General features: G+C 71.8%; 50 protein-coding genes and 3 tRNA genes (1 of these 53 running past the window's edge). 26 read left to right on the top strand and 27 right to left on the bottom strand.

The genetic code is table 11. From position 1 onward, the window contains the following. Together ACZ45T_RS09735 and ACZ45T_RS09730 are read right to left on the bottom strand one after the other, a co-directional pair. Nucleotides 1–68: transfer RNA gene (locus tag ACZ45T_RS09735), tRNA-Arg, on the bottom strand (it extends 5 nt beyond the left edge of the window). A gap of 218 nt (nt 69–286) precedes the next feature. Continuing rightward, nucleotides 287–377 (bottom strand) — tRNA-Ser (locus ACZ45T_RS09730). A 203-nt stretch (nt 378–580) separates the two neighbouring features. Here ACZ45T_RS09730 and ACZ45T_RS09725 point away from each other — a divergent pair. The 3 genes from ACZ45T_RS09725 (at nt 581) to ACZ45T_RS09715 (ending at nt 5140) form a co-directional block, all read left to right on the top strand. Then, nucleotides 581–1006, top strand: coding sequence for an SSI family serine proteinase inhibitor (locus ACZ45T_RS09725; RefSeq protein WP_468439227.1), 426 nt, complete (start codon nt 581–583; stop codon nt 1004–1006). 119 nt (nt 1007–1125) lie between these two features. Further along, nucleotides 1126–4551, top strand: a complete 3426-nt coding sequence (locus ACZ45T_RS09720; RefSeq protein ID WP_468439225.1) for a response regulator — start codon at nt 1126–1128, stop codon at nt 4549–4551. 13 nt (nt 4552–4564) lie between these two features. After that, nucleotides 4565–5140 (top strand): antibiotic biosynthesis monooxygenase, encoded by a 576-nt coding sequence (locus ACZ45T_RS09715; RefSeq protein WP_468439223.1) that lies wholly within the window; start codon nt 4565–4567, stop codon nt 5138–5140. Nucleotides 5141–5146: 6 nt separating this feature from the next. On the opposite strand, the gene ACZ45T_RS09710 is transcribed toward ACZ45T_RS09715, so the two are convergent. The 9 genes from ACZ45T_RS09710 to ACZ45T_RS09670 all read right to left on the bottom strand — a co-directional run bounded on the left by ACZ45T_RS09710 (nt 5147) and on the right by ACZ45T_RS09670 (nt 13823). Then, entirely contained in the window at nt 5147–6796 is a 1650-nt protein-coding gene (locus ACZ45T_RS09710; protein ID WP_468439221.1) for a long-chain fatty acid--CoA ligase, read from the bottom strand. 152 nt (nt 6797–6948) lie between these two features. After that, the gene (locus ACZ45T_RS09705) at nt 6949–7482 is read right to left on the bottom strand and encodes a SigE family RNA polymerase sigma factor (protein ID WP_468439219.1); all 534 of its coding nucleotides are present in this window, start codon (nt 7480–7482) and stop codon (nt 6949–6951) included. Between the two features lie 146 nt (nt 7483–7628). Further along, complete coding sequence (locus ACZ45T_RS09700; RefSeq protein WP_468439217.1) at nt 7629–8795, bottom strand: lipid-transfer protein; 1167 nt, start codon at nt 8793–8795, stop codon at nt 7629–7631. After that, a complete protein-coding gene (locus tag ACZ45T_RS09695) occupies nt 8792–9175 on the bottom strand; it encodes a MaoC family dehydratase (RefSeq protein ID WP_468439215.1) in 384 nt (127 codons plus the stop codon). Before ACZ45T_RS09695 ends, ACZ45T_RS09700 begins: the two co-directional genes overlap by 4 nt. Further along, nucleotides 9172–10215: an acyl-CoA dehydrogenase family protein gene (locus ACZ45T_RS09690; protein WP_468439213.1), complete on the bottom strand. Its 1044-nt coding sequence runs from the start codon at nt 10213–10215 to the stop codon at nt 9172–9174. The genes ACZ45T_RS09695 and ACZ45T_RS09690 overlap by 4 nt, the downstream gene beginning before the upstream one ends. Then, nucleotides 10215–11144: a bifunctional MaoC family dehydratase N-terminal/OB-fold nucleic acid binding domain-containing protein gene (locus ACZ45T_RS09685; protein WP_468439211.1), complete on the bottom strand. Its 930-nt coding sequence runs from the start codon at nt 11142–11144 to the stop codon at nt 10215–10217. Before ACZ45T_RS09685 ends, ACZ45T_RS09690 begins: the two co-directional genes overlap by 1 nt. After that, entirely contained in the window at nt 11141–12349 is a 1209-nt protein-coding gene (locus ACZ45T_RS09680; protein ID WP_468439209.1) for an acyl-CoA dehydrogenase family protein, read from the bottom strand. The genes ACZ45T_RS09685 and ACZ45T_RS09680 overlap by 4 nt, the downstream gene beginning before the upstream one ends. Nucleotides 12350–12543: 194 nt before the next feature. Next, complete coding sequence (locus ACZ45T_RS09675) at nt 12544–12855, bottom strand: hypothetical protein (RefSeq protein WP_468439207.1); 312 nt, start codon at nt 12853–12855, stop codon at nt 12544–12546. Nucleotides 12856–13418: 563 nt separating this feature from the next. Then, nucleotides 13419–13823: a DUF6344 domain-containing protein gene (locus ACZ45T_RS09670; RefSeq protein ID WP_468439205.1), complete on the bottom strand. Its 405-nt coding sequence runs from the start codon at nt 13821–13823 to the stop codon at nt 13419–13421. A gap of 545 nt (nt 13824–14368) precedes the next feature. On the opposite strand from ACZ45T_RS09670, the gene ACZ45T_RS09665 reads away from it, so the two are divergent. Then, nucleotides 14369–14929, top strand: a complete 561-nt coding sequence (locus tag ACZ45T_RS09665) for a hypothetical protein (RefSeq protein WP_468439203.1) — start codon at nt 14369–14371, stop codon at nt 14927–14929. A 71-nt stretch (nt 14930–15000) separates the two neighbouring features. Here the strand turns inward: ACZ45T_RS09665 and ACZ45T_RS09660 are convergent. From ACZ45T_RS09660 to ACZ45T_RS09635, 6 genes are all read right to left on the bottom strand, one after another. Continuing rightward, nucleotides 15001–15088, bottom strand: a tRNA-Ser gene (locus tag ACZ45T_RS09660). Nucleotides 15089–15254: 166 nt separating this feature from the next. Further along, nucleotides 15255–16220, bottom strand: a complete 966-nt coding sequence (locus ACZ45T_RS09655; protein WP_468439201.1) for a trypsin-like serine peptidase — start codon at nt 16218–16220, stop codon at nt 15255–15257. A gap of 198 nt (nt 16221–16418) precedes the next feature. After that, nucleotides 16419–17465 (bottom strand): YeiH family protein, encoded by a 1047-nt coding sequence (locus ACZ45T_RS09650; protein WP_468439199.1) that lies wholly within the window; start codon nt 17463–17465, stop codon nt 16419–16421. Next, nucleotides 17465–18013 carry a cysteine dioxygenase family protein gene (locus tag ACZ45T_RS09645; RefSeq protein WP_468439197.1) on the bottom strand — a complete coding sequence of 183 codons (549 nt, stop codon included), beginning with the start codon at nt 18011–18013 and terminating at the stop codon, nt 17465–17467. Before ACZ45T_RS09645 ends, ACZ45T_RS09650 begins: the two co-directional genes overlap by 1 nt. Nucleotides 18014–18092: 79 nt before the next feature. Next, nucleotides 18093–18998, bottom strand: coding sequence for a LysR family transcriptional regulator (locus tag ACZ45T_RS09640; RefSeq protein WP_468439195.1), 906 nt, complete (start codon nt 18996–18998; stop codon nt 18093–18095). Nucleotides 18999–19086: 88 nt separating this feature from the next. Beyond that, nucleotides 19087–20619 carry a S1C family serine protease gene (locus tag ACZ45T_RS09635; protein WP_468439193.1) on the bottom strand — a complete coding sequence of 511 codons (1533 nt, stop codon included), beginning with the start codon at nt 20617–20619 and terminating at the stop codon, nt 19087–19089. Between the two features lie 248 nt (nt 20620–20867). Here ACZ45T_RS09635 and ACZ45T_RS09630 point away from each other — a divergent pair, with 248 nt between their 5' ends. The 3 genes from ACZ45T_RS09630 (at nt 20868) to ACZ45T_RS09620 (ending at nt 23499) form a co-directional block, all read left to right on the top strand. Next, nucleotides 20868–21656, top strand: coding sequence for a glycerophosphodiester phosphodiesterase (locus tag ACZ45T_RS09630; protein ID WP_468439405.1), 789 nt, complete (start codon nt 20868–20870; stop codon nt 21654–21656). A gap of 171 nt (nt 21657–21827) precedes the next feature. Beyond that, nucleotides 21828–22343: an ATP-binding protein gene (locus ACZ45T_RS09625; RefSeq protein ID WP_468439191.1), complete on the top strand. Its 516-nt coding sequence runs from the start codon at nt 21828–21830 to the stop codon at nt 22341–22343. A gap of 181 nt (nt 22344–22524) precedes the next feature. Continuing rightward, nucleotides 22525–23499 carry a DUF5926 family protein gene (locus ACZ45T_RS09620; RefSeq protein WP_468439189.1) on the top strand — a complete coding sequence of 325 codons (975 nt, stop codon included), beginning with the start codon at nt 22525–22527 and terminating at the stop codon, nt 23497–23499. A 180-nt stretch (nt 23500–23679) separates the two neighbouring features. On the opposite strand, the gene ACZ45T_RS09615 is transcribed toward ACZ45T_RS09620, so the two are convergent. Then, complete coding sequence (locus ACZ45T_RS09615) at nt 23680–24255, bottom strand: hypothetical protein (protein WP_468439187.1); 576 nt, start codon at nt 24253–24255, stop codon at nt 23680–23682. A 109-nt stretch (nt 24256–24364) separates the two neighbouring features. Beyond that, on the bottom strand, nt 24365–25084 hold the full coding sequence (locus tag ACZ45T_RS09610; protein WP_468439185.1) for a bifunctional DNA primase/polymerase: 720 nt from the start codon (nt 25082–25084) through the stop codon (nt 24365–24367). Nucleotides 25085–25481: 397 nt separating this feature from the next. Here ACZ45T_RS09610 and ACZ45T_RS09605 point away from each other — a divergent pair, with 397 nt between their 5' ends. Both ACZ45T_RS09605 and ACZ45T_RS09600 read left to right on the top strand, forming a co-directional pair. Beyond that, nucleotides 25482–27035 (top strand): PP2C family protein-serine/threonine phosphatase, encoded by a 1554-nt coding sequence (locus tag ACZ45T_RS09605; RefSeq protein ID WP_468439183.1) that lies wholly within the window; start codon nt 25482–25484, stop codon nt 27033–27035. A gap of 132 nt (nt 27036–27167) precedes the next feature. Next, a complete protein-coding gene (locus tag ACZ45T_RS09600; RefSeq protein ID WP_468439181.1) occupies nt 27168–28634 on the top strand; it encodes an aminopeptidase P family protein in 1467 nt (488 codons plus the stop codon). Between the two features lie 136 nt (nt 28635–28770). Here the strand turns inward: ACZ45T_RS09600 and ACZ45T_RS09595 are convergent, their stop codons facing one another. Beyond that, nucleotides 28771–29214, bottom strand: a complete 444-nt coding sequence (locus ACZ45T_RS09595; protein ID WP_468439179.1) for an ATP-binding protein — start codon at nt 29212–29214, stop codon at nt 28771–28773. A 212-nt stretch (nt 29215–29426) separates the two neighbouring features. On the opposite strand from ACZ45T_RS09595, the gene ACZ45T_RS09590 reads away from it, so the two are divergent. The 9 genes from ACZ45T_RS09590 to ACZ45T_RS09550 all read left to right on the top strand — a co-directional run bounded on the left by ACZ45T_RS09590 (nt 29427) and on the right by ACZ45T_RS09550 (nt 39221). Next, nucleotides 29427–30272, top strand: coding sequence for a hypothetical protein (locus tag ACZ45T_RS09590; protein ID WP_468439177.1), 846 nt, complete (start codon nt 29427–29429; stop codon nt 30270–30272). Nucleotides 30273–30382: 110 nt separating this feature from the next. Continuing rightward, nucleotides 30383–31084 carry a YcnI family copper-binding membrane protein gene (locus ACZ45T_RS09585; RefSeq protein ID WP_468439175.1) on the top strand — a complete coding sequence of 234 codons (702 nt, stop codon included), beginning with the start codon at nt 30383–30385 and terminating at the stop codon, nt 31082–31084. Nucleotides 31085–31190: 106 nt separating this feature from the next. Continuing rightward, entirely contained in the window at nt 31191–31844 is a 654-nt protein-coding gene (locus tag ACZ45T_RS09580; RefSeq protein WP_468439173.1) for an SCO family protein, read from the top strand. Further along, nucleotides 31841–32320, top strand: coding sequence for a copper chaperone PCu(A)C (locus ACZ45T_RS09575; protein ID WP_468439171.1), 480 nt, complete (start codon nt 31841–31843; stop codon nt 32318–32320). The genes ACZ45T_RS09580 and ACZ45T_RS09575 overlap by 4 nt, the downstream gene beginning before the upstream one ends. A 22-nt stretch (nt 32321–32342) precedes the next feature. After that, on the top strand, nt 32343–34346 hold the full coding sequence (locus ACZ45T_RS09570) for a copper resistance CopC/CopD family protein (RefSeq protein ID WP_468439169.1): 2004 nt from the start codon (nt 32343–32345) through the stop codon (nt 34344–34346). Between the two features lie 5 nt (nt 34347–34351). Next, nucleotides 34352–35629: an iron uptake transporter deferrochelatase/peroxidase subunit gene (gene efeB, locus ACZ45T_RS09565; protein ID WP_468439167.1), complete on the top strand. Its 1278-nt coding sequence runs from the start codon at nt 34352–34354 to the stop codon at nt 35627–35629. A gap of 42 nt (nt 35630–35671) precedes the next feature. Beyond that, nucleotides 35672–36607, top strand: coding sequence for a prephenate dehydratase (gene pheA, locus ACZ45T_RS09560; RefSeq protein ID WP_468439165.1), 936 nt, complete (start codon nt 35672–35674; stop codon nt 36605–36607). A gap of 527 nt (nt 36608–37134) precedes the next feature. Further along, nucleotides 37135–38412, top strand: coding sequence for a serine--tRNA ligase (serS, locus tag ACZ45T_RS09555; RefSeq protein WP_468439163.1), 1278 nt, complete (start codon nt 37135–37137; stop codon nt 38410–38412). Then, nucleotides 38409–39221: an HAD family hydrolase gene (locus ACZ45T_RS09550; RefSeq protein WP_468439161.1), complete on the top strand. Its 813-nt coding sequence runs from the start codon at nt 38409–38411 to the stop codon at nt 39219–39221. The genes serS and ACZ45T_RS09550 overlap by 4 nt, the downstream gene beginning before the upstream one ends. Nucleotides 39222–39358: 137 nt before the next feature. On the opposite strand, the gene ACZ45T_RS09545 is transcribed toward ACZ45T_RS09550, so the two are convergent. After that, nucleotides 39359–39901, bottom strand: coding sequence for a hypothetical protein (locus tag ACZ45T_RS09545; RefSeq protein ID WP_468439159.1), 543 nt, complete (start codon nt 39899–39901; stop codon nt 39359–39361). 162 nt (nt 39902–40063) lie between these two features. Between ACZ45T_RS09545 and ACZ45T_RS09540 the strand changes: the two genes are divergently transcribed. Then, nucleotides 40064–41053: a sensor histidine kinase gene (locus tag ACZ45T_RS09540; RefSeq protein WP_468439157.1), complete on the top strand. Its 990-nt coding sequence runs from the start codon at nt 40064–40066 to the stop codon at nt 41051–41053. Between the two features lie 10 nt (nt 41054–41063). Further along, nucleotides 41064–41714: a response regulator gene (locus ACZ45T_RS09535; protein ID WP_468439155.1), complete on the top strand. Its 651-nt coding sequence runs from the start codon at nt 41064–41066 to the stop codon at nt 41712–41714. A 33-nt stretch (nt 41715–41747) separates the two neighbouring features. Here ACZ45T_RS09535 and ACZ45T_RS09530 read toward each other — a convergent pair whose 3' ends face one another. The 5 genes from ACZ45T_RS09530 to ACZ45T_RS09510 all read right to left on the bottom strand — a co-directional run bounded on the left by ACZ45T_RS09530 (nt 41748) and on the right by ACZ45T_RS09510 (nt 45978). Further along, nucleotides 41748–42383: a rhomboid-like protein gene (locus ACZ45T_RS09530; RefSeq protein ID WP_468439153.1), complete on the bottom strand. Its 636-nt coding sequence runs from the start codon at nt 42381–42383 to the stop codon at nt 41748–41750. A gap of 85 nt (nt 42384–42468) precedes the next feature. Beyond that, nucleotides 42469–43188, bottom strand: coding sequence for an ABC transporter permease subunit (locus ACZ45T_RS09525; RefSeq protein WP_468439151.1), 720 nt, complete (start codon nt 43186–43188; stop codon nt 42469–42471). A gap of 15 nt (nt 43189–43203) precedes the next feature. After that, nucleotides 43204–44115, bottom strand: coding sequence for an ABC transporter ATP-binding protein (locus tag ACZ45T_RS09520; RefSeq protein ID WP_468439149.1), 912 nt, complete (start codon nt 44113–44115; stop codon nt 43204–43206). Further along, nucleotides 44112–44999 carry an ABC transporter permease subunit gene (locus ACZ45T_RS09515; RefSeq protein ID WP_468439147.1) on the bottom strand — a complete coding sequence of 296 codons (888 nt, stop codon included), beginning with the start codon at nt 44997–44999 and terminating at the stop codon, nt 44112–44114. Before ACZ45T_RS09515 ends, ACZ45T_RS09520 begins: the two co-directional genes overlap by 4 nt. Next, nucleotides 44989–45978 carry an ABC transporter ATP-binding protein gene (locus ACZ45T_RS09510; RefSeq protein ID WP_468439145.1) on the bottom strand — a complete coding sequence of 330 codons (990 nt, stop codon included), beginning with the start codon at nt 45976–45978 and terminating at the stop codon, nt 44989–44991. The genes ACZ45T_RS09515 and ACZ45T_RS09510 overlap by 11 nt, the downstream gene beginning before the upstream one ends. A 217-nt stretch (nt 45979–46195) precedes the next feature. Here ACZ45T_RS09510 and ACZ45T_RS09505 point away from each other — a divergent pair, with 217 nt between their 5' ends. From ACZ45T_RS09505 to ACZ45T_RS09495, 3 genes are all read left to right on the top strand, one after another. Beyond that, a complete protein-coding gene (locus tag ACZ45T_RS09505; RefSeq protein WP_468439143.1) occupies nt 46196–47077 on the top strand; it encodes a M24 family metallopeptidase in 882 nt (293 codons plus the stop codon). After that, on the top strand, nt 47074–48882 hold the full coding sequence (locus tag ACZ45T_RS09500; RefSeq protein ID WP_468439142.1) for an SDR family oxidoreductase: 1809 nt from the start codon (nt 47074–47076) through the stop codon (nt 48880–48882). The genes ACZ45T_RS09505 and ACZ45T_RS09500 overlap by 4 nt, the downstream gene beginning before the upstream one ends. A gap of 180 nt (nt 48883–49062) precedes the next feature. Continuing rightward, nucleotides 49063–49977, top strand: coding sequence for a MerR family transcriptional regulator (locus ACZ45T_RS09495; protein ID WP_468439140.1), 915 nt, complete (start codon nt 49063–49065; stop codon nt 49975–49977). Nucleotides 49978–50132: 155 nt separating this feature from the next. Here the strand turns inward: ACZ45T_RS09495 and ACZ45T_RS09490 are convergent, their stop codons facing one another. Continuing rightward, complete coding sequence (locus tag ACZ45T_RS09490; protein ID WP_468439138.1) at nt 50133–50948, bottom strand: aquaporin; 816 nt, start codon at nt 50946–50948, stop codon at nt 50133–50135. 134 nt (nt 50949–51082) lie between these two features. Between ACZ45T_RS09490 and ACZ45T_RS09485 the strand changes: the two genes are divergently transcribed. The 3 genes from ACZ45T_RS09485 (at nt 51083) to ACZ45T_RS09475 (ending at nt 56639) form a co-directional block, all read left to right on the top strand. Next, nucleotides 51083–51622, top strand: a complete 540-nt coding sequence (locus tag ACZ45T_RS09485; RefSeq protein WP_468439136.1) for an RNA 2'-phosphotransferase — start codon at nt 51083–51085, stop codon at nt 51620–51622. A 143-nt stretch (nt 51623–51765) separates the two neighbouring features. Further along, on the top strand, nt 51766–53607 hold the full coding sequence (locus tag ACZ45T_RS09480) for an HSP90 family protein (protein WP_468439134.1): 1842 nt from the start codon (nt 51766–51768) through the stop codon (nt 53605–53607). Beyond that, the gene (locus ACZ45T_RS09475; protein WP_468439132.1) at nt 53604–56639 is read left to right on the top strand and encodes a tetratricopeptide repeat protein; all 3036 of its coding nucleotides are present in this window, start codon (nt 53604–53606) and stop codon (nt 56637–56639) included. Before ACZ45T_RS09480 ends, ACZ45T_RS09475 begins: the two co-directional genes overlap by 4 nt. Nucleotides 56640–56750 lie beyond the last annotated feature (111 nt).

Genomic DNA, 56750 nt, shown 5'->3' with positions numbered 1-56750 from the left:
TCGGCAGGATTCGAACCTGCAACCTTCTGATCCGTAGTCAGATGCTCTATCCGTTAAGCTACGAGTGCTTGGGCTTCTCGGGGTTTTGCGCCCCGTTGGCCTTGCGAGAACAACAATACATGGACCTCGCCGGGACGCGAAATCCATTACCCAAACCACTGCTGACCTGCGGAAACAGGCCGGACGAAGATCGTCCGGATGGGTTCGCACAGAGGTCGGAGCGGGCCGGATTGCCCCGGAACGCACCGAAGCCCCGGTCCGTCAGGACCGGGGCTTCGGTGAGGTGCGGAGGCGGAGGGATTTGAACCCTCGATGGGGTGTAAGCCCCAAACCGCATTAGCAGTGCGGCGCCATAGACCGGACTAGGCGACGCCTCCAGCACACCCCCACGTACGAGGGTGCGTGCAGATGATGACACAGGCGCAGGGCCCCTCACCAATCCGCTCCCACGGTACTAGGAGGGGAGGCCCGAGGGCAAAGCCTTAATGCCCCGCCCCCCGCGAAAGCCCCCGCGCGCGCAACGTCGACGCATCCCCGTCGTTGGTCAGGCGTACGACGTACGGACGACCTGGAGTGCCCCATGCTGCGTCTCGCCGCCTTCGCCGTCACCTCCGCCCTGGCCGCCGCGGCCGCCGGGCCACTGCCCCCGCTGCCGCTGGGACGGCTGCTGTCGGCCCCCGACCGCCTCACCATCGAAATGGCGGACACCGGCAACCGCCGGCTGGACCGGGAGTTCCTCATCGAATGCGACCCCGTCGGCGGCGACCACCCCTGGCGGGAGCAGGCCTGCGCCAAGCTGGACAAGCTCGCCGGCGAGGGCAAGGACCCCTTCGCCCCCGTCTCCAAGCGGCAGATCTGCTCCCTGCAATACGGGGGCCCGGCCACCGCCCGGATCAGGGGGACCTGGCACGGGCACAAAGTGGACGCCACGTTCCGCCGGACGGACGGATGCGAAATCGCCCGCTGGAACGAGTTGGAACCTCTGCTTCCGACTGGGCGTTCCTGACCTGGGAGGATGTGCGGGATGGGCGGTATCCACCGGACATCGGCCACCCCGCCGCGGGCCTGTGGCCTTAGACTCCTCCCGTGACTTGCCGGTAGTTGTGGTCAGGGAGGAAGCTCGTCGTGAGCAGCAGGCCATCCCGAGGCGCTGCTCGCCTCGCAGCAATACTCGACGCTCTTCCGGACGCGCTGTTGCTCGTCAACGCCAACGGCACGGTCGTCAACGCCAATTCGATCGCCCTCGAGGTCATGGAGAGCCCCGGCACCGGGCTCGTCGGCCGCGGCGTGCTCGACCTCCTGCCCGAGTTCGACTCCAAGCTGATCCCCGGCTCCATGCGCCGGCCCGGCGAGGACGAGGGCGGCCGCGCCAAGCCCCGGCGGATGATCGCGCGCCGCACCGACGGCTCCGAGTTCCCCGTCGAGGTCACCAGCGCCCATCTCGACGGACGCGACGCCTACCGCGAGCCGCAACCCTCGTACACCGGTGACGAGCTGCTGATGCTCGTCGTCCGCGATCTCTCTCAGACGGTGGACACCGAGGCCGAGCTGGCCCGCTCCCAGCGGCAGACCGAGATGATCCTGCGCGCCGCGGCCGAGGGCGTCGTCGGCACCGACACCGACGGACGGGTGGTCCTGGTCAATCCGGCCGCCGCCCAGATCCTCGGCTACCGCGCCACCGACCTCGGCAACCGCGAACTGCACGGCCTGGTCCAGCACTCCCGCGCCGACGGCTCGCCGTTCCCCTTCGAGGAGTCCCCGCTCGCCGACACCCTGCGCAGCGGGCGCAAGCACCGCGTCCGCGGGCAGGTGCTGTGGAACAAGGCCGGACAGCCGGTCGCCGTCGACCTGACCACCTCGCCCGTACGGGACGGGGAGCAGCTCGTCGGCGCCGTCATGACCTTCACCGACCGGCGGCCCTACGACGCCCTCGCCGCGCGCCACGCGCAGCTGCTCGCCGTCCTCGGCGAATCGCTGCGCGGGCCGCTGGACGAGCTGCGCGGGGAGCTGGCGACGCTGGCCGCCGACGACGCAGGACAGCTGTGGCCCGAGGCCAACCAGTTGCTGCACCACCTGGCCGCCGGGTACTCGCGGATGACCACGCTGGTGGACAACGTGCTCGGCTTCCAGCGGCTGGACTCCGGCAGCGACCGGCTCACGAAGAAGAAGGTGCTGATCAACACCGTCGTCACGGCGGGTGTGGACGGCGCCGTCGAGCTGATCGGTCCGGGCCGGGCGCAATTCGCGGTCCACGCGCCGACCATCGAGGCCGAGGTGGACGCGGACCGCATCGCGACCGCGCTGGCGCACCTGGTCGCGGACGTCGCCGGAGTGGACGCCACGGGCAAGACCCCCCAGGGCAACGGCTACAGCGACTCGACGATCGTGGTGGCCGCCGCGCAGCGCGGCGATGTCGTACGGATCGAGGTGCGCGGGCCCTACGAGGGCGGGAACCCCGTCCACGAGCCGATCGTGCGAGGGATCGTGGCCGCGCACGGGGGCGTGCTGCAGACGGTCGAGGTTCCGGGCGCGCCCGGCGGGGCGTACGTACTGGAGCTGCCGCTGGGCAGCGGCGCCGGGACGGTGACGCTGCCCGAGCCGGCGGAGGAGCCCCCGGCCGGTCCGGCCGCGGACCCCGCCGGGACGGGCGGGGGAGCCGCCCCCGGCAAGGTCTCCGGCGGCCGGCGTGCCCGGCGCGGAGTGGATGCCTTCCTCGACGACGAGGCCGCGAGCCCCGGTGCCGCGCAGGGCGGCCAAGGCGGTCAGGGTGGTCAGGGCGGCGGCGCGCTGGCGCTGCCTTCCGGGCGGCGGCGGGCGGGCGAGGCCGGCGTTCCCGACGCGGGCCCCGAGCTCGCGCAGTCCCCGGTGAACCCGGCGGGACTCGGTACCGGACGCAGGCGCGGCCGGGCTGGCGACGGCAGCGGCGAGGCCGAAGGCACCGTTGGTCCCGACGGCCAGGGTGGTCACGGAGGCCAGGTTGGTCACGGAGGCCAGGGAGGCCCCGGGCGGCCCGTGCCCCCGCAGGGCACCGCCATGCCCGCCATGCCCGCCCTCCCGCCCGTGCCCGCGGTGCCCCCGGTTCCGCTGACCGAGCACCCCGCCGGTCGGCGCCGGGCACTGGGTACGGCCGGTCCGGCGCAGCCCGGCGGCCCCGTCCCGGCGACCGGGCTCGGACCGGCCCCCGCGCCCGCCCAGGCGCCCGTGCGGCCCATCGCCCCCGAGGGCGGCTTCGCACTGCCCGCCGGCCCGACCCCGGCCCCGGCTCCGTCCGGTCCGCAGACCCCCGCGATGGCCGGATCGGCCTCCGCTCCCGCCGACACCGACGGCGACGCCCCGGCCGGACGGCGCGGGCGCCGCGTGCTGGGCGCCCCCGCGGCCGAGCCCGAAGCCCCCGACGCACAGCCCGTCGAGCCCGCCGAGAACCCGACCGGGCGGCGGCGCGCGCTGCCCGGCGCTCCGGCGGCGTGGCCGGTTCCGGCAGCACGGACCGCTGCCGAGGACGACGAGGCCTCCGGCCAGGCAGCCGTCCCCGCGGCGCGCCGGCCGCAGGACACCCCGGCGGAGGGCCAGGCCGCGCAGCCCATCAGCGTGCGCGCCCTCGGCACCCTCGGCCAGGGCATCTCCGTGGACCCCACCGGCTCGGGCGCAGGATCCGGCTCGGGCTCCGGCCGTCGTCGCCGGCTCGCCGAGCCCGCGCCGCAGGGCCGGGCCTTCGCCATAGGAGCCCCCGAGGCGGGCGCCGACGAGGGCCCCGAGCCGCTGGACGGCCCGGGTGGCGCCGTCGAGGTGGTCAACCGGCCCGTACCGCGGCCCGTGGACGACGAACTTCCGCCGGAGCCCCTGGACAACCCGCGGCGGCTGCTGGTGTGGCCCGCGCCCGATGTGCAGACGCAGCAGGCGCTCAGCGACCGCGGCTACCGCCCGGTGATCGTGCACTCCCGCGAGGAGGTGGACGCACAGATCGCCGCGTTCCCCGCCGCGCTGTTCGTCGACCCGCTGACCGGGCCGATCACCCGGACCGCCCTGCAGTCCCTGCGCCAGGCCGCGGCGGCCGCCGAGGTGCCCGTACTGGTCACGGCCGGGCTGGGACACGCCACGCGCGAGGCGGCGTACGGCGCCGATCCGGCCGTCCTGCTCAAGGCGCTGGCGCCGCGCGACAGCGAGCAACACCCCTCCCGGGTGCTGCTGATCGAGGAGCACGACGAGATCGCGACCGCGCTGAGCGCCGCCCTGGAGCGGCGCGGCCTCCAGGTCGCACGCGCGGGCGCCGACACCGACGCCGTGGAACTGGCGACGCGGATGCGGCCCAACCTGGTGGTCATGGACCTGATGCAGGTACGCCGCCGCCGGGCCGGGATCGTGGACTGGCTGCGCGCCAACGGGCAGCTGAACCGCACCCCGCTGGTCGTCTACACGACGGCCGGCATCGACCCGTCCGAACTGCCGCGGCTGGCCTCCGGCGAGAGCGTGCTCTTCCTCGCCGAGCGGGCCACCACGGCGGACGTCCAGGGCCGCATCGTGGACCTGCTGGCCAAGATCGGCACCAACTAGTAATCCTGGCGCGATGGCCATCATCAACACGACCGAGCACACCGTCCCCGCCGACAACGGGGAGGTGAACCTGCTCATCGCACGGCAGGTGGAACCGGGGCACGAGGAGAACTTCGAGGCCTGGGCCCACGGGATCCTGGAGACGGCCGCGAGCTTCCCGGACCACCTCGGGTACGGGCTCTTCCGCCCGGCGGCGGAGGGCGGGCCGTGGTTCCTGGTCCACCGCTTCCGCAACCAGGCGGCGTTCCAGCGCTGGCAGGACTCCCCGGAGCGGGCGCAGTGGTTCTCGAACTGCCTCGGCCACCACCACACGGAGATAGCCCGCCGGGAACTGCACGGCATGGAGACCTGGTTCGCCAAGCCGGGTACGACCCGGCCCGCGCCGCCGCGGTGGAAGATGGCGATCAGCTCGGGGCTGGCGATCTTCCCGATCTCGCTGATCGGCAACGCGGTGCTCGGGCCGTACCTGGTGGACCTGCACTTCGTGGTGCGGACGGCCGCCTTCGCCGTCGTCTTCAGCACCCTGATGACCTACGTGGCCATGCCCGCGGTCAGCAAGCTGCTGCGGCCATGGCTCACCAAGGGCTGACGGCGCTCAGTCCAGCTTCGTGACGTCCAGCGCGCCGTCCGCGTACTGCTTGCGGATCACCTTCTTGTCGAACTTGCCGACACTCGTCTTCGGTACGGCCTCGATCACCGCCCAGCGCTCCGGCAGCTGCCACTTGGCGATGGACAGGGCGAGGAACTCGCGCAGCCCCGTGTAGTTCACGGTCGCGCCCTCCTTGAGGACGACGGTGGCCAGCGGGCGCTCGCCCCACTTGTCGTCGGGGACGGCGACGACGGCGGCCTCGGCGACCTCGGGGTGCCCCATGAGCGCGTTCTCCAGCTCCACGCTGGAGATCCACTCGCCGCCGGACTTGATGACGTCCTTGGCGCGGTCGGTGAGGGTGAGGTAGCCGTCGGCGCTGATGACGCCGACGTCCCCGGTCTTGAGCCAGCCGTCGGCGCTGAACTTGTCCTCGGGCGTGAAGGGTTCGCCGGACACACCGCCGTAGTAGGAGCTCGCGATCCAGTTGCCGCGCACCTCCAGCTCGCCCGCCGACTCCCCGTCCCAGGGCAGGAGGTCGCCGCCGGGGCCGACCAGACGGGCCTCGACACCCGCCGGGAAACGGCCCTGGGTGATCCGGTAGGGCCACTCCTCCTCGGCGCTCAGACCGGCCGGCGGGTGCGCCATCGTGCCCAGCGGGGAGGTCTCGGTCATGCCCCAGGCGTGGCAGACCCGGACGCCGAGCTTGTCGTAGGCCTCCATCAGGGAGGGCGGACAGGCCGCGCCGCCGATGGTGACCTGCTTCATCGAGGTCAGGTCGCGCGGGTTGGCGGTGACCTCGGCCAGCAGCCCCTGCCAGATGGTGGGGACGGCCGCGGCGTGCGTGGGCTTCTCCCGCTCGATCATCTCGGCGAGCGGAGCGGGCTGCAGGAAGCGGTCCGGCATCAGCATGTTGATGCCGGTCATGAAGGTGGCGTGCGGCAGCCCCCAGGCGTTCACGTGGAACTGCGGGACGACGACGAGGGTGGTGTCCTTGTCCGTCAGCCCCATCGACTCCGCCATGTTGACCTGCATGGAGTGCAGGTAGACGGAACGGTGGGAGTAGACAACGCCCTTGGGGTCCCCGGTGGTGCCGGAGGTGTAGCACATCGCGGCCGCCTGGCGCTCGTCCAGCTCGGGCCAGTCGTAGCTGTCGGGGCGGCCCGCGAGGAGCTCCTCGTACTCGTGGACGCGCACGTCCAGGCCCTCCAGCACGGACCGGTCGCCGATGCCCGAGACCACGACGTGCTCGATGGTCGGCAGGTGCGGCAGCAGCGGCGCGAGCAGCGGCAGCAGGGTCCCGTTGACCAGCACCACCCGGTCGGCGGCGTGGTTGACGATGAAGACCAGCTGCTCAGGGGGCAGCCGCAGGTTCAGCGTGTGCAGCACCGCACCCATCGAGGGGATCGCGAAGTACGCCTCGACGTGCTCGGCGTTGTTCCACATGAGGGTGGCGACCCGTTCGTCCTGCTGCACTCCCAGCTCGTCGCGCAGGGCGTTGGCGAGGCGGGTGGCGCGGACACCGATCTCGGCGAAGCTCCGGCGCTGCGGCTCGGCCTCCCCGGTCCAGGTCGTGACCTGGGACTTCCCGTGGATCGTCATCCCGTGTCGGAGTATGCGGGTGACGAGGAGTGGTACGTCCTGCATGGTGCTGAGCAAAGCGTCCTCCCGGTGAGCGCTGCGGCGCTGCGGCGGCTACGGATGCTGCCGATTCTGCGCACGTACCGGTCGGCATGTCACTACCCGAGGGTAGAAACCAGTCCGTGTTTCACGTGAAACATCCTCCGGTTTCACGTGAAACATCCTCCGCCTCACCGGACCGGAGTCAGCTCCGGGTCCTCGCGGAGCTTGCCCAGCGCACGGGACACGGCGCTCTTGACCGTACCGACCGAGACGCCGAGCAGCTCCGCGGTCTGCACCTCGCTCAGGTCCTCGTAGTAGCGCAGGACGACCATGGCCCGCTGCCGGTCGGGCAGCCGGGTCACCGCGCGCCACATCGCGTCGCGCAGCGCCTGCGCCTCGGCGGGATCGGAGGCCGCCACCTCCTCGGTCTCCGGCAGCTCGTCGCAGGCGAACTCGTCGACCTTGCGCTTGCGCCATTGGGAGGTGCGGGTGTTGACCAGGGTCCGCCGGACGTAGCCGTCCAGCGCCCGGTGGTCCTCGATGCGGTCCCAGGCCACGTACGTCTTGGTGAGGGCCGTCTGGAGCAGGTCCTCCGCATCGCACGGGTTGGCGGTGAGGGAGCGCGCGGTGCGCATCAGGACCGTGCCGCGGGTCCGGACGTACGCCGAGAACGACGGGTACGGCGTCGAGGTCGAGGCGAGCGTGCACACAGGCGGGGTCATGTCTCCACGCTAGGAGCGCCCGTCCGCCCTGGGATCGGCCGTAGGTGCCGATGGGGGATCCGTCTCAGGTTGTAGGTGTAGGGCTAACCCCACCCCCTGAAGGTGGAGGGGGCGGGGTCCGCAGCAGGACTTGTGGCCGGGGGACCTCAGCCGTCGGCGCCGAGGATCAGCCCGGAGGTCGGTACCCCGGTGCCGGCCGTGACGAGTGCGTACTGCGCCCCCGCGACCTGGTTCACGGAGGTGCCGCGCAGCTGGCGGACGGCCTCGGCGATGCCGTTCATCCCGTGCAGGTACGCCTCCCCGAGCTGGCCGCCGTGGGTGTTGAGCGGCAGCGCGTCCGCGGCGACGAAATCGGCGGCCTCGCCGGGCGCGCAGAAGCCGAACTCCTCCAGCTGCATCAGCACGAAGGGGGTGAAGTGGTCGTAGAGGATGCCGACGTCGATGTCGCAGGGCCGCAGCCCGCTGGTACGCCACAGCTGGCGCGCGACCACGTCCATCTCCGCAAGCCCGGTGAGGTCGTCGCGGTAGAAGGAGGTCATGCCCTCCTGGCGGCGTCCGGCGCCCTGCGCGGCTGCGGTGATCACTGCGGGCGCGCGGCGCAGGTCCCGGGCCCGCTCGGTCGTGGTGACGACGACGGCCTGGCCGCCGTCGGTCTCCTGGCAGCAGTCCAGCAGCCGCAGCGGCTCCACGATCCAGCGCGAGGCGGCGTGGTCGGCGAGGGTGATCGGCTTGCCGTGGAAGTAGGCGGCGGGGTTGTTCGCGGCGTGCCGGCGGTCGGTGACCGCGACGTGCCCGAAGGCCTCGGGGGTGAGGTTGTAGGTGTGCAGGTAGCGCTGGGCGGTCATGGCCACCCAGGAGGCGGGGGTCAGCAGTCCCCAGGGCAGTGACCAGCCGAGCGCCGCCCCCTCCGCCGAGGGCTCGCGCTGCTGGACGCCGGACCCGAAGCGGCGCCCGGAGCGCTCGTTGAACGCGCGGTAGCAGACCACGACCTCCGCGACCCCGGTGGCGACGGCGAGGGCGGCCTGCTGGACGGTGGCGCAGGCCGCGCCGCCGCCGTAGTGGATGCGGGAGAAGAAGGAGAGGTCCCTGATGCCGGCCGCCTGGGCGACGGTGATCTCGGGGCTGGTGTCCATCGTGAAGGTGACCATGCCGTCGACGTCCGCGGGGGTGAGCCCGGCGTCGTCGAGCGCGGCGTGCACGGCCTCCACGGCGAGCTTGAGCTCGCTGCGGCCGGAGTCCTTGGAGAACTCGGTCGCGCCGATGCCGACGATGGCGGCCCGGCCGCCGAGCTCGTCGCGGGTGCGGACGCTCATGCCGCCACCTCCGCGACGACCGTCCCCGACACGTGGTGGCCGATGCCGTTGGCACCGACGACCCGGACCTCGACGGTGGTCCCGGACACGGCGGTGACGGTGCCGGTGAGGGTCATGGTGTCGCCCGGGTAGTTGGGGGCGCCGAGGCGGATAGCCACCTTGCGCAGGACGGCGCGCGGCCCGAGGTGATCGGTGATGTAGCGGCCGACCAGGCCGTTCGTGGTCAGGATGTTCATGAAGATGTCCGGGGAGCCCTTCTCCCGGGCGAGCGCCGCGTCGTGGTGCACGTCCTGGTAGTCGCGGGAGGCGATCGCGCCCGCCACGATCAGCGTGCGGGTGACCGCGATCTCCAGCGGTGGCAGCGTGTCGCCGACCTTCATGCCTGCTCTCCCTCGGCTGTCGAAGCGATCGAAGCTCCCAGTTCGGCCAGCAGCTCGCTGCCGCATCCCAGGTACGCGTCCAGCTGGCGCCCCCACAGGAAGTGCCGGTGGACGGGGTGGTCCAGGTCGGCGCCCATGCCGCCGTGCAGGTGCTGGCCCGCGTGCACGACCCGCTTTCCCGCCTCCGAGGCCCACCAGGCCGCCGTCAGCGCGTGCTCGCGGGCCGCGAGCCCCTGGTCGATGCGCCAGGCCGCCTCGTACGCGGTGACCCGGATCGCCTCGGTGTCCATGTACGCGTCGGCCGCGCGCAGCATGACCCCCTGGTTGGTGGAGAGCGGCCGGCCGAACTGCTCGCGGGTGGAGGTGTACTCCACGGCCCGGGCGAGCGATCCCGCGCAGACGCCCGCCTGGAGTCCGGCGAAGGCGGTACGGGCGGCGGCGAGCGTGGCCTCGTAGGCCCCCTCGGCCCCGATCGGTTCGCCCTCGGCCCGGGTCAGGGTCAGCCTGCCCGCCGACCAGGGGGCGGTGGTCTCCACCGCTGCCGTCTCCACTCCCGGCGCGTCCGTCCGCACGAGCCACAGCGCCCGGTCCACGTCCGGGACCAGTACGTGCGTGGCGTCGCGCAGCCAGGGCACGGCGGGGGCGGTGCCGGTGAGCCGGCCCGTGGACGTGGCGCTGATCCGGCCGCGCGCCGGGAAGGCGCCGGTGGCCACCGCCTCGCCCGTGCCGAGGGCGGGCAGCAGGCGGGCGCGCTGCTCGGGGCTGCCGTGCGCGGCCACGGGGAGGATCCCGTAAGCGCAGGTGGCGGCGTACGGGACCTGCGCGGTGGCGCGGCCCTGTTCCTCCAGCAGCAGCACCAGTCCGAGCAGGCCGATCTCCTCGACGGCGGCGGTCAGTCCGGCCGCGGTGAGGGCCTTCCACAGTTCGGCGTCGCTGCCGGTGCCGGCGGCGGCGAGGCGTTCGTGGGTGGCGAGGTCGCCGAAGATGCGGGCCGCGAGGCCGGCGGCGGCGCTCTGCTCCTCGGTGGGGTGGAAGTCCATCAGCCTTCACTCCCGCGGAAGACGGGGAGTTCGAGCTCGTCGTCGACGCGCAGGAACTCCAACTGGACGGGCAGGCCGATGCGCACCTTGTCGTACGGGACGCCGGTGATGTTGCTGATCATCCGAACTCCCTCGGCAAGCTCGACGAGCGCGACCGCGTAGGGAGGGGAGAAGGCGGGGAAGGCCGGGTGGTGCATGACCACGTACGAGAACACCGTTCCGGCGCCGGACGCCTCGACGGTGTCCCAGTCGGGCGAGGCGCAGGCGTTGCAGCCGGGGAGCCACGGGAAGCGGAGGGTGGCGCATGAGGTGCAGCGCTGGATCAGCAGCTTGTGGTCCCGGACCCCGTCCCAGAAGCCCTGGTTGTCGCGGTTGATCACCGGGCGGGGGCGCTGCGCCGCGGGCTTCCTCTCCGGCCGGGCGGCGGGCGCGTACTTGAGGATCCGGAAGCGGTGGGTACCGGCGAGCTCCCCGTCCGCCTGGACGTCCATGCGGGTCGTCACGAAGTGGCCGGTGCCCAGCTTGGTCGTCTTGCGGGGCGACACGGACTCGATGACGGCGTCGAAGGTGATCGTGTCGCCGGGACGCAGCGGGCGGAGGTACTCCTGCTCGCAGTCGGTGGCGACCACGGAGGTGAAGCCGGCGCCGTCGAGGAGCGCGAAGAGCTCGTCGACGGAGGAGGAGCGGTCCGCGTGGCCGGAGAGACCGCCCATCGTCCAGGCCTGGAGCATGGTGGGCGGAGCGATGGCGTCAGGCCCGGTGTAGGCGGGGTCGGCATCGCCCATCGCCTCGCACCAGTGGCGGATCATCGGCTCGTTGACCGGATCCTTGGCGCGGCCCGCGGTGGCGGCTGGCCGGCCCTCGAAGGCCGCCAGCAGCGCGTGGAACCGGGCTGCTTCCTCGGCCGTGCCGGTTGCGTCCGCCGTCATCGCTTCCTCCCCTTCATGCCGAGCCGCATCATGGCGACGAGCTCCCGCTGGACCTCGCTGACCCCGCCGCCGAAGGTGTTGATCTGCGCGGCCCGGTTCATCCGCTCCAGCTCGCCGCCCGCGAAGGCCGCGGGCCCCCGTACGAGCGCCTCCTCGCCCACCACCTCCTGGCACATCCGGTACACCTCGACGGTGGACTCGGTGCCGAGGAACTTCACGCCGCTGGCGTCGCCGGGAGCCAGGGTGCCGCCGCCCACGTCCTGGACGAGGCGCCAGTTGAGCAGGCGTACGGCGGCCAGGCGCGCGTGCGCCTCGGCGAGCCGGGACTGCACCCAGGGGAGGTCGGCGGGCCGGTCACCGGTGACCGGGTCGGGGGTGCGGGCGTGGTCGAGCGCGCGCTCGTAGAAGTCCTCGGCCTGCATGCCGATGGCGGCGAGCGCAACGCGTTCGTGGTTGAGCTGGTTGGTGATCAGGCCCCAGCCGCCGTGTACGGGGCCGACGAGGTTGCCGACGGGCACGCGGACGGCGTCGTAGTACGTCGCGGTGGTCGTGAGGCCGCCGACGGTGTCGATCGGGGTCCAGGCGAAGCCGGGGGCGTCGGTGGGCACCAGGATGATCGAGATGCCCTTGTGCTTGGGGGCCTCGGGGTCGGTGCGGCAGGCGAGCCAGATCCAGTCCGCGTTCTGGGCGTTGGAGGTGAAGATCTTCTGCCCGTCGATCAGCCAGCTCGCGCTGTCACCGCTGTCACTGGTGTCGCTGGTGTCGCTGGTGTCACCGCTGCCTTCACCGCCTTCGCGAACGGCGCGGGTGCGCAGCGAGGCGAGGTCGGTGCCTGCCTCGGGCTCCGAGTAGCCGATGGCGAAGACGATCTCGCCCTTGAGGATCCGGGGGAGGAAGTAGTCCTTCTGCGCCTGGGTCCCGTACTTCATCAGGGTCGGGCCGACGGTGTTGAGCGTGACCATGGAGACGGGGGCGCCGGCCCGGTAGGCCTCGTCGAAGAAGACGAACTGCTCGTCGGGGCCGCGGCCTTGGCCGCCGTACTCGACGGGCCAGCCGAGGCCCAGCAGTCCGTCGGCGCCGATGCGGCGCAGCAGCTCGCGCTGGCGGGCCGGGTCCTCGGGGACTCCGTCCGGCAGCAGATCCTGGAAGTACTCCCGCAGTTCGGCGCGGAGCCGCAACTGGCCTTCGGTCGGGGCGAGGTGCACGGCGCTGGCCTCCCGGCATCACACATCATCGAGTGGACCTGACTGTCCGTCAGATTCACCCGTGGTGTCAAGGTCGGGAGGGCGGCGAGGAAGCCGGAAAGGCCGGCGGGCATGCGCGAGGGCGCCCGCGCCACCGGACCCCAGCCGGTCCGGTCGCACAGACGCCCTCAACAGTCGGAGCGGCTCAGGCCGCGCTACCACCAGGGGTGGAAGTTGAGCTCCACGTTCGAGTTGGACTGGTCGAGCGCGGTGAAGGCCGACCCGTTGACCTGGGCGGTGTTGTTCTGGTTGGACGCACCGGAGCCGGTGGCCACCTGCTGCGAGGTGGAGGAGTTGCCGTGGTTGTCGCCGCCCACGCCGCTGCCGATGATGCTGGCGACGCTCGCATTCGATCCGTCGTTCGCGAAGGCGCCGTTGTCGGCCGAGGCCACCCCGCCGAAGAGCGCGACAGCGAGGGGGAGAGCGGCGACGGCGGCGATGACGCGGGCGGTACGGATGCTTGCCATGTCTTTATCCTCCAGAAAACCGAAGTGGGACTTGCTCCAAGGCAGTTGGCCGACCGCCCCGGTCGTTCCGTGTGGTGACGACGTCGCGAGACCAGAGTTGCCCACCGAATCCCCGGCGAACCACCCCGGAGTCACCGATTCCCCCGCAAGTATGACCAACATCGGATAAACCTCATTCGCGCCCCCGAAGCCCCAGGCCAGCACACTGGACCCTGTTGAAACCCCTGTCACACAAGGGCTGAAGCGTTCCGCCAGACCGCCTCGCCCCGGACATGCCGAAAAGGGCCGCGCCGTCCGGGAACCCCACCGTCTCCCGGGCCTGCGGCCCTGCAATGCCAAGCTTCACGCCCCTGCACGCTCACGGCGTGCGCCGGGGCAGTCCATCCGTGCCCCGCTCCGGGGGCACCACGCGGCGCGATCCACGGTCACGACGGACCGGGCTCCAGCGCCTGCTTCTGCTCCTGCTGCTGCTACTTCTGCCCGGCGGCGGCGCGTACGCCTGCGAACCGGACCCTACGACTACGCCTGCGTCTACGGGACTACGGGACTACGGGACTACGGGACTACGCGGCGAGCGCCAGCGCTTCCCGGGCGGGTGCGGCAGCGTATGCGGCAGCAGGTACGTCGGCGGCGGCTCCGAGCGAGGTCAGCGCCAGGGCAGCGGTTCCCTGAGCGGCGCCCATGGCCGCGGCGGTGGTCGAGCGCCGGACGGACGGCGTCTTGCCGTGGGCCTCGGCCCGGATCCGCTGCTTGATGGTCGGCGGGAGCGAACCACCCCGCATCATCGCCCGCCAGGTCCGTCGTGCCGCGACGGCCGGCCGGCGCTGGGCGGTGGCCGGAGCGGCGGGAGCCGAGACGGAGGCGGCGACCGGGGCCGCCTTCCGGGCGAGACCGAGGGAGCCGAGCAGAGCGACGAGGGCGGCGAGGACGGAGGTCCAGATCGACGTGAGGGTGCTGCGGTGAGCCATGGCGGGGTGCCTCATTTCGCGATGTTCCGACGGGCGGATCTGCATACATTCGTCATGATGTGGTCGCAACCCGAGACACCCCACCACCCGCGCCGATCTTCCGACAAACACCACCCGTAAGGCCCAAGAGGAAGGACGTGGCGGCAGACTGGGGCCACGGGAGGCAGAGACGGACATGCCGGTGGTGGCAAGCACAGGCGTGGCCGGTCGGGGAGTCGAGATGACCCGGGTGGGCCCTCGGTGGCGGGTGACCCGCCCGTGGCCTCCCCGGTTGCGCCCGTTCGTGCACAGCTAGCCGGTTATTGGGAGGAGGCGGCCTCTCCGTATCGGGTGCGGCTGGTCCCCACGGAGACCTCCTGCGCATCCTGGTGTCCGGCGCGCTCACAGGCGGCCTGATCGCTCTGGCGGGAACCCTCGGCCGCCGCAACCGCAGGCGCCGCGAGGGCGGCGACACGAACGGACGCTGACGGACACGGCACCTTCCCCCGGGGCTCTCGGGCACGGCATGGTGCTGTCGACTGTCTGTGCTCGCAGAGGGGGGATCGATGGCGTTATGGGATCACTTTCCGGCGCTGATCGGCGTTGTCGTCGGAGCGGTTGGCTCGTATGCGGTGGCCAGCCTCACGGAGCGGAGCCGCTGGCGACGGGCGAGAGCCGAACGCTGGGATGAGAAGAGGTTCCACTCCTACGCGAGCTATGCGGCCACCCTGAAAGATCAGATACGCATCGCGCAGCGCATCGGGGCCGCCAGAGGCTTCGCGAACGTGGCGGATCCCCTGGATCCCGACGAAGGCCTGGCACAGCTCGCCGAGGCCGAGTCACGGCGCGCAGCCGAGTGGGAATCCGTGCTGCTCGTGGGGGACGCCGAAGCGATCGGAGCAGCTCGCACATGGCATGAAGCCGTATGGAACGTCGAGTTGTACGCGCGGGGACTGAAGGACGACCCTGCCGGGTGGGCAAGCGCGGAGAAGAAGGTGAGCCAGGCGCGTGACGCGTTCTACGCGTGCGCACGACGCGACCTCGGGATCGCGGGACCGCCCCCACCGTCCGGCAACTGGCCGCGGTCCTGGCAACAGCCGGAGCTCGGCCAAGGCGACCGAGCCTGAGGCGGTTCGCATACGGAAGGGGTGCCACCGATCCGGTGACACCCCTTCTGAGCTGGGCCTTGGCCCGGCTGTGGCGGTGGGTGTGGGATTTGAACCCACGGTGACTCGCGCCACGACGGTTTTCAAGACCGTTCCCTTAGGCCGCTCGGGCAACCCACCCTTGCCCCTGCCGACCAGCGGCGGAGCGGGTCCAGAGTACCGGCTGGCGCCGCTGCTCGGGGCGCTGTTGATCCACCGTTGCCATTTCCGCCGGCGCCTGCGCGTGCTGCCCACCGGCCGCGGGCGATGGCGGGGAGCCCTGCTCGCCGGGCTCCCCGCCATCCGGTCAGGACGCCTGGGCCTTGTCGTAGGCCGCCTTCGCCTCATTGCCGAAGTACGGGCCGTACATCCGGTTCGGCAGGAAGGTGTAGCCGAAGCTGTTCACCGAGACCTGGGTGCCCAGGCCCGTGGCCTCGTTGAAGTCCTGGAACCAGGGGCCGCCGCTGGAGCCGCCGGTCATGTTGCAGGCCAGGCCGTGGTCCTTGGTCAGCAGGAAGTCCTTGCCGCTGTTGCCGCTGCAGTAGACCAGTTTCGTACCGTCGTACGGGGCTGCCGCGGGGAAGCCGAAGGAGTACATCTTCTTGTTGTAGCCACCGTTGAAGAGGATCCCCTGGGCGCCGACGGCCTGGCTGAGGGTCTGGCCGTTCAGCGGGGCGACGACGGCGAGGCCGACGTCCATGTTCATGTCCTCGCTCGCGGCCCACTGGTCGGTGGCGAAGGTCTTGGTGGCCGACCACTGGCCGTAGGGTGCGGACCCGTTGTTGTAGGCGGGGACGAACACCCAGTTGGTGTGCCAGGCTCCCTGGTACTTCACGCAGTGGCCGGCCGTGATGACCGTACTGCCGTTGGCGCTGGTGACCGAGTCGCCGGAGCAGGATGCCGTCCGGTCGCCCATGGTGAAGAAGACCCGGCCCGAGGTCCTCACGACCGCGCCGCCGCCCGTCCAGGCACCGCCCGCCTGCGGGAACGCGGTGGGGGACGCCGCAGCGGTGAAGGACGCGGCAGGGGTCGGGGCGATGCTGGTGGGCGCCGCCGAGGCGGCGACCGGGGTGCGGGCCGCACCCGGGACCGCCGTCACGTCGAGCGGGGTGGCTCCCCGCATCCGCTCAGCGGTCCAGAAGCCCTGGGTGTGCTGCTGCCGGAACGACGCGGGGGTCTCCGCCGCGGTCGAGGGGGTGGCCGCCGTCAGGGCGCCCGCAACGAGGGCACCTGCCGAGAGGAGGACGGACAAGGCCGTGCGATGACGATTCACGCATGACTCCTTCTGCCGTGCCCGGTCCGGTCCTGTCGGTCGGACCAGGGCAGGGTGGGGGTGAAGAACGGTCGGTGCGGATCGGCTGTGCGTTGCTTGCCGGGGCAGAGTGGCACGGCTGTGCGTCAATGTCAGCGGGCAGTCAGAACGTTCGGTCGGTTCCGGCCAGGAAATGGCCAACTCCCCGCCGTTGCGCCGTCATACGGTGAGCACCACGCCCGCGTACGAGGCCCCCGCCACCACCACCCACGCCCCCAGACCCAGCGCCGCCGCCCGCCCGCCGGTCCGGGCCAGCGTCGGCAGGTGCACCGCGCTCCCCAGGCCGAACAGGGCCGCCGCCAGCAGGGCCTCCTGCGCGGTGTGCGCCCACTCCAGCGCCACGTCGGGCAGCGCCCCCGTGGCGCGCAGTGCGGCCGCGGCCAGGAACCCGGCCACGAACAGCGGTACCGGAGCCGGCCGGCGCCCCGAGGCCGTGCGCACCCCGCGCCGCCGGGCCCGTACGGAGAAGGCCACGGCCGCCACCAGCGGGGCGAGCAGCGCCACCCGCATCAGCTTGACCAGCACCGCCTCACCCAGTGCGCCCGGGCCCGCGGTCTGCGCGGTGGCCACCACCTGGCCGACGTCGTGGACGCTGGCACCGACCCACCGCCCGAAGGCCGGGTCGGAGAGGCCCAGCGGCCCCTGGAGGAGGGGCAGGACCGCGATGGCGAGCGTGCCGCAGAGGGTGACCAGGGCCACCGAGGCGGCCACGTCCTCCTCGTCGCTGCCCGACACCTCGCTCACCGCGCCGATCGCCGAGGCCCCGCAGATCGAGTACCCCGTGGCGATCAACAGCGGCTGATCCCCTGGGAGTCCCAGCCGACGGCCCAGCCAGACGGTGCCGAAGAAGGTGGCCGCGACCACGCCGGCGACCATGGCCACCGTGGCCCAGCCGAGCCTGAGCACCTGGTCCAGGCCCAGCCCCAGGCCCAGCAGCACGATGCCGATCCGCATCAGCCGGCGACCCGCCAGGGACAGGCCCGGGCGCGCGGTTCCCCGTACGAAGGTCCGTACGCCCGGCAGGTGCGCCACCGCGATGCCCAGCACCACCGACGCGGTCAGCATCGGCACGGCGGGCACGAGGCGGTGGATGCACCATGCCGCGAGCGCTCCGCCCGCGGCCATCGCCAACCCGGGCCAGGGGGTGGATGTTTCACGTGAAACATGGCGGACCGCCGCGCCCTGCGGGCGGTGGAGGAGTGCCATCAGTCGACGGGGAGCGTGTAGACGCGACGGATGCTGGTGCCCAGGCGGGACACGTCGGCGCCGTACACGTGCACGGATATCGCCTTGGTGTCACAGGAGTTGCGCACCTTGTGGATGTCACCGGGCGGGGCGAACCCGCAGACCTCGCCCTGCGCGTTGACCACGTCCTCGGTGGCGACCAGCCGGGCGGGGCCCGCGCCGGGGGCGAGCCGGAAGCGGCGTTCGCTCTCCTCGCCCTGGTGCACCCCGGCCACGCACCACGACACGTGGTCGTGGATGCAGGTCTCCTGCCCGGGCAGCCACACCAGCGCCACCACCGAGAAGCTGCCGTCGGACTCGGCGTGCAGGATGTGCTGCCGGTACCGCTCCGGGTCGCCCTCCCGCTGCGCGGGCGTCAGGAGGTCGGGCGCCCCCAGATGCGGGGCGAGCCGTTCACCCACCAGGTACGCGGTGAGATCGGGAGCCAGTCCCCGCTCCACGACCGTGCGGATCTCGTTGACGAGGGCGGCCATCCTCGTGGTGGTGCGGGCCGGAATGGTGGTCGTCATGTTCGCAGCGTGCTGCCGTCGTTCCATCACGTCTAACGACAGTTATGACCTGAAATCCCAAGCACCGCTTATGGATTGGTCAGCAGCCGACCCGGTTCGCCGCCGCCTGCTTCAGGGCGTTGAGCACCACGCCGGTCGCCGGGACCCGCAGATGGTCGCGGTAGACGTAGGCGGCGATGTGCCGGCGGGCGGCGGGCTGGAGCGCCCGGCCGCAGACCTTGCTCAGCGAGAGGGAGGGGAGCACCAGCGCGGGCATCATCGCCACGCCCAGCCCCTGCGCGACCAGGCTCTGCACCACCAGGTTGTCGTCGGTGGCGAAGCGGATGTCGGGGACGAAGCCCAGCTCCGCGCACTCGTGCAGCAGGTTCGCCCGGCAGCGCGGGCAGCCAGCGATCCACTGCTCCTCGGCGAGGTCGGCCAGGTGGACGGCGCGGCGCCGGGCCAGTGGATGCCCGGTCGGCAGCAGCACCGTCAGCTGGTCTTCCAGCAGCCTGACCTCGGCGACTTCCTCCGGGATCTCCTCGTGGAGCCCGGGATAGGTGAAGGCCAGCGTGATGTCGCACTCCCCGCGCTCCAGCCGGCGCAGCGAATCGGGGGGCTCCCCCTCCAGCAGCTCCACCTGTACGCCCGGATGGTCCTTGGCCAGGCAGCTCAGGGCTTCCGGTACGAGGGTGACGTTGGCACTGGGGAAGCCGCACAGCCGGACCCGCCCGGTGCGCAGGCGCGCGTAGGCCTTCAGCTGGGCCTCGGCGGCGGAGAGGCTGCCGAGGATGGCCTCGGCGTGCCGGGAGAGGGACTCCCCGGCCTCGGTGAGCTGCATCTTGCGGCCCACTCGGGTGAACAGCGGGGTCCCGACGGCGCGTTCGAGCGCCTTCATCTGCTGGGTGATGGCGGGCTGGGTGTACCCCAGCATGCGGGCGGCCGCCGAGTACGACCCGGAGGCGACCACCTCGTGGAACGTCCGTATGTGCCGGGAGTCGAACACCAATGAAGCATAAGCGGACATTGGGAGGGGCCGTAGGCGGAATCCCGCCTACGGCCCCTGTCCATCAGGCCACCGCTCTACCGCGGTCCTACTTGTCGCCGACCCGCGAGCCGAGCGTGATGTCGACGGTGGTCGGCTTCCCGCCCCGCAGGTAGGTCAGCTTCACGGTGTCGCCGGGCTTGTGCGTCCAGATCAGGCTGATCAGGGTCGGGCCGCTGTCGACCGGCTTGCCGCCGAACTCGGTGATGACGTCGCCGGGCTTGAGGCCCGCCTTGCCGGCCGGACCGTTGGGGTCGACCAGCTCGTTGGCGGCCGCGCCCTGCTCGGAGATCTTGGCGCCCTCGGTCTTGGCCTGGAGGTCCACGGAGACCGAGATCACCGGGTAGACCGGCTTGCCCGTCTTGATCAGCGACTCGGCCACGTTCTTGGCCTGGTTGATCGGGATGGCGAAGCCGAGGCCGATGGAACCGGCCTGGCCGCCGCCGAAGCCGCCGTTGCCGGCCGACTGGATCGCGGAGTTGATGCCGATGACCGCGCCGCGTCCGTCGAGCAGCGGACCACCGGAGTTGCCCGGGTTGATCGAGGCGTCCGTCTGGAGCGCGCTCATGTACGAGTTCTTGCTGCCCGAGCCGTCGCCGGAGGCGACCGGGCGGTTCTTGGCGCTGACGATGCCGGTCGTGACCGTGTTCGACAGGCCGAAGGGGGCGCCGATGGCGATGGTCGGGTCGCCGACCGCGACCTTGTCGGAGTCGCCCAGCGGCAGCGGCTTGAGGCCGGCGGGCGGGTTCTTCAGCTTGAGGACCGCGACGTCGTAGCCCTGGGCGCGGCCCACTACCTCGGCGTCGTACTTCTTGCCGTCGGAGAAGGTCGCGAAGAGCTTGCCGCCGTTCGCGGCGGAGGCCACCACGTGGTTGTTGGTGAGGATGTGGCCCTGCTGGTCGTAGACGAACCCGGTGCCGGTGCCGCCCTCGCCGTCACCGGCCGAGGCCTCGATGGTGACCACGCTGGGCAGCGCGCCCGCGGCCAGGCCCGCGATGGAGCCGGCCTCGCGCTTGAGGTCCTTGGGGGTGTTGCCGGCGCTGATCGTGGTCGAGCCGGTGCCGTTGTCGCTGCGCTCGGCGGCCCAGTAGCCCACGCCGCCGCCGATGCCGCCCGCGATGAGGGCCGCCACGAGCACGCCCGCGATCAGGCCGCCCTTGCCCTTCGGCTTGGGCGCCGGGGAGCCGTCTGCGGTCAGGGGAACGCCCCAGGCGCCGCCACCGTGGCCGCCGCCCGCACCGTACGCCGGCACTGCGGGCGGCGGGGGCGGCCAGCCCTCGGCTCCGTGTGCGGCCTGGGCGGGGGCCGGGGCGTGACCGTAGGCCGGCGCCGGCGCCGGGGCCGCCGGGGTGGGAGGAGTGGGCGGGATCTGCTGCGTCGGCTCGGTACCGGGCGCGGGCGTCGGCGGAAGCTGCTGGGTCACGGGCTCGGCGGCGGGTGCCGCGGCCGGTGCCTGCGGTGCCACGTCCTTCGGTGCATCGGCCTGCGGTCCACCGGCCTGCGTCTCGGGGGCCGGAGCAGGGGGTACGGACGGGGCCGCGGGGGGTGTCGGGGCCGCGGTGCCCTCGTTCTCGGTGCTCACAGCGCTCTCTCCTCGTCACACACGGCTTCAGAAATCTCTGTCACATCGCTGGCAATCGGTCCGAGTGAACGTTCGACGTGCCGCACAAGTTCCTGGGCAAAGCCTTTCCCATGACCCGTCAGAGCACTGTAAGCCGGACCTGTGCATCTCCTCCCATTCTTTATATCCGGCATTTAGGACGCACCTGCAGCACTCGCCCTCGACGCCCGGGGCCCTCTCGGTGGCACCATGACCCGGTGACCCACGCAATGCCGCGCACCATCCAGGTCGTCGCCCACCGCGGCGCCTCGGAGGATGCCCCCGAGCACACCCTGGCCGCCTACCGCAAGGCCATCGAGGACGGCGCCGACGCCCTCGAATGCGATGTCCGGCTCACCGCCGACGGCCATCTGGTCCTGGTCCACGACCGCCGGGTGAACCGCACGTCCAACGGCCGCGGCGCCGTCTCCGCCCTGGAGCTGGCCGATCTCGCCGCCCTGGACTTCGGCTCCTGGAAGGACCGCGAGGAGTCCCCCGACTGGGACGCGGACCCCGAGCGCACGTCCGTCCTCACCCTGGAGCGGCTCCTGGAGCTGATCTCCGACGCCGGCCGTCCGGTGCAGCTCGCGATCGAGACGAAGCATCCGACCCGCTGGGCCGGACAGGTGGAAGAGCGCCTCCTCTTCCTGCTCAAGCGCTTCGGGCTGGACGCCCCGCCCACCGAGGGTCCGCACCCGGTCCGGGTCATGAGCTTCTCGGCGCGCTCCCTGCACCGGGTGCGGGCGGCGGCCCCGACGATCCCCACCGTGTACCTGATGCAGTTCATCTCGCCCCGGATGCGGGACGGGCGCCTGCCGGCCGGCGTGACGATCGCCGGTCCCGGGATGCGGATCGTGCGCAACCACCCCGGCTTCATCCGCAAGCTCCAGGGCGCGGGGCACTCCGTACACGTATGGACAGTGAACGAGCCGGAAGACGTTCAGCTCTGCGCTGATCTGGGTGTGGAAGCGATCATCACGAACAGACCGCGTCAAGTTCTGTCCCAACTGGGGCGCTGACGTCCCCTTTTGCGCACCCGCCACTCCCAACTCGCCTGTAACAGGGTGTGCACCGGCGCATCCGCTCCGCATTCGTTCGGCATGAATGCGTCAGAGGGGTCCGCTACGGCGGTTTCCGGTCCAGGCCATTGGGGCATCCAGACCATGCGTGGGGCTAAGGAGGTTCCGGGGGTGGCGTTGGTGGTGGCACAGGAAGTGCCCACGTCGTCGTGCATGGACGTACGCCATGGTCCTGCGGGCGTGGGTGAGGCGCGACACCGGATGCGCGAACAATTGCGTATCAGCGGGGTGCCCGAATCGGTCGTGGACGATGCCGTACTGATCCTTTCCGAACTGCTCAGCAACGCCTGCCGACACGGCAGGCCCTTGGGCGCGCGGGAAGTCGGGGACGGGGAGATACGCGCCGCATGGCGCGTCGACAGAGCGGGACGGCTGACGGTCGAGGTCACGGACGGGGGCGGTCCCACCCGCCCGGTTCCTGCCACGCCTTCGGTCACCGCACGCGGCGGCCGGGGGCTGAACATCATCAGCGCCCTTGCCCAGGACTGGGGTGTCCGGGACGGAGCGGCGGGTGAGGTCACGGTGTGGGTGATCGTTGCCTGTGGGCCCCGGCACGAGGATTTCGCTACGCGCGTTGCGCCCCCGGCGATCGACTTCAGCACGGCCTTCGACGACCTGGATCCCTGAAGGATCCCGATCCCTGCAGGACGACACAACAGCACAGCAGTTCCGGTCATCCGTACAAGCGGCCGTCCGGGAGCGCACGCCGACCGTGCTCCCGGCCGCACCCCACCGGTTCCGGCGGTACGAACGGCTAGGCTCGCGCCCAGACACGACGCCGTACCGCCGCAACCGGGAGACACCCACGATGGCCAAGAAGCGCCCCGTAGCCAAGACCGCAAAGCCGCAGCTCAACAACGGTGAGATCCCCGTCGTGGGTGCCCGCGAGCCCTGCCCCTGCGGATCCGGGCGCCGCTACAAGGCCTGCCACGGCGCAGCCGCCGCGCACGCCGTCACCGAGCACGTCCAGCGCCCCTTCGAGGGCCTGCCGGGCGAGTGCGACTGGGTCGCGCTGCGCGAGCTGGTGCCCGCGGCCACCGTCCCGCTGTCCCTCAAGGGCGGTCTGCCCGAGGGCGTCCCCTCGGTCACGCTGGTGACCGTACTTCCCATGGCCTGGCCGGCGCTGCGCCGCGAGGACGGGTCCGTCCTGCTCGGCCTGCAGAACGACTCGTCCACCGGGGACCTCGGCCGCGACATGGCCGACACCCTGGAGCGTGCGCTCGCGGCCGAACCGGGCACCCCGATCCCCGCGCGACGGGTTCCCGCCGAGGGTCCGCGCCTTCAGGATCTCCTGGACGCCGACGGCGGTTTCGAGCCTGTTGTGCACAGCGGCTTCGAATTCTGGATTCCGGAATCCGAGGGCGAGCAGAACGCCTCCCCGGAGATCGCCGCCTCGCTGGAGCGCGCCAACGCGGCCGCCATTCCCACCGTCAAGCTGACCGGCGTGGACGCCGCCTACTGGTGCGAGACCCCGGAGAAGAACCACCTGCGCTGGGTCATGCCGCACCCCGAGGAGAAGCTGCTCGACGCCCTCGCCCGGCTGCACGCGGCCGGTACGTCCTCGCTCGGAGAGGGCACGAAGCTCGTCGGTTCCTTCCGCGCCCACGGCCTGATGGTCCCGGTCTGGGACCTGCCCACCGGGGTCACGGCCGACGACGTGGAGAAGCCCGCGGCACAGTTCGCGGAGCGCCTCGCCGGGGCCCTGGCCACGGACGCCCCGCTGACCACGGAGGAGCGCCGGGCGCGCGGCGGACTCACCAACCGCCAGGTGACCCTCAGCTGACCGCGCGCACGCGCGGAGCCGGTGACCGGAGTCACAACTCCCGCTAATCGTCTGCAAATCGGTGTCTGAATATCAGAGATCGAATTTGCGTACAGGCGATCTCTTGTTACCGTTCTTGTAGCCCGGTCGCTGGTGCATCCCCCGTCGCCAGCGACCGGGCCCTTCCATTTCCGGCGGTACTCAACCGTCACCCGGTGCCGGAGAGTTGCTCCCGGACCGCAACAGCAACTCGCCTTCATCATCCGGAACTGCAAATTCCGCAACGGCCGAGTAACTGTCCGGATCCCCTGCCGAGGTCTCCTTCGGCGTCTCGCACAGGCCCGGCTCGTCACCCGCACCGACCGCGCACCGGATCTGCACCGTGCGCCCGGCCGGCCCCATCATCGTCAGCACCGCATCCAGGGCGTGACCACTGGTGTTGCGGTAGTAACTCCGGCCCCACGTCCGGCCTTCGGCCACCAGCACGCAGGTTTGCGCCTCCACGCCGTGCGGCGAGGACAGTTCGGGTCCGCAGCGGGAATCCGTACGGGGCTGCTCGGCCTGGCCGGGCCGCTCGGGCCCGGATGTCGCCTCCGCCGAGCGCGGAGGCGACGTAGGAGAGGGACGAGAAGAGTCCGAAAGCCCGAGCGTCGAGAACAGGCCGCCGCCCTTTCCGTCATCCTGACCGGCAAAATCCGGCCCGGCGATCGCTCCGGTGAGCGGGAGCGACAAGATGATCAGCACACCGGCGCCGATACCGATCAGGCGGAGATTCATTCGCCGAAGATAGCGATGCGGGAATGGGGCGCGGAGATCCCCGCGCCCAATTCCCTTGGAAACTCGTCCCGCTGGCACCCGTACGAGTGATCCGCCGGCGCCCGTCAGGTCAGTACGCGAGCCTGCTGCCGCCACCGGGCGCGCCGCTGCTCGCCTCGACCAGCGCGTCCACGACCGCCTCGACCTCGGGCAGCCAGAGCGTGCCGGCACCCTGCGGCAGCGACTTCGCCCGCGGCTCCCGTTCCCAGCGCACCTGGCCCCCGCTGGACGCGGCGGAGGGCGGCAGCAACAAGTAACCACCCTCGCCGTGGAAGCGCAGCGAGGAGGGCACGTGGTCCTTCGCGTACAGGAGTTCGCCGAGCCGCTCCAGCGAGTACGGCGCCACCAGCAGCGACCAGCGGGTCGGCGTGGCCACGATCGGCCCGAGCCGCATGCCTTGCGCGTCCAGTCGTAGGAGGGCCCGCGCGGCCGCGGCGGCCGGCAGGCTCACCGCGCACGGGGCGGCCCCGCCGGTCGCCATCAGAACGGGGGCGGTGGGCCGGTTGGTCCACCACCAGGCCACCATCCGGGGGTCGGTGGTGGCGGCGAGCAGACCCGGGTCGAAGGGGTGCGCGCCGGGAACGACGCAGTCGGGGTCGGGGCAGGCGCATCGCGAGGCGTCCGTGGCGGACCGGCCGACGCCGGGCAGGACGGGCCACTGCCAGGTGGTGGCGCAGGTGAGCGCCGCTTCGAGGAGAGCGGCCGAGCCGCCGCCCTGTCGCGGGGCGGGGCGCAGGGATTGAAAGCGATCGCGGAGCCGCTGGAGACGCCTTCCGAGGATCTCGCGCATGAGCGCTCGTTCCTTTCCGTTGAACGTCGAGGGCCACATCACACCATGTAACCGGTGTCTCACCACACGTACAGGTTTCGCGTCACTGTCCGCCAGAAGCAGGTTCACACGGTTCGTGCAGTTTTCTTACGGGTCCGTCAAACGTCCGGCGGGGGTGCAGCGCGACCCGCTCCGACGGCCGAGACCGGCTGCCGGCGCTAAGGACGACGGCCCGTGTCGGGTGGTTCCCGGCGGCGCCAACTGACCCCCGGCACCACCGAATACGTACCCGACCCCCCTGCGGCACCCGCCCAGTCGACCTTAAAAACCGACTGCTTCCAGCTTTTTCCGGCCAAGTTCTAGCCTTGGCTCGACAGTGAGTTGCCGTCCCACGGACACCAGGATTCCCACCTGGGCAATGCTGGACATGCATCCACGTGTGCGTGTAGATGTGGATTCCTTGATGGCGGCGCAGCACGATCTGGGGGTTTGCGATGCTATTTGGCGAATCGCACCAGGTGGAAAGGCGGACGCCATGAGCGCCCCGCATCTGCCGAAAGTGGCTGGAATCGATCCAGCAGTCACGGTGTCGCCGCACACTGCGGCGCCCACGCCCGCCCGGACCACCCCCGCACCGGCCCCTCCACCCGGCCCGGGCAGCCTCATCCAGGACCGGCTGGCGGGCATGGTCTCGGACCTCACCACCCTCCACGAGCTCACCGAGCGCCTCGCCCGCACCAGTGACCTCGACAGCTCCCTCCACGAGTTCCTGCGCGCCGGAGCCGCACTCGTCGGCGCCCGCCGCGGCCTGATCGTCCTGGAGCCCTCCGACGGGCTCGGCCCCACCTGCACGATCGGCCTCGGCCTGGGCCACGCCGAACTCGGCCACATCGAGACCGTGCCGCGCAGCGCGACCTCCTACGGACGCATCCTCGACGGGCTCCCCGACGCCGAAGGCGGCTCCGAGGTCCTCCCCGAGCCGGACGCACCCCCCGGCACCGGGGGTTTCGCCGCCCCCGTCGACCCCCGCCACCGCGAGGTTGCCGCCCGCCTCGGCTACGCCGCCAGCTACGCGCTCCCGCTGACCGCCGAAGCCACCGGCCGGCTCGGCGCGGCCGTCTGGCTCTACGACGAGCAGGCCGAGCCGAGCGACCGCCAGCGCGACCTCGCCGGGCTGTACGTGCGGCACGCCGCCGAGCACCTGGCCCGGATGCTGGAGGTGGAGCGCTCCCGCACGCGCCTGGCCACCGTCGCCGAGGAACTGCTGCCCAGCCGGCTCCCCCGGATCCCCGGAGTCCAGCTCGCGGCCCGCCACCACACGGGGCCGCGCGGCGGCGGCGACTGGTACGACGCCCTGCCGCTGCCCGAGGGCGCCCTGGGGCTGGCCGTCGGCTCCGTCACCGGATCGGGGCCGAGCGCCGTCGCCGCGATGGGGCGGCTGCGCGCATCGCTGCGCGCCTACGCCGTCATGGAGGGCGAGGACCCCGTAGCGGTCCTGTCCGACCTGGAACTGCTGCTGCGCCTGACCGAGCCGGCGCGCTCGGCCACCGCCCTCTTCGCCTACTGCGAACCCGCGGGGGGCCCGCACGCCGAGGGCCAGGGAGCCAAGATCATCCTCGCGGGCGCCGGGCACACCCCGCCGCTCCTCATCGGCGAGCGCCGCACCGAGTACGTGGAGACCTCCCTCTCCGCCCCGCTCGGCATGCTGTCCTGCTGGGAGGCGCCGAGCGTGGAGATCGAACCCGCGCCCGGAGAAACGGTGCTGCTGTACACCGACGGGCTGCTGCACCACACCGGCGACCCGATGGACCGGGCCTACGCCCGGCTGCACGCGGCGGCCGCGGGGGTGCCCCGTAGCGTCCGCGACGACCCGGCCGCCCTCTGCGACCACATCCTGCGGACCGTGCTGCCCGACGGGGAGCCGACCGACGCCCCCGAGGACATCGTGCTGCTCGCCGCCCGGTTCGAGTGAGCCCGGGCACGTGCGTCGATCGCACCGGGGCGATCGTGACAAAACGCACGATACGAAACACGCACATCCGCACACGCCTACGATGGATGCGGTCCACACCCAGGTCCGTACGGTCGTAGCTGAGGAGAAGACGTGGCTGACGAGCTCACCCCGGAGACCCCGGAAGAAGAGCAGCCCAAGAAGACGCACAAGCAGCGCAAGAACGGTCTGTACCCGGGCGTCAGCGACGAGCTCGCCGAGAACATGCGCACCGGCTGGGCCGACACCGAGCTGCACGGGCTGGAGCCCATCGCGCAGGCCGCGCACACCGCCGCCCGCCGCGCCGCGCTGTCCGCGCGCTTCCCCGGCGAGCGCCTCGTCGTCCCCGCGGGCCGTCTGAAGACCCGCTCGAACGACACCGAGTACCCCTTCCGCGCCTCGACCGAGTACGCGTACCTCACCGGCGACCAGACCGAGAACGGCGTCCTGGTCCTGGAGCCCACCGGGCCGACCGGCCACAAGGCCACCGTCTACCTGCTGCCGCGCTCCGACCGGGAGAACGGCGAGTTCTGGCTGTCCGGCCAGGGCGAGCTGTGGGTCGGCCGCCGCCACTCCCTCACCGAGGCCGAGCAGCTCCTGGGCATCCCCGCCCAGGACGTCCGCGAGCTCGCCGCGGCCCTCACCGAGGCCGAGGGCCCGGTCCGGGCCGTCCGCGGCCACGACTCCCTCATCGAGTCCGCCCTCACCGACAAGGTGACCAAGGAGCGCGACGAGGAGCTGCGCGTCTACCTCTCCGAGGCCCGCGCCGTGAAGGACGCCTTCGAGATCGGCGAGCTGCAGAAGGCCGTCGACTCCACCGTCCGCGGCTTCGAGGACGTCGTGAAGGTCCTCGACAAGGCCGAGGCCACCTCCGAGCGCTACATCGAGGGCACCTTCTTCCTGCGCGCCCGCGTCGAGGGCAACGACGTCGGCTACGGCTCCATCTGCGCCGCCGGCCCGCACGCCTGCACCCTGCACTGGGTCCGCAACGACGGCGACGTCCGCTCCGGCGACCTGCTGCTGCTCGACGCCGGCGTGGAGACCCACACCCTCTACACCGCCGACGTCACGCGCACGCTGCCGATCAACGGCACGTACACCGACATCCAGCGCAAGATCTACGACGCGGTCTACGAGTCCCAGGAAGCCGGCATCGCCGCCGTCAAGCCGGGCGCGAAGTTCCGCGACTTCCACGACGCCTCGCAGCACGTGCTGGCCGAGAAGCTCGTCGAGTGGGGCCTGCTGGAAGGCCCCGTCGAGCGCGTCCTGGAGCTCGGCCTGCAGCGCCGCTGGACCCTCCACGGCACCGGCCACATGCTCGGCATGGACGTCCACGACTGCGCCGCCGCGCGCACCGAGGCGTACGTCGACGGCACGCTGGAGCCGGGCATGTGCCTCACCGTCGAGCCGGGTCTGTACTTCCAGGCCGACGACCTGACCGTGCCCGAGGAGTACCGGGGCATCGGCGTCCGGATCGAGGACGACATCCTGGTCACCGAGGACGGCAACCGGAACATGTCGGCCGGGCTGCCCCGCACCTCGGACGAGGTCGAGGCCTGGATGGCGCGCCTCAAGGGCTGACGCCTCGGCCTGTACCTCTGGCTCGTACGTTCGGGTGGGCGGGATCCTTCACGGGTCCCGCCCATCGGCGTAGCCACGGCCGTTTGCACGGCCGCTGGCCACGGCGCTCGCCAACGCACTTTGATGCGTCGCCTCGCTACGACACCTTCAGGAGCGCGTCCTCGCGCCACTTCAGCATCTTGTCGAAGCTCACCACCGCGCCGCGCCCCGGCCGGTTGCGAAAACGGACGTGGTCGGCGAGCTCCGCGATCAGGTCCAGGCCCCGGCCGTGTTCGGCCAGGGAGGGTCTACGGCGGGCCACCGTCGAGGGCGGGAATCCCGGCCCGGAATCGGTCACCTCGATGCGGCAGCAGTCCCCGTCCAGATAGGCCGTGACGTGGTACGCCTCGGTCTCGTCCGGGATCTCGCCGCCGCCACCGTGCTCCACGGCGTTCGCGCACGCCTCGCTCAGCGCCACCGAGAGATCGAAGGAGATGTCCGGGTCCACCCCCACGGTCTCCATCGTCCCCAGCAGCAGTCGCCTGGCGAGCGGCACGCTCGCGGCGTCGCGCCTCAAGTGGAGAGACCACCAGATGCTCATACGGTTACGTATTGCCGCCCGCGACCGGCCGTAAGCGCCGTGCGGCCGTCCGGGAACCGATTGCCCTCGTTCGGCCGATGCGGCTCTCCCGGAGGGCGGTGTACGCGGCGCGTCCCGGCCCCGATGCGGACCGTCTTCGCAGAGGGGACTCAAGTGGACCTTTAGGACCTGCCGTATGAAGGGCCTAAGCGCAGTGCGATGATGACCCGGCCATGTCTGACCCCCACGCGACGCACGCCGGAGCCGGCCTCCGGCTGATCCGGGCCGCGGTGTTCACCGCGGTCTGTGTCGTGCTGTCCGCGGCCGGGCACGCGCTGGCGTCCTGCGCCACCGTGCCCTGGTGGTCACTCTGCATCGGCTTCCTCGCCGTCTTCGCCGTCGCGGCCCCGCTCGCGGGACGCCGTCGCACGCTGCCCGGCATCGCCGCCGGGCTCACCGCCGGACAACTCGCCCTGCACGCGCTGTTCGGACTCGGCCAGCACGGCGCCGCGGCCGCGCAGGCACCGGCAGGAGCCACCGACAGCTCGCTCGCGGCGCTCGCCGCCCAACTGGTGTGCGGGGGCAACTCCGTACCGCTCAGCCCGGCCGACGCCCGGCGGATCCTGGAGGCCGCCGGCCTGGACCCGGCCGCCCTGGCCCAGCAGGCCGCACAGGCCGGTGAGGCCGGGCAGCTCGCCGCGCAGGGCCACGGCGTGCACGCCCACCTGGCCCAGACCGCCACCGCGGCACCCGCGACCGGCCTGTTCAGCCCGGCCATGCTGCTCGGCCACCTGCTGGCCGCGCTCGCCGCCGGCTGGCTGCTGGGCCGCGGGGACGCCGCGCTCTTCCGGCTCGTCGAACTCTCCCGGCTCTCCGCCGCCGAAGCCGCCCCGATCCGCCCGCTGCGCGCCGCACTGGCCTTCGTACGCGTCCTCGGCGCCGGGCTCCCCGGCACGCCCACCCGGACCTCGCGGGCCCTGCGGACCGGCTGCGAGCCCGCGGCCCGCACCGGCCGGGACGCACTCCAGCACACGGTGATCAGGCGCGGGCCGCCCACGGCCCTCGCCCTCGCAGCCTGACGCGGCACCCTCCTCCCCGGGACACACAGCGGGAGCGCCGGTGCCGCGAACTCCGCGCGCGCCCGTGCGCGGAGCCACCGCCGTCACTGCTTCCGTGGAGTGTTTCTGCCATGAAGACCTCTCGCGTCTCCTTCGCCGCCGCCCTCGCCGCCGGCACCGTCCTCGTCCTCTCCGGCACCGCGTTCGCCCACGTCGGCGTCCAGCCCGGCGAGGCCACCAAGGGCGGCTACACGACGATCAACTTCAAGGTCCCGAACGAGCGCGACAACGCGTCGACCACCCAGCTGGAGGTCAACTTCCCGATCGACCAGCCGCTCTCGTCCGTCATGCCGCAGGACATTCCCGGCTGGACCGTGACGGTCGAGAAGAGCAAGCTCGACAAGCCGCTCACGGTGCACGGCAGGCAGGTCACCGAGGCCGTCACCAAGGTCACGTGGACCGGCGGAAAGATCGAGCCCGGCAAGTTCCAGCAGTTCCCGCTCTCCGTGGGCAAGCTGCCCGAGAACGTCGACCAGATGGTCTTCAAGTCGATCCAGACCTACGACAACGGCGAGGTCGTCCGGTGGATCGAGGAGACCAAGGAAGGCGCCGCGGAACCGCAGAACCCGGCGCCCGTCCTGAAGCTGACCGCCGCGAAGGGCGAGGACCAGCACGGCGCCGGCGCCAAGGGCGACGAGGCGAAGAACGCCGACAAGGACGCCGCGTCCGAGCACGGCTCCGACACCACGGCGCGCGCCCTCGGCATCGCCGGCATCGTCATCGGACTCGGCGGGGTCGCCTTCGGCTTCGCCTCGCGTCGCCGTTCCGCCTGACCTGCCTGACCTGCCTGACCTGCCTCGCGCGCGCCTGCCCTGTGGGCGCCGTCGCTTCGCACATCCGGTACATCCAGTAACTCCCCGATCCCAGGGACATCTCTCCATGCGCACCACACGTGTGACGGTCGCCGCCCTTCTCGCGGCGGCCGCACTCACCCTCACCGCCTGCGGTGGTGAACCCGTCAAGACCGGCTCGGTCACCCAGATCTCCGGCGGCCACGACAACGCCAAGGCCGCGACCGTGCTGGACCGCCCCTTCAACAAGCCGGAGCTCGTCCTCACGGACACCACCGGCAAGCCGTGGAACCTGCGCGAGCAGACCAAGGGCAAGCCGACGCTCATCTACTTCGGCTACACCAACTGCCCCGACGTGTGCCCTCTGACGATGAGCAACATCGCCGTCGCCAAGAAGTCGCTCCCCAAGGCCGACCAGGACAACCTCCGGGTCGTCTTCGTCACCACCGACCCCGAACGGGACACTCCCGAGTCCCTCGGCGCGTGGCTCAAGTCCCAGGACCCGTCCTTCATCGGACTCACCGGGGACTTCGCCACCATCCAGGCCGCCGCACGCACGCTCGGCATCGGCATCGAGGCCGCCAAGAAGGAGGCCGACGGCGGCGTCGTCTCCATGCACGGCGCCCAGGTCATCGCGTTCTCGCCCACGACCGACGAGGGCTACGTCCTCTACGGCGAGGGCACCACCGTCGACGACTACACCAAGGACCTGCCGAAGCTCATCAAGGGAGAGAACCCGTGAACGCCCGCACCACCCGCACCCTCGCCGCCGCCCTCTCCCTGACGGCAGCGCTCGCCATATCCGGCTGCTCGGGCGACAGCAAGCCGAAGATGACCGTCAGCGGCGCCTTCATGCCCCAGCCCGTGAACGACAAGATGGCCGGCGGCTTCATGGTCATCAAGAACGACTCGGCGACCGCCGACAAGCTCACCGGCGCCACCTCCTCGCTCTCCGACGATCTCCAGATCCACGAGACCAAGGACCAGAAGATGCAGCAGGTCCAGTCGATGGACGTGCCCGCGAACGGCGAACTCAAGCTGGAGCGCGGCGGCAACCACATCATGTTCATGGGCCTCAAGAGCACGCCGCAGGTCGGCGACAAGATCACTGTGGAGCTCCGCTTCGAGAAGGCCGGCCCCGTCAAGGTCGAGCTGGACGTGAAGGAACGGACGTACAACGCGCAGGCTCCGACATCCACGGCTGGCAACGGCCACTGACGGACCGAGGAACTGACACGCCATGACGGCCACCGCCCCCGCCCCTTCCACGGCCCGCGTCCGTGCCACGGCAGTCCTGCCACGGCTCGCGCTGGTCCTCGCAGCCCTGCTGGCAACCCTGTTCACCGCGGCCGCACCGGCCACGGCGCACGCCGCCCTCACCGCGAGCGACCCCAAGGACGGGGCGGTGGTCGCCACGGCGCCCGCCCAGGTCACGCTCTCCTTCTCGGAGCAGGTCGCCCTGGGCGACGACTCCATCCGCGTCCTCGACCCCCGGGGCAAACGCGTGGACACCGGCGAGCTGCGCGACATGTGCAGCGGGAACACCATCCGCTACGGCACCGCCCTGCACACCGGCCTGCCCAACGGCACCTACACCGTCGCCTGGCAGGCGGTCTCGGCCGACAGCCACCCGATCTCCGGCGCCTTCACCTTCTCCATCGGCGAGCCCTCGGCCACCGAGGTCACCCTCCCCACCGCGCAGGCGGGCGGCGGACCCGTCGGCATCGCGTACGGGATCGCCCGCTACGCCGCCTACGCCGGCTTCACCGTCCTCGTGGGCGGCTCCGCCTTCATCCTGCTGTGCTGGCGCCGGGGCGCCGCCGAACGGCCGCTGCAGAAGCTCGTCGTGCGCGCCTGGGTCACCCTGACCGCCGCCACGCTCGCGATGCTCGTGCTCCGTACCCCCTACACGGGGTCCGGGAAGTTCGCCGACGCGTTCGACCTCGACGGCCTCAGGGCCGTCCTGGAGACCAAGACCGGCGCCTCACTGATCTCGCGGCTGCTCCTGCTGGGCGCCGCCGCCCTCTTCATCGCGGTCCTCTTCGGCGTGTACGCGCGCCGCCTGCACGACGCCGAGGCCTCCGGACCCGAAAGCGCCGAGGAGGCCAAGGACACCAACGACCTGACCTTCGGCCTGGCCATCGGGGGCGCCGTGGTGTCCGGCGGCATCGCCGCCACCTGGGCCCTCTCCGAGCACGCGTCCACCGGCATCCAGCCCGGCCTCGCCATGCCCGCCGACATCCTGCACCTGCTGGCCGTCGCCACCTGGCTCGGCGGTCTCGCCGCCCTGCTCGTCGCCCTCCACAAGGTGCCCGGGATCGAGCGCGCGGCCGTCCGGCGCTTCTCCAAGGTCGCCTTCGGCAGCGTCCTGGTGCTCGCCGTCACCGGCGTCTACCAGTCCTGGCGCCAGGTGGGCAGCTGGTCCGCCCTCACCGGCACCGACTACGGGCGGCTGCTGCTCGTGAAGGTCGCCCTGGTCGCCGTCCTCATCGGCCTCGGCTACCTGTCCCGGAAGTGGACCGCACGGCTGGCCGATGCCCCTGCGGGCTCGGCCGGGACCGGCGGGCCGGACGCGAAGTCGGGCGCGAAGTCGGGCGCGTCGGAGGATGTTTCACGTGAAACGGGCTCCGATGTTTCACGTGAAACAGAGCCCGTCACCGTGCCGGCGGACCCCGAGCGCGCCGCCCAGCTCGCCCGGCAGCGTGCCGCCCGCGAGAGCGCCCGCGAGAAGCAGGTCCGCGACGCCGACCCGGACCGCGCCGGACTGCGCCGCTCCGTCCTCGCGGAGGCCGGGATCGCGGTGGTCCTGCTCGCCGTCGCCACGGTCCTCACCAGCACCGAGCCCGGGCGCACCGTGGAGCAGGAGGCGGGCCGCGGTTCCGCCGCCACCGCCGTCCCCGACCGCGCCGTCAAGATCACCCTGCCGTTCGACACCGGCGGCCAGAACGGCAAGGGCTCCATCCGGCTCGAACTCGACCCGGGCCGGGTCGGCGCCAACACCCTGCACCTCTGGGCCGACTCCGGCGACGGCAAGCCCTTCGACCTTCCCGAGGTCAAGGTCGCCTTCACCCTCCCCGCCAAGGACGTCGGCCCCCTGCCGGTCGTCCCCGACCTGGCCGCCCCCGGGCACTGGACCGCGTCCGGCGTCCAGTTGCCGCTCGCGGGCGAATGGCGCATCGACGTGACCGTCCGCACCTCCGACATCGACCAGACCACCGTCCAAAAGACCGTGAAGATCGGCTGAACAGCGTGACCGAGAGCAACCCCGACATCGAGATCTCCCGGCGACGGCTGCTGGGCACCGTCGGCGCCGCAGGCGCCGCCGGGCTCGCGCTCGGCGCCGCAGGCGGCGCCCTCGCGCACTCCGCGTTCACCGACTCCGGGAGCGGCTCCACAGCAGGCGCCGCCGGAAGCCTGTCCACCCTCGGCGCCACCCAGGTGGCCTTCCACGGGGACCACCAGGCGGGCATCACCACGCCCCTGCAGGCCAAAGGCCACCTCGTCGCCTTCGATCTCGCCGCCGGGGCGGGCCGTACGGAGGCCGCCGCGCTGCTGCGACGCTGGTCCGACACCGCCCGCCGGCTCATGGCGGGCGAGCCCGCCGCGGCCGCCGACAGCGGGATCGCCCTCGACGCCGGGCCGTCCTCCCTCACCGTGACCTTCGGCTTCGGCCACTCCTTCTTCGAGCGCACCGGCCTCACCGCCCGCCGCCCCGCGGCCCTCGACCCGCTGCCGGACTTCTCCTCCGACCGGCTCGACGCCCAGCGCAGCAACGGCGACCTGTGGGTCCAGATCGGCGCGAACGACGGCCTCGTCGCCTTCCACGCCCTGCGTGCCCTGCAGAAGGACGCGGGGGACGCCGCCCGCGTCCGCTGGCAGATGAACGGCTTCAACCGGTCCCCCGGAGCCACCGGCACCCCGATGACCGCCCGCAACCTCTTCGGCCAGGTCGACGGCACCGGCAACCCGAAGCCCTCGGAGCCCGACTTCGACAAGCGGATCTTCGTCCCCGGCGCCGGGCCGGGGCCCGCCGAGCACGCCTGGATGGCGGGGGGCTCGTACGCCGTCGTCCGGCGCATCCGCATGCTCCTCGACGACTGGGACAAGCAGTCCCTCGCGCAGCAGGAGCAGGTCATCGGCCGGACCAAGGCCACCGGCGCCCCGCTGACCGGAGGCGGCGAGACCACCGAGTTGGCGCTCGACAAGATCGGCGCCGACGGCAAGCCCGTCATCCCGTCCAACGCCCACGCCCGGATCTCCGCCCCCGAGCAGAACGGCGGGGCCGCCATGCTGCGGCGCCCCTTCTCCTTCCACGACGGGATCGGCCCCGACGGCGCTCCCGACGCCGGCCTCCTCTTCGTCTGCTGGCAGGCCGATCCGCTGCGCGGGTTCGTCCCCGTACAGCGCAAGCTCGACCGCGGCGACGCGCTGTCGGAGTTCATCCGGCACGAGTCCAGCGGCCTGTACGCGGTTCCGCCCGGCCCGCGCAGCGGGGAGTACGTGGGACAGCGGCTGCTCGAAGGGTGAACGGCTCCCCGGGGGCGGGCACCCCGGCATTAGGCTGACCGCATGTCGGCCACCCGCTTCACGTATCTCGGTCCCGAGGGCACCTTCACCGAAGCCGCCCTGCGTACGCTCCCGGAAGCCGCCACCCGGGAGCTCGTCCCGATGGTGTCCGTTCCGGCGGCCCTGGACGCCGTGCGCAACGGCGAGGCCGCTGCCGCCCTCGTCCCGATCGAGAACTCGGTGGAGGGCGGGGTCACCGCCACCCTCGACGAGCTGGCCTCGGGCGAGCCGCTGATGATCTACCGCGAGGTGCTGCTGCCCATCGCGTTCGCGCTGCTCGTGCGGCCCGGTACCGCCCTGTCGGACGTCAAGACGGTCACCGGGCACCCGGTCGCCCAGCCGCAGGTGCGCAACTGGCTGCGCGCGAACCTGCCCGACGCGGTGTGGGAGTCGGCCGCCTCGAACGCCGACGGCGCCCGGCTGGTCCAGGAGGGCCGCTTCGACGCCGCCTTCGCGGGCGAGTTCGCCGCCGCCACCTACGGGCTGGTCCCGCTGGTGACCGAGATCCACGACGCGGAGAACGCCGAGACCCGGTTCGTACTGGTGGGACGCCCGGCCCGGCCTGCCGCGCCGACCGGCGCCGACAAGACCTCCGTGGTGCTGTGGCTCGGCGACGACCACCCCGGTGCGCTGCTGGAGCTCCTCCAGGAGTTCGCGGTCCGCGGGGTCAACCTGATGCTCATCCAGTCCCGTCCGACCGGACAGGGCATCGGGAACTACTGCTTCGCCGTCGACGCCGAGGGCCACATCTCCGACCGGCGGGTCAGCGAGGCGCTCATGGGCCTCAAGCGGACCTGCCCGCAGGTCCGCTTCCTCGGCTCCTACCCGCGGGCGGGTGTCGCTCAGAGTGATGTCCGGGCGCCTCGGGCGGGAACCGCCGACGGCGACTTCACGGCCGCCTCCGACTGGCTGGCTCGCTGCCTCGACGGCCGGGCGTAGGGCCTCGTCCACTGTCCACAGAGTTATCCACAGGGCGAGATGCAGACCTGGGGACAAGTCGACAGAGCGGCCTGACAAGGTCGACAAATCGGTCTGAGGGCCCAGGTTTCGCGCTGGGGAGCGGAAGGTGAACGGCGTCACCCCCGTATCGCGGATCAACTCTTTGGGGCGAGTCATTCCCACCCGAATGAGTGTGTGAGGGTGGTTTGAGCCCTGATTCATCTCGACCACCCACCGGTCAGGAATGATCTATTCCTGTGTCCACAGATGCGGCGCACAGCCTGTGGATAAGATGCGGTCCACAGGAATTCCTGTGGACAAGGAACAGCCTCCGGCCCTGCTCAGGGCCTCCCCGCGCGTCGGCATTATGCCCCTTTCCGGGGAATGCGACCGCTTTTATTGACGGCCCGAGAAGGGTCACTTCCGGTCGACCGCCAAGATTTATCCATTCGCCGCAATTGGGACATAGCGACACGCAGCGTGATATCGGTGTGATCCCAGGAACCCCAGCCCGGTAGCCTGGAGGGGTGATTGACCTCCGGCTGCTCCGTGAAGACCCTGACCGTGTCCGCGCCTCGCAGCGCGCTCGTGGAGAGGACGTCGAACTCGTCGACGCACTGCTCTCCGCCGACGAGCGCCGCAGGTCCTCAGGCATGCGCTTCGACGAACTGCGCAATGAGCAGAAGTCTCTCGGCAAGCTCATCCCGAAGGCCTCCCCCGAGGAGCGGGCCGAGCTGCTGAAGAAGGCCGAGCAGCTCAAGCAGGACGTCAAGGCCGCCGAGGCCGAGCAGAACGAGGCCGACGAGGCCGCCAAGCGGCTTCTCCTCCAGCTCGGCAACATCGTCCACGAGGACGTCCCGGTCGGCGGCGAAGAGGACTTCACCGTCCTGGAGACGCACGGCACCATCCGCGACTTCGCCGCCGAGGGCTTCGAGCCCAAGGACCACCTGGAGCTCGGCGAATCGCTGGGCGCCATCGACGTCGAGCGCGGCGCCAAGGTCTCGGGCTCGCGCTTCTACTACCTCACCGGTGTGGGCGCCCTGCTGGAGCTGGCACTGGTCAACGCGGCCATCGCGCAGGCCACCGAGGCCGGCTTCATCCCGATGCTGACCCCGGCGCTGGTCCGCCCGCGTGCCATGGAGGGCACCGGCTTCCTCGGCCAGGCCGCGGAGAATGTCTACCACCTGGAGAAGGACGACTACTACCTGGTCGGCACCTCCGAGGTCCCGCTCGCCGCGTACCACATGGACGAGATCATCGACGCCGAGAAGCTGCCGCTGCGGTACGCCGGCTTCTCCCCGTGCTTCCGCCGGGAGGCCGGTACGTACGGCAAGGACACCCGCGGCATCTTCCGCGTCCACCAGTTCGACAAGGTCGAGATGTTCTCGTACGTCGCACCGGAGGAGGCCGAGGCCGAGCACCAGCGGCTCCTGGAATGGGAGAAGCAGTGGCTGACCAGCCTGGAGCTGCCGTTCCAGGTGATCGACGTCGCCACCGGTGACCTGGGCGCCTCCGCCTCGCGCAAGTTCGACTGCGAGGCGTGGATCCCGACCCAGGGCAAGTACCGCGAGCTGACCTCCGCCTCGAACTGCAACAGCTTCCAGGCCCGCCGCCTGTCGATCCGCTACCGCGACGGCAAGAAGACCCAGCCGCTGTCCACGCTGAACGGCACGCTGTGCGCCGTGCCGCGCACGATCGTCGCGATCCTTGAGAACCACCAGCAGGCCGACGGTTCGGTACGGGTGCCCCAGGCGCTCCGTCCGTACCTCGGCGGCCGCGAGGTCCTGGAGCCGATCAACAAGTGAGCCCGGTCCCGTTCCCGTACAAGCTCGTCGCGACCGATCTCGACGGCACGCTGCTGCGTGGTGACGACACCGTCTCGGAACGCACCCGTGAAGCGCTCGTCGCGGCCACCGCGGCGGGCGCGGCGCACATCGTCGTCACCGGCCGAGCCGTGCCCTGGACCCGGCACGTCCTGGACGATCTCGGCTACAAGGGGATCGCCGTCTGCGGGCAGGGCGCGCAGGTCTACGACGCGGGTGCGCACCGGCTGCTGACCTCGGTGACGCTGGACCGGCAGCTGGCCGGTCTGGCGCTGTCGAAGCTGGAGGCCGAGGTCGGGCCGCTGGCCCTGGCGGCCAGCCGGGACGGGGTGGACGGCGAGGTCCTGTTCGGGCCCGGGTACCAGGTGCAGGAGGGCCTGCCGGCCATATACCTGGACGACACCGCCGCGGTGTGGACGGCTCCGCTGAACAAGCTCTACATCCAGCACCCGGAGCTGGACGAGGACGCGCTCGTCAAGGTCGCCCGGGACACCGTGGGCAGCCTGGTCGACGTCGTCATGGCGGGTCCCGGCATAGTGGAGATCCTGCCGCTGGGCCTGACCAAGGCCACCGGCCTCTCGCTGGCCGCGCGCCGGCTGGGCGTGAAGGCGGCGGACACGATCGCCTTCGGCGACATGCCCAACGACATCCCGATGTTCGGCTGGGCCGCGCACGGGGTGGCGATGGCCAACGCCCACGCGGAGCTCAAGGCCGTGGCCGACGAGGTGACGGCCTCCAACGAGGAGGACGGCATCGCGGTGGTGCTGGAGCGCCTGCTGGGCGCCGCGTAGCGCTTACGACGTACGAGAGGTCCGGGGCAGCCCGCGCCAGATGGCGCGCTCGAAGTGGCTGCCCCGGACCTTTTGTTGCTCCCCGCAGAACTCACTCTGCCCCCGCGGCAATCCCCGTACCAGCGAATTTTCGCGCGTCAGCCGTGGATCCGGCGCCGGCGCCAGTAGGCGACGGTGAGGATGCCCAGAAGCGGACCCCAGAGCAGCAGGGGCACGTAGGACAGGTTGAAGATCCACAGGGCGGGCCCGGTGGGCGCGTCGGGATTCGCGGCGTTGACCTCGTTCCAGGTCCAGGCTCCGAGGACCGTGATGCCGGTGAGTGCGATCGCGCCCAGCGCCGCGGGAACCACCGCCACCAGGGGGTGGAACCGGCGTCCGCCCAGCCCGGGGATCCAGCGGGGCAGCTCCTCGCCCCAAAGCTGGACCAGCCCGAGGCTCAACAGGCCGAGGCACTCCTGCAGGACGCTGACGAAGATCAGGACCAGGGATTCCCGGCCCGGGTAGTACGAGTGGTGCAGATCGCTGCCCGGGCCCCAGCCCATGGGAACGCCCGCCGCGACCACGAGCCGCCACACGCAGCTGGGGAGCACCGTCAGCGAGGCGAGTTTGGCGATCCGACGAAGCCGGGGGGAGACACCGGGCACGGTGTCCGAAGCATGTACGACGGCGTTGGCAGTCATTGTCCAAGTCCTGTCCGGGAGCGACTGGTTGATGGCTCAACCCTGGCCCGGCGGGTCCGCCGAAACCATCCGCCGATCAGCAGGCCTGTGGTGGCGCCGAGTCGGCCGGCTCTGCCGAATGGCAGATGGTCCGACCCGGCGTGCGCTCGTAGGGTCGGCCCCATGACCGTGAACCCCCGTGCCGTGTACGCCCCGTTGCTGGCTTCGGCTGCCGTCGCCGGCACCGCCGCGTCGTTCCTGAACGCGCCCGCGTCATGGGTGCTGCTCTGGGCCTGTCTCCTGCTGCCGCTGATCGGTCTGGTGGCCCGCTGGTCTCCCGCGCGTTCGGGGACCGTCGCGGGCGCCCTGGGCGTGGCGGCCGTCGCACTGTGGCCCGTCCCGCTGGTGTGGGAGACGGGATCGTGGCTGGAGGCCTGCGGGGCGGCGGCGTTCTGGGCGCTGCCCGCCCTCGGGGCCGCGCTGGCCGGCGGTTACCTGCGCCGCCAGGCCGGGCGGGTAGGGCAAGCCGTACGGGATGCGCGGCGCGACCAGCAGTTGGAGTTGGCCCGGGATCTGCACGACTTCGTGGCGCACGACGTGAGCGCCATCGTGGTGCAGGCGCAGGCGGCCCGGTTCGTGGCCCAGCAGGACCCGGAGCAGGCGGTCCGCGCACTGGAGCGGATCGAGGCGGCGGGGCTGAGCGCGCTGGCTTCGATGGACCGGACGGTGCACGCGCTGCAGGAGGCGGCGGGCGGACCGACGACCCCGGTGCCGGGCCTGGCGCAACTGCCGGAGCTGGTGGAGCGGTTCGAGGGCGGGACGCTGGATGCCGACGCGGGGGCGGTACGGGAGCTGTCGCGCGAGGCGGACACCACGGCGTACCGGGTTGCAGTGGAGGCGCTGACGAACGTACGGCGGCACGCGCCGGGGGCGGCCGTGGTCCAGGTCGCCGTACGCCGGGTGGGAGCGGGCACGGAGATCAGCGTGGCCAACTCCGCGCCCGCCCGGGGTGCGAGCGGCCTGCTGGGGCGGATGCGGCGGGGCGGGACGGGGCTGGCGGGTCTGCGCGGACGGGTGGAGGCGGCGGGCGGCACCTTGCGGGCCGGGGCGAGCGGGGACGGCGGCTGGCTGGTTTCCGCGGTGTTCCCCCCGGCGGCCGGCCCACAGGGGTGATCATGGGAGCGTGACCACACGCATCCTGATAGCCGACGACCAAGAGGACATCCGCAGCGGCTTCCGGTTGATCCTCGATTCGCAGCCGGACATGACCGTGGTGGGTGAGGCGGCGGACGGGGAGAGCGCGGTGGCGCTGGCCCGTGAGCTGCGGCCGGACGTGGTGCTGGCGGACATCCGGATGCCGCGGCTGGACGGGCTGGAGGTGACCCGGCTGCTGGCGCCGCAGACCCGGGTGGTGGTCGTGACCACCTTCGACCTGGACGAGTACGTGCACACCGCGCTGCGCAACGGGGCCTGCGGTTTTCTGCTGAAGCGGTCGGGGCCGACGCTGCTGATCGAGGGCGTGCGGGCGGCGATGGCCGGGGACACCCTGATCAGTCCTCAGATCACGGTGCGGCTGCTGAGCCGGCTGACGCAGGCGGGTCCGGTCGCCCGGCCCGCGGCGCATCCGCTGACGGGTCGGGAGCTGGAGATCGTGCGGCTGGTGGCGCGGGGGCTCACCAATGCCGAGATCGGCGCGGAGCTGTTCATCAGCGCCGGGACGGCGAAGACCCACATCGCGAACGTCCAGGCCAAGCTCGGGGCACGCAACCGGGTGGGGATCGCCGCGTGGGCGTGGGAGCACGGTGTGGCACATCCGGAAACGGAAGCCGACTAGTCACGTTTCACGTGAAACACGGATCCCCGGGGGTCATGTTTTCCGTGAAACAACGTGGCGCGTGAGCGGCCAGGCGAGCAGGCCGACGGAGAGCGCGATGGCATGGCCGAGGTCGGTGAAGGTGCCGCCGGTGACGAGGGGGAGTCCGAAGAAGGCGACCGCTCCGGCCAGGTAGAACCATTTCCAGGGGCCGGGGAGCCGGTAGGTGAGGACGCCGACGGCGGCGGCGAGCCCGTAGCTGACTCCGATGTCGACGACGTGGGTCATGCTGCGCGGGGCCCGGTGGTCCTGGATGGCCATCAGCAGGACCTTCTGGCTGACCAGAGTGGCGACGATGTGGGCGGTCGCCACGATCGCGAGCCAGCGCAGGGTGCCGAGCCAGCGTTCGACGGTGGCGTGGAACAGCTCGAACAGCACGGCGTATTGGGCGAGCGAGGCCGGGTTCTCGATCCAGAAGGCGCTGCTGAAGAGTGCCCGGACGGGGTGCTTGACGAGCTGATGGATGTTGCTGCTGTTGCGGTGGAGCAGGACGTGCTCGACCCGGTCGGGCGCGATGACGACGACGATGCTGGTGACGGCGATGATCAGGAGCCAGATGTGCGTTCCGGGCGAGGAGCGTATCCAGGACCGCAGCGGCCTGGCCGGCTCGGGCTCGGTGTGCTCGATCATGCACCGATGATGACCCGCGAAGCTGTGCCCCGCCCGGCCGGTGGGCCGGGCGGGGCACAGCTTCTGAGGTGGTGCGGCCCTGGGCCTACTCCTCGCCCGCCAGGGTGAGGCGGCGCAGCTTCTGGCCCGCGTAGACGGTGGCGCCGATGGTGACCGTGGTGAGCAGGATCGCGGCCGTCGGCAGGGCGACGCTGGCGTCGACGTAGCCGGGTCCGGCGACCCTCTCGGCGAGGGACAGGGCCCACTGCTGGACGCTGAGGGTCTTGGCGCCGGAGACCAGGCTGCCGAACAGCGATTCCCAGATCAGGGCGTAGACCAGACCGAAGACGACCGCGTGCCGGCTGACGGTGCCCAGCAGCAGGAAGAGCGCGCTGTAGGCGATCGAGGCGACGAGCGCCGCGACCGTGTAGGCGACGGCGATCTGCTGGCCGTTGCCGTTGAGGATGAACCCGGCGATCAGGGTGGGGATCGCGGAGAAGGCCATGGTGACGGCGATCGCCACGATCAGCTTGGTCATGATGATCGTCGGGCGCTTCACCGGCTTGGCGAGCAGGTAGACGATGGAGCCGTCGTCGATCTCGGGGCCGATGGCGCCGGTGCCGGCGATGACACCGATCAGCGGAACCATGGTGGCGAGGGCGAACCCTCCGAGAAGGTCCGCGGCGACCTTGTCGTCCACGCCGGCGAAGCCGCGGACGGCGAGGGCGATGAGGATCAGCAGGGCGGGCAGCGCGAAGAGGATCAGCGCGCGGCGCCGGCCGAGCAGGGCCCGGTAGGTGAGCCGGGCAACGGTGGGGTCATACATGGGTGCCAGCTCCTTTCAGGCCGCGACGAGGTAGGAGAAGACCGACTCGAGGGACTCGTCGGAAGGCGAGACCGTCAGCAGCCGGATGCCGTGCGCACGGGCCACACGGGGAAGCAGCTCGGTGAACCGGCCGAAGTCGACGGCCTGGATGCGCAGCGCGCCCTCCTTCAGGTCGACCTCGATGCCGGCGGTGGAGGGGTCGGCGATGAGGGCCGCGGCGAGGGCCCTGTCGTCGGAGGAGCGGATCAGATAGCGGTGCGGGCGGTCCGTCATCAGGCGGCGGATCTTGCGGAAGTCGCCGGAGGCGGCGTGCCGGCCGGCGACGACCACCTCGATGTGCGAGGCGAGCTGTTCGACCTCCTCCAGGATGTGGGAGGAGAACAGGACGGTGCGTCCTTCGTCGCCCATCCGCCGCAGCAGTTCCATCAGCTGCATGCGCTGGCGCGGGTCCATGCCGTTGAAGGGCTCGTCCAGGAGCAGCACGGACGGGTCGTGGACCAGGGCGGACGCCATCTTCACGCGCTGGCGCATGCCCTTGGAGTAGGTGGAGATCTTGCGGTCCTGGGCGTACTCCATCTCGACGGTGGCGAGCGCCCTCTGGGCGGCCGCGTCGTCGAGGCCGTGCAGCTCGGCGTTGGCGACGACGAACTCCCGGCCGGTCAGGAAGTCGTACATGGCCTCGCGCTCGGGCACGACACCGATCTGCTTGTAGACCTGCTCGTTGCCCCAGATCGCGGTGCCGTCGAGGGTGACGGTGCCCGTGGAGGGGGCGAGGAAGCCGCCCATCATGTTGATGAGCGTGGACTTGCCCGCGCCGTTGGGGCCCAGCAGTCCGGTGACGCCGGGGCCGATGCGCATGGTCACGTCGTTGACGGCGACGACGTTCCCGAACCAGCGGGAGGTGTGGTCGATGTCGATGGTGGTCACAGCCCGGCCTTCCGGTAGCGGGCCATCAGGGCGGCGTAGGAGCCGACGATGAGGCCGAGGATGACGAGCAGGTAGGCGACACCGACGCCGGCCGAGGGGCCCTCGCCGCCGGGGAAGGCGGAGTCGGCGCCGAGGAAGGCGGTCTGCAGGCCGTCGATGAGCGTGATCGGGGAGAACAGGCCCATCCACTCGATGGCCCCGGTGTTCCCGGTGGAGTAGGCGACGCCCTGCACCGCGGTGACCGCGCCGTAGGGGATGATCAGCAGGGCGATGACGGCGGCGACGCCGAACCCGCGGCGCGGGGTGAGCGCGGCCATGACGAGGCCGAGGCCGGCGAAGAGCAGCGACAGCAGCAGAACCGACACCAGTCCCTGCCCGAATCCCTTGGTCTGGTCGGCGAAGTCGAACTTCGCCAGGAGCGCGCCGATCCACATGATCAGCAGCGGGATGGCGGTGAGGATGAACAGGGCCGAGGCCATGGCCGCGTACTTGGCCACCACGTAGTCGACGCGTTCGATGGGCCGCGAGAAGTAGAGCGGCACCGTCTTGAAGCGCAGGTCCCGCGAGACGGACTGCGGGGCCTGGGAGGCCAGGTAGAGGTAGATGACCACCTGGGTGGTCACGGCGTACGTCGTGTACTTGATCGGCAGGTCGGTGGAGCCGGGCAGGTTGATGGCGACCGCGACGAGGATCAGCGCGGGGACGCACATCACCGCGAAGAGGATCATCGGCAGGATCTTGGACTTGGCGGAGCGGCCGAGTCCGTAGGCGCCGCGCAGGGACTGCGAGAACAGCGACCGGCGGGCGTAGGCGCGGCCGAGCCGGGGGCCGTCGTAGGACCGGTAGCCGATGTTGTGGATCTGGGTCGAGGTGTCAGGCGCCATCGGAACCGGCTCCCTTCTGCTGGACGAGGTGCGAGGACTGGTCGTTGTCGCGGAAGACCTCCGCGATGTGGTGGCGGCGCTGTTCCATGCGGACCAGGCCGAGACCGAGATCGGCGACGGTGTCGCGGACGGTGTCGTACGTTTCCTCGCCGGTGGCCTCGACGAGCAGGATGTGGCCGGCGCCGGGCAGGCCCTGCTCCGTGCCCACGTGCAGGGTGACGCCCGCCGCGGTGAGCGCCCCCCGCAGGGCGGCGGTGCCGTCCGGGTGGGTGTCGGAGTCGGTGACCTCGACCGCGAGGGTCGTGGTGGTCTGGGTGAAGTCGCTGGTGGAGCTGGAGCGCAGCAGCTTGCCGCCGTCGACCACCACCACGTGGTCGCAGGTCCGCTCCAGCTCACCCAGGAGGTGGGAGGTGACCAGGACGGAGATGCCGAAGTCCGTGTAGACGCGGCGGATCAGGCCGAGCATCTCGTCGCGGCCCACCGGGTCCAGGCCGTTGGTCGGCTCGTCGAGGAGGACCAGCTGCGGGTCATGGACCAGCGCCTGGGCGAGTTTGACGCGCTGCTTCATTCCGGTGGAGTAGCCGCCGATGGGGCGGTAGCGCTCCTCGTACAGCCCGACGTGGCGCAGGGTGTCGGCGGTGCGCTCGCGGGCCGCGGTCGGCGGCAGCCCGGACATGCGCGCCATGTGGACGACGAACTCGGTGGCCGAGACGTCGGGTGGCAGGCAGTCGTGCTCGGGCATGTAGCCGACGCGTTCACGGATGGCGCTGCCATGCGTGGTGACGTCGAGGCCGAGCACGGCGGCGCTGCCCTCGGTGGCGGGGGACAGTCCCAGCAGAATTTTGATCAGCGTGGACTTGCCGGCTCCGTTGGCACCCACGAGGCCGGTCACACCGGGCCCGATGTCCAAGGAGAGCCGGTCGAGGGCGGTCACTCGGGGGTACCGCTTGCTCAGGCTTTCAGTCGCGATGACAGTCACGGGTTCGACGTTAGTGGCGGAGCCGTCGTGAAACGTCAGACCTGGAGCTGGATCCCGTCTCAGCCTTACGGCGTACATACCCGTACTGGAGGCTGATGCCGCCCGGACAACTTTATCCACAGGTCTGTGCACGGCCCTTGACGTGATCTCCGGTCATTGTCACATTCATCAGTGTCAAGTTACGGGCGCGTACGGCTGCATGGATGGGCGGGCTGACATGGCTGGGGACACCGAGCAACGCACCACGCGACTCTCCGGACGGCTCTCCGGGAAACCCGCCGGCGACCTGAGCGGGTTCAGAGAGGTGCAGCGCCTCGCGTACGAGTGCGCCGAGGTGGTCGCGGCCCAGCTGCGGCCGGGCGTGACCGAGCGCGAGGCCGCGCGGATGCAGCGCGAGTGGCTGCGCGAGCGCGGGGTGCGGGACTGGCTCCACCTGCCCTTCGCCTGGTTCGGGGACCGCACCGCCTTCGCGAACTTCAGGATCCCGCTGCAGTTCTTCCCGACCAACCGGAAGCTGGAGCCGGGGATGCCCTTCATCCTCGACATGGCACCGGTCTTCAAGGGCTACTCGGCCGACATCGGCTATTCGGGCAGCCTCGGGCTGAATCCGGTGCAGGACCGGCTCATGTCCGACCTTCAGGCCCACCGCGTCCTGATCCTGGAGCAGGTGCGGGAGCGCCGCTCGCTGCGCGAGATCTACGAGAACGTCGAGCAGCTCATGAACCGGCAGGGGTACGCCAACCGGCACCGCGCCTATCCCTTCGGCGTGATCGCCCACAAGATCGACCGGGTCAAGGAGCGGCGCTGGTCGCCGACCGTCTTCGGCTTCGGCACCCAGTCCCTCAAGGGGCTGGCCGGCGACGTCCTGCACGGGCACCGTGAGGGCTGGTCCCCGCTGTGGAGCCCCTACCGCTTCTCCGACCACCCGCCGCAGCCCGGCCTGTGGGCGGTGGAGCCGCATCTGGGGTTCCGGGGCACCGGCGCGAAGTTCGAGGAGATCCTGGTCGTCACCGACTCCCGGGATCCCGAGGAGAGCGCGTTCTGGCTGGACGACGATCTGCCGCACGTGCGGCGCTGGGCCGAGGAGAAGGCAGCATGAGCGGCATGAGCGGCAAGAACGGCATCACCGGAGCGGGAACCGCCGGACCGGCAGGCGCGCGCGAGCGCCGGGTGAGCACCGGCGGGGTCGAGCTGTGCGTCGTCGAGCTCGGCGAGGCGGACCGCCCGACCGTGCTGCTGGTGCACGGCTACCCGGACAGCAAGGAGGTCTGGTCGGAGGTCGCCGAGCGGCTGGCGACCCGCTTCCACGTCGTGCTCTACGACGTACGCGGCCACGGGCGCTCCACCGCTCCGCAGCCTCTGCGCGGCGGTTTCACCCTGGAGAAGCTGACCGACGACTTCCTGGCGGTGGCGGACGCGGTCAGCCCGGACCGGCCGGTGCACCTGGTCGGCCACGACTGGGGATCCGTACAGGGCTGGGAGTTCGCGACGGTCGGCCGTACCGAGGGGCGGATCGCCTCCTTCACCTCGATCTCGGGGCCCTCCCTCGACCACATGGGGCACTGGATCAAGAAGCGGAGGACGCGGCCCACCCCGCGTGCGGCGGCGCAGCTCCTCGGCCAGGGCGCCAAGTCCTGGTACATCTACATGCTGCACACCCCCGTACTGCCGGAGCTCGCCTGGCGCGGGCCGCTCGGCAAGCGGTGGCCGGCCATGCTCCAGCGCGTCGAGAAGCTGCCGCCCGGCGACTACCCGACGGCCTCACTGCCTTCGGACGCGGCGCACGGAGCCTGGCTCTACCGCGACAACGTGCGCGCACGGCTGCGCAGGCCGCGGCCCGACGCGTACGCGCACGTACCGGTCCAGCTCATCACCCCGACCGAGGACGCCTTCCTCTCCGAGCGGCTCTACGACGACCTGGAGCGCTGGGCCCCGGACCTGCTGCGGCGGAGCCTGCCCGCCAAGCACTGGGTGCCCCGGACCCGGCCCGACCAGCTGGCCGCCTGGATCACCGACTTCGTCACCTCCCGGGAGGAGCCGGCCACGCGGGCACCGGAGCGCAAGGCCCCGGGCAAGTACGCGGACCGCTTCCACGGCCAGCTGGTCCTGGTCACCGGCGCGGCCAGCGGCATCGGCCGGGCCACCGCCTTCGCCTTCGCCGAGGCCGGGGCCCGCGTGGTCGCCGTGGACCGGGACGGCGAGGGCGCGGCGCGCACGGCCGACATGGCCCGCCTCGTCGGCGCCCCCGAGGCGTGGGCCGAGTGCGTCGACGTCAGCGACGAGCAGGCGATGGAGAAGCTCGCGGCGAGGGTGGCCGCCGAGTACGGAATCGTGGACGTCCTGGTCAACAACGCCGGGATCGGCCTGTCCGGGGCCTTCCTCGACACCACCGCCGAGGACTGGAAGAAGGTCCTGGACGTCAATCTGTGGGGCGTCATCCACGGCTGCCGGATATTCGGCAAGCAGATGGCCGAGCGCGGCCAGGGCGGACACATCGTCAACACCGCCTCCGCCGCGGCCTACCTGCCCTCCAGGACCCTGCCCGCCTACAGCACCTCGAAGGCCGCGGTCCTGATGCTGTCGGAGTGCCTGCGCGCGGAACTGGCCTCGAAGTCGATCGGCGTCTCCGCGATCTGCCCCGGCATCGTCAACACCAACATCACCACCACCTCGCGCTTCGCCGGGGTGGACGAGGCCGAGGAGAAGCGCCGCCAGGAACGCTCCTCGCGGCTGTACGGGCTGCGCAACTTCCCGCCGGAGAAGGTCGCCGACGCGATCCTGCGCGCCGTCGTGCGCAACGAGGCCCTCGTGCCCGTGACCCCGGAATCCAAGGGCGCCCTGTGGATGTCGCGCTTCGCCCCGCGCATGCTGCGGCGCATCGCGAAGGTGGAGCCCAGGCTGTGACCGCGGCCTCGTACGTCAGAGAGCCCGGCACGGCCATATCCCGCTCCTTGCGGCGGTCGTACCATCCCACGCAGGAGGGCTCACTGCGCAGGGCGGTCGAGTGCCTTGCGGCTTCACCTGCCGCCCGGGCCGCGGTGTCCGGCGCGGTCGGCCGAGCCGCGATGTCGTAGGGAGCCGGGATTGTCCGATCAGGCGGTAGCCGAATACCGGATCGAGGATCTGGCGCACCACAGCGGGGCGACCGTGCGCACGATCCGGGCGTACCAGGACCGCGGTCTGCTGCCGAAGCCGGAGCGGCGCGGCCGCTCCAACGTCTACCGGGACACGCATCTGGCGCGGCTGCGCCAGATCGCGGACCTGCTGGACCGCGGCTACACCCTGGCCTCCATCAAGGAACTGCTGGAGGCCTGGGACGCCGGGCGCGGGCTGGGCGGCGTACTGGGCCTGGTCGCCGAGGTGCACGGGCCGTGGACCGACGAGGAGGCGGCCCGGATCAGCCGGGACGAGCTGAACGAGCGGTTCGGCGGCCGGCCGGACGACGACGCGGTGGGCGAGGCCTGCGAGCTGGGGGTGCTGGAGCGGATCCCGGGGCGCCCGGACCAGTTCCTCGTGCCCTCACCGCAGGAGCTGGCGGTGGCCGCCGAGCTGTACGCCGCCGGGGTCCCGCTGTCGGCGATCACCGGGCACCTGCGCGAACTGCGCGGTCAGGTGGAGCACATCGCCTCGCGGTTCCTGGAGTTCACCACCGAGCACGTCTTCGCGCGCTACCTCGGGCAGGTGCCGCCCACGGACGCGGACGCGGCCGAGGCGGCGACGATGGTGCGGCGGCTGCGGCCGCTGGCCCAGCAGACCGTGGACGCCGAGCTGGCGCGGGCGATGCGGCTCTTCGCGACCCGGCACCTGCAACGGCACCTGGGGGCGACCGGGTCGCCCCAGCCGTCGGGCCCGTCGCCGGTGGCGCTGCCCGCCGGGACGGTCCGGGCGGTGCAGGAGCTGGTGGGCGCCGAACACGTCGCGGAGTTCGTCCGGGCCGCGACGGAGCGGGAGCTCCAGGCCCGGACGATGAACGATCTGGCGCGCCGGGGCGACCGGTAGCGCCGGTCGCTCAGTAGTCCACAGGTTCCACAGGGCGGATCACGCGTTTGCCGTCAAAACCCGCCCAAACGGCTGTGGACAAGTCCGGTTTGCCTGTGGGCAACGGAGGCGGTATCTCAGTACGTGGTACCAGCACGCGGTACCAGCCCGTGGTCTCAGCCCACGGTCTCGTACGCCGCCTTGGCAGGGGTCGCACCGTCCACCGGCCCGGTCTCGGCCACGGGCACGGGCACGGGCACGGCCTCCGGCAGGGCCGTCCCGGCCGTCCCGGGCTTCGCGCTCCCGGCAGCCCCGGTCCCGTACAGGAAGGCGGCGAGGGCCAGGCCGAGGATCCCGCCGAGCAGCTGGGCGGCGACGAATCCGGGCAGCGACTCCGGGGCGATGCCCGTGAAGGAGTCGCTGAAGCTGCGCCCGATGCTGCCGGCCGGGTTGGCGAAGGATCCGGAGGAGGTGAACCAGATCGCGGCGGCGATGTACGCGGCCACCGCCGCCGGGATGAGCTTCGGGCGCCCGATCCGCTGGAGGCCCTGGATCAGGAGGACGAGACCGGCCGTGGCGACCACCTCGCCGATGAGCAGGTGGCCGCCGTCGCGCACCTGGGTGGAGAAGTTGCCCGGGGGGCGGCCGAACATGACTTCCGCCAGGAGGGCGCCGCCGATGGCTCCCGCGGTCTGGGCCGCGGTGTAGACGAGCGCCTCCCGGCCGCTGAGCCCCTCGCCGCCGGTCCGCCGGGCCCACCAGGAGGTGAGGGTGACCACCGGGTTGAGGTGCGCGCCGGACAGCGGGCCGAACAGGGTGATGATCAGCCCGAGGCCGATGGCCGAGGCGAGCGAGTTGGCGATGAGGGCGACACCGGTGTCGGGGCTGAGCTCGGCGGCCTTGATGCCGGAGCCGATCACGACCACGAGCAGACCGGCGGTACCGATGAGCTCGGTGGCCGCACGGCGTGACAGAGAGGTATGGGCTGTCATGGTTTCTCCCCCTGAACAGAAGTGGCAGCGGAAAATATATTCCGCATCTTGGAATGGCGATAGAGGGCGTCCACCACGGGTCGGCAGTCGGAAAATCCCTGCCGCACGACCGCGCGACCGGGCACGCTGGGGCCATGGATGAAAGGCGCACCGTGAAGGTGTCGAAGTACGTCTCGAAACACCTGCGGCACCAGCCGGAACGGATCGGACTGGTGCTCGATCCACAGGGCTGGGTGGAGATCGACGACCTGCTGCGCGCGGCCGCCGCCCACGGCTTCCACTTCAGCCGCGCCGAGCTCGACCACGTCGTCGCCGCCAACGACAAGCAGCGGTTCGCCGTCGACGGCACCCGGATCCGGGCCAGCCAGGGACACACGGTCGCCGTGGACCTGGACCTTCCGGAGGCCGAGCCGCCCGCGCACCTCTACCACGGCACCGTCGCCGCGGCCCTGGACTCGATCCGCGCCGAGGGCCTGCGCCCGATGGCCCGCCACCACGTGCACCTGTCCCCCGACCGGGAGACCGCGACCCGGGTCGGTGCGCGACGCGGCCGGCCCGTGGTGCTCAGCGTGGACGCGGGGGCGATGCGTGCGGCCGGGCACGTCTTCCGCATCAGCGCCAACGGGGTGTGGCTGGTGGATGCCGTCCCGCCGGAGTTCCTGCGCTTCCAATAACGCCTACAGGGCGCCCCCAGGGCCCGGGAATTGACGCTGAGATTGTCGGACCATCCCCCTAATGTGTGTCCCACTCCGGGATCTGTGAGGGGGGGACCTCGCGATCGCCGAACCATCCCTGCATGTACGCGAGGTGACGCCCTATGACGTCCACACCCCACAGCTTCCAGGTCGATCTGCGCGGTCTGGTCGACCTCCTCTCCCACCACCTCTACTCCAGCCCGCGCGTCTACGTCCGCGAGCTCCTGCAGAACGCGGTGGACGCGGTCACCGCCCGCCACGCCCTCGACCCCGAGGCGCAGATCCGCATCCGGCTGTCGGCTGCCGACGGCCGCGTCACCATCGAGGACAGCGGCATCGGCCTGACCGCAGCCGAGGCCCACTCCCTGCTCGCCACCATCGGCCGCAGCTCCAAGCGCGGCGGCGACCACGGGCTCGAAGCCACCCGCAAGGAGTTCCTCGGACAGTTCGGCATCGGGCTGCTCGCGTGCTTCGTCGTGGCCCGCCAGATCCGCGTCGTCACCCGCTCCGCCCGCGACCCGCAGGCCGCGCCCGTCGAATGGCTGGCCACGGACGACGGTTCGTACACCGTCCGCGAACTGCCCCACGAGGCACGCCCGGAGCCCGGCACCACCGTCGTCCTGGAAGCCCGGCCGGGCGCTGCGGAATGGACCGTCCCGGCCAAGGTCGAACAACTGGCCCGCGACTACGGCTCCCTGCTGCCCTACGACATCACCTTCGACGACGGGGAGGGCGGCGAGCCGCGCCCCGTCACCGACCGGCCCGCCGTCTGGGACCGGCCCTTCCCCACCCCCGCGGCCCGCCGCGTCGCGCTCGCCGGGCACTGCGCGGAGCTCTTCGGTTTCACCCCGCTCGACAGCATCGACCTCGATCTGCCGGTCGCCGGCGTGCGCGGAGTGGCGTACGTGCTCCCCGAGCCGACCAGCCCCGCCCACCGGGCCGGACACCGTGTCCACCTCAAGGGCATGCTGCTGACCGACCGGGCCGACACCCTGCTGCCGGACTGGGCGTTCTTCGTCCGCGCCGTCCTCGACACGGACACCCTGCGGCCCACCGCCTCCCGCGAGAACCTGTACGACGACGAGACGCTGTCCGCCGTACGGGAGGCACTCGGCGCCCGCGTCCGGGGCTGGCTCGCCGAGCTCGCGGCCAGCGAACCGGAGCGCCTGGCCGCCTTCCTGCGCGTCCACCACCTCGGCGTGAAATCCATGGCCCGGCACGACTCCGAACTGCTCGGGCTGATGCTGCCGTGGCTGCCGTTCGAGACCAGCGACGGCTCCATGAGCCTGCAGGAGTTCGCGGCCGCGCACACGGACATCCACTTCACGCGCACCGTCGAGGAGTTCCGCCAGATCGCACCGATCGCCGCGGCCCACGGCCTCGGCGTCATCAACGCCGGCTACACCTACGACGCGGACCTGCTGGCCCTGCTGCCCGCCGTACGGCCGGACCTCAAGATCACCGAGCTGGACGCCGGAGCCGTCACCGAGCGGCTCGACCCGGTGCCGACCGCCGCCGAACTGGAGCTCGCCTCCTTCCTGGCCACCGCGCGCACCCGCCTGGAACCCCAGGGCTGCGACGTGGTGCTGCGCGCCTTCCAGCCCGTCGCCGTCCCCGCGCTCTACCTCGACGACCGCCAGGCCCGCCAGGAGCGCGACCGGTCCGCCGCACTGGAGAGCGCCGACTCCCTGTGGAGCGGCATCCTCGGCGCGCTGCGGGGCTCCGCGCCCCGCGCCCGCCTGGTCCTCAACCACAACAATCCGCTGATCCGCCGGATCTCCGCCCTTCCCGACGAGGCGCTGACCGGTACCGCCGTCGAATCGCTGTACGGGCAGGCCCTGCTGATGTCCCAGCGGCCGCTGCGCCCCGCCGACTCCACCCTGCTCAACCGGGCCTTCCTCGGACTCCTGGAATGGGCGACGCACTCCACCGATGCCCGCGATGCCCAGGAGGACCAGAAGTGACGACGCTGACGCGCGAGGAGATCGTGCGGGGTCTGGCGGAGAACCGCGAAGCGCCGAACGGCGCCGCGCGCAACGCGCACGCCGAGGCGCTGGCCGTCGCCGCGGAGACGAGCGGCGACCGGGACCTGTTCCGCGAGGCCCTGGACAACCTGATCAACGCCTACCTCTACAGCTCCGAGTCGTCGAAGATGCTGGTGCCGTTCGCCCGGCTGCTCCAGGAGTACGACAAGGACCCGGGCGCCTTCTCCGAATGGGACGCGCACTCGCTGTTCTGGCAGTTCAAGTGGGTGGCCACGGCCATCTCCGACTCCCCGGGGATTCCGCGGGAGTCGGCCGCCGGCTGGCTGGACGAGATGGAGCGCCGCTACCGGATCGCGGGCTACAGCGAGCGGCCCGTGCGCGAGGCCGAGCTGTGGTTCGCCCATGCGACGGGCGAGGACGAGAGAGCCGAACGGGCCTTCCGGCGCTGGCTGGCGGCGGACCGCGACGACATGAGCGACTGCCAGGCCTGCGAGCTCAACAGCCAGGGGCAGTACGCCGTCCTGAACGGGAACGACGCCGAGGCCCTGGAGCTCTGGAAGCCGGTCCTCACGGGCGAGCTGACGTGCGCCGAGGAGCCCCACCGGGTGCTCGCCACCTCGCTGCTGCCGCTGCTGCGGCTGGGCCGGGCCGACGAGGCCCGCTCGAACCACCTGCGCGGCTACCGCATGGCCCGCGGCAGCGAGAGCCTGCTGCCGTCGGTCGGCAAGCACATCGAGTTCTGCGCGCTCACCGGCAACGAATCGCGCGGCCTGGAGATCCTGGCCGAACACGCCGCCCACGTGGGTCCGCTCGTCAATCTCGACGACCGGCTGGCCTTCCACGGCGGCATCCTCGTGCTGCTGCGCCGCCTGCGCGAACTGGGCCACGGCGAGAGCCGGGCCGTCCCCTACGAGGGAGCCCCCCGGACGGTCTCCGAGCTGTACGAGGTGCTGTACGCGGGCTGCCTGGACATCGCCCGGCAGTTCGACGCGCGCAACGGCACGACCCGGGGCTCGGACCGGTTCCTCGCGCGGGTCGGCCGGGACCCGCTGGTCGGCGCCCTGCCGCTGGGGGTGCGCAGCGCGCGGCTGCCGCAGACCCCCGCCGCCGCCGCCGAGGCCCCCGCAGTGCCGGCCAGCCCCGCCGTGCCGGGGCCGGTCGCTTCGCCCGCCGGATTCGACGAGCTGGTGGAGCGGGCCCGGCGCGCCCGGGACCTGGGCCATCCGGGCGCGGACGCGCTGTGGGCCGAGGTGGCCGTACGGGTGGAGGCGCAGCCGGAGCCCGATCCGCTGGTCGGCGCCGATCTCGCGGACCAGCGAGCCCTGGCCGCCGCGCGGCGCGGGGCCGAGGAGGCGGCGGAGCTGCTGGCCGCGGTCCGCGACGGGTACCTCGCGCTCGGCCGGGCGGAGCGCGCGGCGCTCGCGGAACTGCGGCTGGCCAGTGTGGCCGCGCAGTCGGGGGCCACGCCCGCGCGGATCCGGGAACTGCTGCGGACCGCCGTGCGGGCCGCCGAGGCGCTGGACCCCGCCGAGCCGCTGCGGGCCCGGCGGATCGCGCTCGCGGAACTGTCGGCGATCCGCGTGGAGTCGTACCTGCGCTCGGTCGAGGCGGCCGACGCGGAGGGCCATGAGCACGGTCACGAGCACGGCCGCAGCCACGGCCACGGCCGGGAGCACGGTCACGACGAGCTCGTCGCCGAGCTGACCTCCTTCATCACCTCCTACGCGGACACCCTGGCGGACCTGGTGGCGGAGGCCGAGGAGATGCTGGGCCGGGTGGCCCTGTCGCAGGGTGACCCGGAGCGGGCCGTGGCCCTGCTGGCGACGTCCGCCGCGCGGGCGGTCGCGGCGGGCCGGCCGTGGCAGGCCGTGGACCCGCTGGTGCTGCGGGCCGGGGTGCTGATGTCGCTGGACCGCCCGGACGAGGCGGAGGAGGAGGCGCGCTCCGGGCTGGAGCATGCCGCCGAGCTGACCGACGCCGAGGCGCAGGGCGTCGTACGGCTGACCCTCGCCGACATCCTGCTGCGGCGCGGTGACACGGCGCAGGAGGCGGCGCAGTACGCGCTGGCGGGGTCCCACTGGTTCGACCAGGCCGGTCTCACGGCCGACGGCGGGGCGCAGGCCCGGCTGCTGCTGGCCCGGGCGTACGCGCGGGACGGCCGGGCCGCCGAGGCGGCGGAGGTCCTCCAGTCGGCGCTGCCGGATCTGCTGGAGCACGGCGACGAGCAGGCGGTGTTCGTACGGGAGTTCCTGGGCGATCTGCTGCGCCAGCTGAACGAGCCCGGGCCGGCGGCGGAGCAGTATCTGCTGGCGGCGGAGGTGACCGGGGGCTGGGAGGATCCGCGCCGGCAGGCGAGCCTCGCCCAGTCGGCCGCCGACGCCCTGTCCGACGCGGGGCTGGCGACGGAGGCGGTCGCCGCCTACGAGCGGGCCCTGGATCTGCACCGTCTGACGGGCGAGGCCCCTGTCGCAGAGGTACGTGTCCTGCGCTCCCTGGCCTGGCTGGGACTGCGCGAGGAGGTCACCGACGCGGCGGTGGCGCGGGCCCGGGGAAGGATGGACGAGGCCGCCGAGGTGCTGGAGGCCGCTCTGGCGGCGTATCCCGGGGCCCCTGAGCTGCGGTCCGAACTCGCCCAGACCTGGCACCAGCTGGCGCAGGTGCTGGACCGGTACGTCAACGCCAACGAACAGCCCTCCGACGACGAGGCCCTTGCCGCACCGGCGGCCCGGCTGGACGCCCCGCGGGTCGACGCGCTGCGCGTGGAGGAGATCGAGCTGTGGGACCGGGCCGCCCGGCTCTATGCGGAGCTCGGTCCCGATCACCTGCGGGACCGGTTCCAGTGTCTGAACAACGCGGCCTGGACGGAGCAGGAGCGCGGCGACGCGGAGGCGGGCGCCGCACGCGTCTCAGCGCTGATCGAGGAGACCCGGGCGCTGCCCGAGGGCGAGGTGCCCGAGTGGCTCCTGCCGTCCGCGGAGCGCCTGCTCGGGCAGCTGACCGACGGGGACTAGTGCCGTCCCGGGGGGGGGGGGGGTGTGGGGGGGGGGGGGGGGGGAGAGAAGGGGGGGGGGGGGGGGGGGGGGGGGGGGGGGGAGGGGGGGGGGGGGGGGGGGAGGGGGGGT

The organism is Streptomyces sp. NPDC030995 (genome assembly GCF_055571215.1).
Note: the sequence above shows the minus strand (reverse complement) of the source record. Positions and strands in the feature narration are given on the sequence as shown.

Coding starts and splice junctions, on each gene's coding strand:
- ACZ45T_RS09685 (WP_468439211.1), bottom strand. CDS start 11,144: ATGACGGCGGACGCAACCGGCACGGCCGAGGAAGCAGCCCGGTTCCAC.
- ACZ45T_RS09675 (WP_468439207.1), bottom strand. CDS start 12,855: ATGGCAAGCATCCGTACCGCCCGCGTCATCGCCGCCGTCGCCGCTCTC.
- ACZ45T_RS09580 (WP_468439173.1), top strand. CDS start 31,191: ATGCGCACCACACGTGTGACGGTCGCCGCCCTTCTCGCGGCGGCCGCA.
- pheA (WP_468439165.1), top strand. CDS start 35,672: ATGTCGGCCACCCGCTTCACGTATCTCGGTCCCGAGGGCACCTTCACC.
- ACZ45T_RS09540 (WP_468439157.1), top strand. CDS start 40,064: ATGACCGTGAACCCCCGTGCCGTGTACGCCCCGTTGCTGGCTTCGGCT.
- ACZ45T_RS09715 (WP_468439223.1), top strand. CDS start 4,565: ATGGCCATCATCAACACGACCGAGCACACCGTCCCCGCCGACAACGGG.
- ACZ45T_RS09525 (WP_468439151.1), bottom strand. CDS start 43,188: ATGTATGACCCCACCGTTGCCCGGCTCACCTACCGGGCCCTGCTCGGC.
- ACZ45T_RS09530 (WP_468439153.1), bottom strand. CDS start 42,383: ATGATCGAGCACACCGAGCCCGAGCCGGCCAGGCCGCTGCGGTCCTGG.
- ACZ45T_RS09490 (WP_468439138.1), bottom strand. CDS start 50,948: ATGACAGCCCATACCTCTCTGTCACGCCGTGCGGCCACCGAGCTCATC.
- ACZ45T_RS09650 (WP_468439199.1), bottom strand. CDS start 17,465: ATGGCACTCCTCCACCGCCCGCAGGGCGCGGCGGTCCGCCATGTTTCA.
- ACZ45T_RS09670 (WP_468439205.1), bottom strand. CDS start 13,823: ATGGCTCACCGCAGCACCCTCACGTCGATCTGGACCTCCGTCCTCGCC.
- ACZ45T_RS09630 (WP_468439405.1), top strand. CDS start 20,868: ATGCCGCGCACCATCCAGGTCGTCGCCCACCGCGGCGCCTCGGAGGAT.
- ACZ45T_RS09645 (WP_468439197.1), bottom strand. CDS start 18,013: ATGACGACCACCATTCCGGCCCGCACCACCACGAGGATGGCCGCCCTC.
- ACZ45T_RS09570 (WP_468439169.1), top strand. CDS start 32,343: ATGACGGCCACCGCCCCCGCCCCTTCCACGGCCCGCGTCCGTGCCACG.
- ACZ45T_RS09585 (WP_468439175.1), top strand. CDS start 30,383: ATGAAGACCTCTCGCGTCTCCTTCGCCGCCGCCCTCGCCGCCGGCACC.
- ACZ45T_RS09610 (WP_468439185.1), bottom strand. CDS start 25,084: ATGCGCGAGATCCTCGGAAGGCGTCTCCAGCGGCTCCGCGATCGCTTT.
- ACZ45T_RS09725 (WP_468439227.1), top strand. CDS start 581: ATGCTGCGTCTCGCCGCCTTCGCCGTCACCTCCGCCCTGGCCGCCGCG.
- ACZ45T_RS09505 (WP_468439143.1), top strand. CDS start 46,196: ATGGCTGGGGACACCGAGCAACGCACCACGCGACTCTCCGGACGGCTC.
- ACZ45T_RS09695 (WP_468439215.1), bottom strand. CDS start 9,175: ATGAAGGTCGGCGACACGCTGCCACCGCTGGAGATCGCGGTCACCCGC.
- ACZ45T_RS09480 (WP_468439134.1), top strand. CDS start 51,766: ATGACGTCCACACCCCACAGCTTCCAGGTCGATCTGCGCGGTCTGGTC.
- ACZ45T_RS09665 (WP_468439203.1), top strand. CDS start 14,369: ATGGCGTTATGGGATCACTTTCCGGCGCTGATCGGCGTTGTCGTCGGA.
- ACZ45T_RS09690 (WP_468439213.1), bottom strand. CDS start 10,215: ATGGACTTCCACCCCACCGAGGAGCAGAGCGCCGCCGCCGGCCTCGCG.
- ACZ45T_RS09500 (WP_468439142.1), top strand. CDS start 47,074: ATGAGCGGCATGAGCGGCAAGAACGGCATCACCGGAGCGGGAACCGCC.
- ACZ45T_RS09605 (WP_468439183.1), top strand. CDS start 25,482: ATGCTGGACATGCATCCACGTGTGCGTGTAGATGTGGATTCCTTGATG.
- ACZ45T_RS09705 (WP_468439219.1), bottom strand. CDS start 7,482: ATGACCCCGCCTGTGTGCACGCTCGCCTCGACCTCGACGCCGTACCCG.
- ACZ45T_RS09620 (WP_468439189.1), top strand. CDS start 22,525: ATGGCCAAGAAGCGCCCCGTAGCCAAGACCGCAAAGCCGCAGCTCAAC.
- ACZ45T_RS09590 (WP_468439177.1), top strand. CDS start 29,427: ATGTCTGACCCCCACGCGACGCACGCCGGAGCCGGCCTCCGGCTGATC.
- ACZ45T_RS09545 (WP_468439159.1), bottom strand. CDS start 39,901: ATGACTGCCAACGCCGTCGTACATGCTTCGGACACCGTGCCCGGTGTC.
- ACZ45T_RS09615 (WP_468439187.1), bottom strand. CDS start 24,255: ATGAATCTCCGCCTGATCGGTATCGGCGCCGGTGTGCTGATCATCTTG.
- ACZ45T_RS09595 (WP_468439179.1), bottom strand. CDS start 29,214: ATGAGCATCTGGTGGTCTCTCCACTTGAGGCGCGACGCCGCGAGCGTG.
- ACZ45T_RS09515 (WP_468439147.1), bottom strand. CDS start 44,999: ATGGCGCCTGACACCTCGACCCAGATCCACAACATCGGCTACCGGTCC.
- ACZ45T_RS09485 (WP_468439136.1), top strand. CDS start 51,083: ATGGATGAAAGGCGCACCGTGAAGGTGTCGAAGTACGTCTCGAAACAC.
- ACZ45T_RS09700 (WP_468439217.1), bottom strand. CDS start 8,795: ATGAGCGTCCGCACCCGCGACGAGCTCGGCGGCCGGGCCGCCATCGTC.